A 57,671-nucleotide genomic window follows, 5' to 3' on the forward strand; every position below is an offset into this window, starting at 1 on the left:
CTGCCCCACGTATACTGTCTGGAACAACAACCCGACGCACTTTGGCATCAAATTGTTGCCTATAACCTTTAGTGCCTTTTGGCGATAGTTTGTATTTCTTGAATTCCTTTTCAATGTAGTTCGCTGCTTTTTGTAATTGCTTGCTCCCCGTTGCCCGTCCTTGCATATTGTCGGAGGAAAAATAGTATACATGTTTTTTTAACTTGTTTATATCTACTTCTTGAGCAAAGGATGCCCCAGTGTATAGACAAAAGACGAATAGAAGAAGGAGGTTTAGTTGTTTCATGTTGCTATGGATAATGCTAGTTACAAACCTACATAAATTCGTATTTACACGCAATATAATTGCGTTGTATTGTAAAAGCGAATTTTGTAACTCTGCTCATACATTTAGAATTTTTTATAGTACATTAAACTGAACGAAGAGAGCTCAATGATGCCTTGAAATATAATGTTGAATCAATAATACGGATACTTTCAGAAAAAAATTTCATGATTCCATTGAATCACCAATAGAGATGAAAGTTCTTGATGGCCTCTGAAAACATACACTTTCAGAAAAAAAGTAGAGCGGAAATATCCCGCTCTACTTTTTTTCTAGTCTTCTAATACTTCACTGTGAACACTGTCCTTTTCCTGATGTTCTTCCTTAAAATATCGCTTTTGGAAAATTAATATTAGGAAGACACCTACAGAAATTGCGGAATCTGCAATGTTAAAGACAGGTCGGAAAAATAGGAAATGCTCACCTCCCCATATCGGAAGCCATTCCGGAAAATTTCCTTCAATTAATGGAAAGTACAGCATATCTACCACTTTTCCGTGGAGAAAGGATGCATAACCACCTCCTTCAGGAAAGAGCGTAGCCTTTTCGTAGAAAGTGCTTTCACTAAAAATTAGGCCGTAAAATGCCGAATCGATAATATTACCTAATGCACCCGCGAAAATCAAAGCAACATTAAGAATAAAGCCTCTATTGTATTTGTTTTTTACCATGTAGTAAAGACCATAACCGATGCCCGATACTGCAATTATCCTAAAGACGCTCAAAAATAGTTTGCCGTATTCGCCACCAAACTCCATCCCATAAGCCATTCCTGGATTTTCGATGAAATGAATAAGGAATTTATCACCAAGAACTTTAAAGTCTTGGCCAATAGTCATATTCAGTTTAATCCAAAATTTTGAAATTTGGTCTATTAATAAAACGATGATAATTAATGTAATAGGTCTCGTATAGCCTTTCATAGTTGATTCATAAAATGGGGCTGACTAAAAAGAAAACGTCGAAGTGACGATAGTTTATCTTTTTAGACAGCCCCATCTGTCATTTTTTTTAGTATTGTTTGTTTTTCGCTTCGATGCTTAAAGTCGTATGTGGGACTGCTTTAAGGCGTTCCTTTTGTATCAATTTACCGGTCTCCCTGCAGATTCCATATGTTTTGTTCTCAATGCGGACTAAAGCAGCCTCAAGATTGTCGATAAACTTTTTCTGACGTGCAGCCAGTTGATTAGTTTGCTCTTTTTCGAGGGTGGCAGATCCGTCTTCAAGTGTCTTATAAGTACCAGCTGTATCGTCCGTTCCATTTGCGTTACCTCCACTTAATGTTTTTGTTAAGGCTAGGAGCTCCTCCTTTGCGATTCTTAACTTGTCCAATATAATGGTTTTGAATTCTAATAATTCAGCGTCACTATAGCGGGTTTTTTCTGTGTTCTCTCCCATACTTTAATTTTTTTCGATTAATACCTCAAGTTTACTTTCATTGATTTCAATACTATCACCACCCGTGATTTTATCTTCAAAATCAAATGAATCAGCTAATATTTCCGTGCAAATATACGATAAATTATTCGTGGCAGCTTCCTTAATCTCATTATTTTGAGACAATCGAACTCGTATTCTGTCAGTTACCTCAAACCCCTTCTCTTTGCGAAGATTTTGTACGCGGTTTATCAGTTCTCTAGCCATCCCTTCCTGTCTCAATTCGTCACTGATTTGTATATCTAATGCTACCGTTAGATTGCCTAAATTGGCAACTTGCCAACCTGCTACATCTTCAGCAATAATTTCTACATCTTCAAGACCGATAGTATAAGGCGTACCCTCTAATTGTAACGAACCCGTCTTTTCCAATTGACTGATCTGCTCCAAAGTAAATGCCTGAATTGCAGTGCTAACTGTCTTCATATCTTTACCTACTTTAGCTCCCAGTGCTTTAAAGTTAGGTTTTATCTTTTTCTTGATAATACCAGCAGTATCAGTAATAAACTCGATATCTTTGATATTCGTCTCCGATAATATTAAGTCTTTTACTTTCTCCACTTTAGTTTGGAAAGAAGCATCGAGTACAGGGATTAAGATTTTACGCAAGGGTTGACGTACATTGATACTCGTTTTCTTACGTAGAGATAATGTCAATGAAGAAATGTCTTGTGCCAAAGCCATACGTTCTTCTAGTTCTTTATCTACTAAATCTGCGTGATAAACAGGGAAGTCTGCTAAATGTACAGATTCGAAAGCTTGTTTGTTCGTTGCTGCATTTAAATCGAGATAAAGTTGATCCGCAAAGAACGGAGATATTGGCGACATTAATTTGGCGATTGTATCCAGGCAAGTATACAACGTTTGATAGGCCGAGATTTTATCTTCGGTATAATCACCTTTCCAGAAGCGACGACGACATAGACGAACATACCAGTTGCTTAAATGCTCATCTACGAAATTTTGGATAGCACGGGCTGCTTTGGTTGGTTCGTAATCGCTGTAATACCCATCCACTTCCTGTGTAAGGCTATTTAGCAAAGACAATATCCATCTATCGATCTCAGGTCTGTTTGCTAAAGTGATCTCAGGCTCTGCGTAGTTGAAATTGTCAATGTTTGCATATAATGCAAAAAAGGCATAGGTGTTATAGAGTGTCCCGAAAAATTTTCTACGTACCTCATCCAGTCCCTCTTCATTAAATTTTAAATTGTCCCAAGGAGCAGCATTGCTGATCATATACCAACGGGTAGCATCAGCGCTATATTTCTCAATAGTAGCAAAAGGATCAACACCATTTCCTAGACGTTTCGACATCTTGTTGCCATTTTTGTCCAATACAAGGCCATTGGATACGACGTTTTTAAAGGCAATAGAACCTGTAACCATCGTCGAAATAGCATGTAATGTGAAGAACCATCCGCGAGTTTGGTCAACACCTTCCGCTATGAAATCTGCCGGGAATGCGTTATCATACTCCGATTTGAAAGGTAGTGCATCTCCTTTAGCCAGCTTGTCATAATCCAGTCCCCATTGAGCATAAGGCATAGCTCCCGAATCAAACCACACATCGATTAGATCGAGCTCACGGTAGAGCTTTTGACCAGCATCCGAAACTAATACCACATGATCCACGTACGGACGATGAAGGTCAAGTTTGTCGGTTCCGAATTTTTCTAAATATTCTTTATTGATAGCTTTTTCGGCGTCTGTCAAAACGGGAGACGCTAAAGAAGCTTCTAAGTAAGATTTCAATTCGGACATAGAGCCAATACAGATCTCCTCGTTTTCATCCTCAGAACGCCATATGGGTAATGGAGTACCCCAATATCTCGATCTGGAAAGATTCCAGTCTACCAGGTTCTCCAACCAGTTCCCAAAACGTCCTGTTCCGGTAGCTTCCGGTTTCCAGTTAATTGTTTTGTTTAAAGCAACTAACTTATCTTTGACAGCTGTAGTTTTGATAAACCAGCTATCTAAAGGGTAATATAAAACAGGCTTGTCCGTACGCCAACAGTGTGGGTAGGTATGCTCATATTTTTTAACATCAAATGCCTTGTTGTCTTCTTTTAGTTTGATGGCTATTAATACATCCGTCGGACGGAAATCTTTGTCTGCACGTTCTTCTGCTGAATAATATTCTTCTTTGACAAACCGGCCTGCAAAATCAGTAACTTCTTTGACAAAACGACCTGTACGATCTACAGTAGGTACATCTTTGCCATTTTCATCTTTCACTAAAATGGCAGGAACCCCATTCTCTTTCGCTACTCTAAAGTCATCTGCGCCATATGTAGGGGCAGCGTGAACGATACCTGTACCATCTTCGGTCGTTACAAAATCTCCTGGAATAACACGAAAAGCCTTCTCGACCAATTCTTCTGACGTGATGTAGGGTAACAGCTGATGGTATCTGATACCTACTAATTCTTCTCCTTTAAATTCTGCGGCTTTTTCCCAAGGAACGATTTTATCTCCTGTTTTATAATCTTGGAAAGAGGCATTCTCGCCTTCAGCTTTAAAGTGTTTACTGATTAGGTTTTTGGCCAAGATAACAGAAACAGGCTCGCCAGTATACTGGTTGAACGTTTTGACTTTAACATAGTCAATGTTTTTGCCTACGACCAACGCTGTATTACTTGGTAAAGTCCAAGGTGTAGTGGTCCACGCGATAAAAGCTACATCTTCATCCGTAGTCTCTACCAACGTAGACATCATCGGATGTAGTTGGGTTTTGTCTAGGCGGAACTGTGCGACAATAGTGGTGTCTTTTACATCTTTATAGGTTCCTGGTTGATTTAGTTCATGTGAACTCAATCCTGTCCCTGCAGCTGGAGAATATGGTTGTATCGTATAGCCTTTATATAAAAGCCCTTTCTTATACAGATCTTTTAATAGGAACCATAATGTCTCGATATATTCGTTTTGATAAGTGATATATGGGTTTTCTAAATCTACCCAATATCCCATTTTTTCGGTCAGATCATTCCACAGGTCAGTGTATTTCATAACCTCTTTACGACAGGCATCATTATATGCTTCTACCGTGATCTTGACACCGATATCTTCTTTGGTGATCCCCAAAGACTTTTCTACGGCCAGTTCTATTGGCAGACCGTGAGTGTCCCACCCGCCTTTACGCTTTACTTGGAATCCTTTTAAGGTTTTGTAACGACAAAAAATATCTTTAATAGCGCGCGCCATCACGTGGTGAATCCCTGGGGTACCATTTGCTGAAGGCGGGCCTTCATAAAAAGTGTAAGGTTTGCTAGAAGGACGATTGGAAATACTCTTTTCAAATATATTTTCCGTTTCCCAACGCTTTAATACTTCTTTGCCGATTTCCGGTAAATTTAACTGCTTATACTCCTTGTACATCACGTATTTATAAATCAAATTTTAAAGGTCGCTAATTTAATCAATTAACTTGAAAAAAGGAAGGTCGTTTGTGTAGAAATGATTGCCATTGGGCGATGGAGAATAATTTTATTAGCTTTATGGAATTATAAGTAAAGCTACATCCTTTGTGAAATTATAAACTATGAAAGCTACTATTTATTGTTTGATCGTTGTTGTTTTTCTGCATTTGGACTGTCCTTTTTCGGCTGTTGGACAGGTGCAAGAAAAACATTCTCTTAGGAAAGTACTCATTAAAGCCAGCGATATCTCTACTGCGGGGGACACGATTACTTTGCACGCCTCTAGTACCCGGTATATGATCAATGATACCTTGCTGAAGCCTTCGAATGCTTTGCGACGGGTTTCTAAGCAAGCGCTGATGGATCAGTTATCTACTGAAGAAGTAGAATATTTTTCCATTGGCCCCGATAGTTTGGTGCTATTCGGTGCGCACCCGTTTTTGGCTGGTGCATTCAAAGCTTATCAAGAACATCGCCCTATTATTATCTCTCCCGATATTATATGGACATTAATAGAACAAGGTTTCGCCAGACACATTGCGCTGTATGCCGAAAAATTTCGTGACCGATTGGTGGACTTTCAGGGAAAAAGGGAGATCACGATCGTAGCGAATAAAGATGATATACAATTGGGTAATCCAAATAGTAAATGGGGGTCGGTATTGCCACAGTTTACCGAACAGATTGAAAAATTTACAGGCAAGGCGTATACCAGCAATTTGCGGGCAGATTTCTCTACAACAAATACGGATAGTAGGATTGCATCCGAGATTATTTTGATGGAGTCTGTCAAGTCTTTTTTTGATTATCGAATGATGGTTATGGGCTGTGGTATTTCTGCTGTTACGCTCGAGGGTTCTGTTGCTGACTGGGAACATGTGTTGAAAAAAATGGATTATATCGAAACATTTGACCTGTCCTGGTGGACTAATGAGCTGCGTCCTATCGTCCAACAGATCGTTCAAACTAAAAAGGGAGACCTAGACAAAGGCTTTTGGAGCGATATGCTTCAGTTGCGGAATAAGCAGGCATATGCTCCACATGAAACGATCGATGGGTGGATTGTTAAGTTTTACCCTTTTAATGATAAAGGGGAGCAAAGGGAGCTAGAACCGATAGGTAATATAAGCACGATTGCCGCTGAATATGTCAAGGTACCGTTTGTATTAGAGGATAAAGAAAAGGATATGCAATACACTATGGAGATTTGGGCAGGCTTGTTTGGTATGGAGCAGGATCAAAAAAGCTTTAGCCTCAAACCCGCTATTGGCTGGTCTATTGTGCACCGTGGTGGGGTAGTTTCGAATGATCTTCCTCAGAAGGAATCGTATGACATCGTGAGTCTGAAAAATATCAAAGAACTGCCGGAAAGTATTTATAGTATTAAAAGTATAAAGTCGCTAGAACTTGGTTTTATCGGTAAGGTTAATGTAGCTGATAAGATAAAGTCGATCAATATCAAAAGGCTAACAATCAAAGGTGATATCGATGCAGATGGCATCAAGCGTTTAAAAGAGCTTATGCCGAAAGCATGGGTTATTGTTAATGATAAAAAGATTTAATCTGTTCTAGATTTGCGCCGTTGGAAGTAGATCTAGCGCAGTGATTCATTTGTCATTTTCCACAACGCAAAGCGGATTAACAAAGCCTTAAAAAAGAATTGTTATTTATTGTAATCGGTTTATAGGTAGCCGTTTGGAAAGAAATGACCAAACGGCTTTTTTATCTTTTTAAGCAGAGAAGCTTGATCCGCAACCACAAGTACTGGTTGCATTAGGATTATTGAACGTAAAGCCGCGTGCATCTAAACCATTTCTAAAATCAACTTCCATTCCCGCAAGGTACATTCCGTGCGCTTTGTTCATAAAGACACGGATGCCTTCTATTTCGTATTCGGCATCACCTTCTTTCTTTTGGTCAAATCCGAGGATATAATTCATACCTGAGCAGCCGCCGCCCTCTACTCCTAGACGAAGTCCAAAGTCAGAACTGATCTCTTGTTGGCTTATTAATTTTTTTAATTCTTGGACAGCACCAACGGTTAGTTTAACCGGTGCTGCATCTGTTGTATGTTCGATACTCATTTTGTCTTGCCTTTCCCTATTGTTGATAGTTAAACAAAAATACATATTTTTAGCCGAAATAAATATGTGCAGATTATTTTGACACTATATAAACAAGATTGTAAAATGGAATATGTTGATTTTTTTAAAGAGCTTTTTGTTTTGGCTTTTGGCGTTTTTGTCGCGTTAGTACTTGCTTTCTATATCATTTGGCCGAAAATTGAAAATCTTTTGCTAACAATGAGTAATATAAATGAGAACAAAGCGCTGCTCAGAGATAAAATGCAATTGCGATTTACCGCTTACGAACGCTTGGTTTTATTTGTACATCGGATGTCTCCAGATCAATTGATGATAAGGCATCATGCGAAGGGAATGTCTGTCAGCCAATTTAAGCAGGCAATAATTGCTGATATTGAATCGGAGTTTCAACATAATTTTACGCAACAGCTTTATGTCTCGGACGCAGCATGGACTATTGTGAAGGATCTGAAAGTAAATACCGTAGACCTCTTGCGCAATGCTGATAGAGGATTGTCTAATGATGTGTCTTTGGACGGATACGTAGAAATAGTCATAAAGCATTTGAAAGGGCTTGAGCTTAATCCTTATGATGCTGCGCAAGTTTTGTTGAAAAAAGAGCTTTCGATCTGATGAGGAGCGAACTTGCATGAAAGAAGGATGCCTTTGATTGTTAAATATTTAAAATAGGAAGTGTTTTTCAAAAGATGCACTAAAGAATTCCTTTAAAAGATAAGATAGTCGTATATTTGCGGCAAAATAAATTATTCTCAATACCCAATAATAATTACACAGGAATGGAAAGAGATCAAGCTATCTTTAATCTAATCGCAGATGAGCTAAAGCGCCAAGAAGAAGGCATTGAATTAATCGCGTCAGAAAACTTCGTGAGCAAACAAGTAATGGAGGCCGCAGGTTCTGTATTGACCAATAAATACGCTGAAGGGCTCCCAGGAAAGCGTTATTATGGAGGTTGTGAAGTGGTCGATGAAATCGAGACAATCGCTATCGAGCGTGCTAAAAAACTTTTTGGTGCAGAGTGGGTGAATGTTCAGCCGCATTCAGGAGCTCAGGCTAATGCAGCGGTGTTCTTAGCTACAATTAAACCTGGAGATAAAATTTTAGGCCTTGATCTATCTCATGGTGGACACTTAACACATGGGTCGCCTGCGAATCTATCAGGTAAAATTTATCAACCATTATTCTACGGGGTAAAAGAGGATACAGGTCTGATCGATTACGAGCAACTGGAAGAGACCGCACTTCGTGAGAAGCCTAAGATGATCATCTGTGGTGCCTCTGCGTATTCACGTGATTGGGACTATGCTCGCATACGAAAAGTAGCTGATGAAATCGGAGCCTTACTATTGGCGGATATTTCGCATCCGGCAGGTTTAATTGCTAAAGGTTTATTAAATGATCCATTGCCTCACTGTCATATCGTTACTACTACGACTCATAAAACATTACGTGGGCCTCGTGGTGGGATGATCATGGTGGGTAAGGATTTTGAGAATACTTGGGGAGTGAAAACACCAAAAGGAGAGACGCGTACCATCACGCAGTTATTGGATTTGGCTGTGTTCCCTGGTACACAAGGTGGACCATTGGAACATACTATTGCTGCAAAAGCTATTGCGTATGGCGAAGCTTTGAGTGATGAGTATTTAACCTATGTCAAACAAGTGCAAAGTAATGCGCAGGCATTAGCGCAGTTCTTTGTAGATCGCAATTATAAGATTATTTCTGGGGGTACGGACAACCACTTGATGTTGGTAGACTTGCGTAACAAAGATGTTTCTGGTAAAGAAGCAGAAGCAATATTGGGTATGGCCGGTATTACTACAAATAAAAACATGGTTCCATTTGATACCCGTTCACCTTTTGTTACTTCTGGTGTTCGTTTCGGTACAGCTGCGATTACCACACGCGGGGTGAAAGAAGCAGAAATGGTTCAGATCGGTGAGTTGATCGATGAGGCATTAAAAAGCCGCAGTGATGAAGCTCAGTTAGCAAAAATAGAAGGTAAAGTGAAGGCGATGATGGCTCAATTTCCTTTATATAGTTAAGAAAATATTAGATACTATAAAAAGTGCCGCGGATTTTGCTCCGTGGCACTTTTTGTTTAAAGTTGTCCCGAAGAAATGTGGTCTAATTATTGCTTTTGATAATTGTGAATTTATGTTAAAAGTCTCTTGTTAAATTTGAAAGATCATTTTTTTTCATCTACTTTGGAAGAGATAACGGTATTTAAACATTAAAAAATAGAAGCCTATCGAAACACGCTTACTCATTAAAAATGAATTGCTTACATGCTCTATACTTAAAATTTTAGGGGAATTATTATGAAACTACTGAAAAGCAAAACCGACCAGGAGTTAATCCGAGCCTACATAGATGGCGATGAAAATGGATTAAGCGTGCTAATAGATCGTTACAAGAGTAAGATATACACTTCTATCTATGTCCGTGTCAAGGATGAGTTCCTTGCGGAGGATATTTTTCAAGAAACCTTTATCAAGGTAATCAATACATTTAAAACGGGACGTTATAATGAAGAGGGGAAGTTTTTGCCTTGGGTGATCCGTATTGCACATAATATGGTTATTGATCATTTTAGGAAAGAAAAGAGAGGCCCTTCTGTTGTTAATGGAGATGGTTACGATATTTTTGAAGTACTTAATTTTGCGGACGAAGATGCAGAACACAAGTTGATGCGTCATCAGGTCGACGTCGATCTTAAGAAATTAATTCAGTTACTTCCAGACGACCAGAAAGAGGTATTGATTATGCGCCATTTTTGTGACATGAGTTTCAGGGATATAGCCGAGATTACAGATGTTAGTATCAATACGGCATTGGGCCGTATGCGTTACGCGTTGAGTAACCTTAGAAAGATGATCGAGGATCATAATATGACATTTCAGTTTAACTAGCATTTATCATTATTGGCTAAGGAAAGGCTTTCGGGGACAGACCGGGAGCTTTTTTATATTTAGGTTCATAAGGTGAATCGATTGTTACAGCATGTGGATTTTTTGACTGTTTTCTGAAAATTATGGAGCTTTATTTGTCAAAATGACAGAAAATTTATGTTTATTTGTTGTTTTTCAGGTTTTGGAATCTGTTTTGATGGTATAAAAGAGTAAAGATTTGATTTTAGTTTTATAATAGAAAAAATATGGGAATTTGGATTTTATTAATTGTTATCGGCATCGTTAGTATGATCGTCCAGACAAGGTTTAAAAATAAGTTTAAAAAGTATTCGGAAATGCCGTTGACTTCAGGGTTGTCCGGTGCGGAGATTGCACAAAAGATGTTGCATGATAGTAATATTTATGATGTCAATATTGTTTCGGTAGATGGGCAATTGACCGACCATTATAACCCTGCTAATAGAACTGTAAACTTGAGTCCAGAAGTATATCATGGGCGAAGTGTTGCTGCTGCGGCTGTAGCGGCCCACGAATGTGGGCATGCTGTGCAGCATGCGACGGCGTACTCTTGGTTGCAGTTCCGTTCTTCGATGGTTCCTATTGTTAACTTTTCCTCAAAGATCGTGTCTTTTACCTTAATGATAGGGGTGATGTTGGCTATATTCTCTAACAATTATCTTTTATTGCAGATTGGGGTAGCAGCGTTAGCCGTTACTACTGTTTTTAGCTTTATAACTTTGCCTGTAGAGTTTGATGCATCTAAGCGCGCATTGGCATGGCTGGATGCAGCAAATGTTACGCACAGTAGAGAGGAGCATGATGGTGCAAAAGATGCCTTAAAATGGGCCGCTATGACTTATGTTATTGCTGCTTTATCTGCACTTGTTACCTTATTGTATTATGCCTCTATTCTTTTGGGAAGAAGAGATTAAGAAAAGATATATAATATCATTGATAAAAAAGCCGAAGCAATATTGCTTCGGCTTTTTTATCAATGTGTTGCGCTGTTTTTGTATACAATGAAAATAAAAGTTCTTCTTGCTAAAGAAGGATCAGGTAGGAGGCTATTAACTTAAACATGTTTTAGAAGAATAATAAAGGTATTTAAACAAATGTCCATTGCTAGTCCACTGGTGAATAGGGGAAGCTGATCGACCGATCTTACATAAAAGAAGTCGAAATCGGTAGGTCACAGAAGTTGAGAAAAAGCAAAATATTATTAACTTTGCAACTTAGCATAAGAGTTTCAAAAAATTAACTATGTTTTCAAATCTTCAGGATAAGTTAGATAGAGCCTTTAAGGTATTAAAAGGTCAAGGGAATATTACCGAAATCAATGTCGCTGAGACGATGAAGGAAATTCGCAAAGCGTTGTTGGACGCCGATGTGAATTACAAAACAGCCAAGACTTTTACGGATGACGTTAAACAAAAGGCTCTTGGTGAAAATGTATTGAGCAGCATTTCTCCTGGACAATTGTTGACAAAGATCATGAATGATGAACTGACCAGTTTAATGGGAGGTGAAGTTAATGAGTTAGATCTATCTAAAAACCCTACGGTAATTTTGATAGCGGGTTTGAATGGTGCAGGTAAGACAACTTTTACAGGTAAGCTTGCTAACTTTTTAAAAGATAAAAAAGGTAAGAAGCCTCTTTTGGTAGCAGGTGACGTATATCGTCCTGCTGCGATAGACCAATTGGAAGTATTGGGAAGTCAGGTAGGAGTGCCCGTTTATACAGATAGAAATTCAACTGATCCTATCGCAATAGCAAAAGCTGGAGTAGAGGAAGGTAAGCGTAATGGACATAACGTAATCATCATCGATACTGCAGGTCGTCTGGCTATTGATGAGGCATTAATGAATGAAATAACAGCAGTTAAAGAAGCAACGCAACCACATGAAATTTTGTTTGTTGTAGATGCTATGACTGGACAGGATGCGGTTAATACTGCAAAAGCCTTTAATGATAGACTGGATTTTACTGGAGTAGTTCTGACCAAGTTGGATGGTGATACACGTGGTGGTGCGGCATTGTCGATCAAGTCTGTGGTGAACAAGCCAATCAAGTTTATCGGTACGGGAGAGAAGATGGAGGCATTGGATGTATTTTATCCAGATCGTATGGCTTCCCGCATCTTGGGGATGGGTGATGTTGTATCTTTGGTTGAGCGAGCGCAACAGCAATTTGATGAAAAGCAGGCTGCAGAACTTCAAAAGAAAATCCGTAAAAATAAATTTGATTTTAACGACTTCAGGTCTCAGATTCAACAGATCAAGAAAATGGGTAATATGAAAGATTTGATCGGTATGATTCCTGGAGCAGGTAAGGCTCTTAAAGACGTGGAGATCGAAGACGATGCTTTCAAACCGATTGAAGCTATTATTGATTCAATGACTCCTTTTGAGAGGGAAAATCCCGATGCTATTGATCAGAAAAGAAGAGGTAGGATTGCGAAAGGATCAGGTACGAATCTTGATGAGGTAAACAAGCTCTTGAAGCAATTTATGGATATGCGGAAGGTGATGAAGCAGATGTCTAATCCGGCTATGGCAGCAAAGATGATGCGGAATATGCCAAAAATGCCAGGTAAGCCTTTTTAATAAAAACTATAAAGTAAGTAATAAGATAAAGGGCCAAGGTGAAATCATCCTTGGCCCTTGTTTGTTTTAGACCTAAATTTGACGGTTATTTTTAGAAAGAATAGAATTAATTATTAATTTTGTGATTATGGACGACCATCCCACGCAACTTTCAGCTTATGGATCTATTCTCCTTATGGGGATTATCGGTATTTTATTAGTATGCGTTACGATTTTTTTAGCCAAACTGATCGCTCCGAAGAAACCTAACCCCACCAAAGAAAGCACATACGAATGTGGCGAGGAAACTGTCGGCTCTGCTTGGGTCCAATTTAATCCCCGGTTTTATGTTATTGCACTGATTTTCTTGCTTTTTGACGTAGAACTTATCTTTATATTTCCTTGGTCTGTAGTTTTTGGAAATGATTCGTTGATTTCGGCCGATAATCGATGGGGATGGTTTACATTGGCTGAGATGGGGATTTTCTTGTCTGTATTGATCATTGGATTAATATATGTCTGGCGTAAGGGAGATCTTAACTGGATTAAGGCGACCTATAAGATACCGTCTGTCAACGTTAATATCCCGTCGAGTGCCTATACAGCATTGAATAATAAGGAATATGAAATCAGAGATTTCAGACCTGTGGAAAGTACTGTTGAAACGATGGACAATTCCCTTAAAGGGAATAATTTGGCTAAGCCCTCTGTTGGTTTTAAACCAAGATTTAAAAAGCCAGGATTATGAGCAGTATAGACCAACAATTGCGATCAGATGGTGTGATCGTCGCTAAAATAGACGATTTGCTAAATTGGGCACGGTTGTCCTCCATGTGGCCAGTGAGCTTCGGTATTGCATGCTGTGCCATAGAAATGATGGGTGCTATGGCCTCGACATATGATTTAGATCGATTAGGGGTCTTTCCTAGACCATCACCAAGGCAGTCCGATGTGATGATTATAGCCGGGACAGTCACTTTTAAGATGGCCGATCGGATCAAACGCCTATACGAGCAGATGCCCGAGCCTCGTTATGTGATTTCTATGGGATCCTGTTCCAACTGTGGTGGACCCTATTGGCAACACGGGTATCATGTGGTAAAGGGCGTAGATAAAATTATTCCGGTGGATGTCTATGTGCAAGGCTGTCCACCGAGACCAGAGGCGCTGATCGGTGCATTTTTAGAGTTACAAAAAAAGATAGAGAAAGAGCAGATTTTTCAGGATAAGTATTTTGAAGAACAAGCCTAAGTATATAAGTTAATTATGGGAAAAGATTTTTATGGTGAGTTGCAGTTGGGTATTCTTGGCGGAGGTCAATTGGGCCGAATGCTGATTCAAGAAGCAATAAATTATAATGTAAATGTACACGTATTAGACCCTGACAAAAACGCACCTTGTCGTAAGCTTTGCAATCACTTCGAATGTGGATCGCTTAGTGATTATGATACGGTTTATAATTTTGGTAAGGATCTGGATATGGTCACTATTGAAATAGAAAAAGTGAATGTCGACGCACTTGAAGCATTGGAGGACAAAGGGGTAGTGGTATATCCACAGTCGCGTGTCATTCGGTTGATTCAAGACAAAGGATTACAGAAGCAGTTTTTTAAGCAGAATGATATACCTACCGCTGCCTTTCAATTGATTTCCAATAAAGAGTCTCTTCGTAACGCAAATCTATCGTTACCGTACGTACAAAAGATGAGGAAAGATGGATATGATGGAAAGGGAGTGAAGATGTTACGTACAGAAGATGATCTGGCGAACGCATTTGAAGAACCTAGTATCATCGAAGAAATTATACCATTTCAAAAGGAAATAGCTGTCATTGTGGCTCGTAATGATCGAGGAGATATGAAGACATTTCCAATGGTAGAGATGGAATTCAACCCGCAAGCTAATCTGGTTGAGTTTTTGATTTCACCGTCTACTTATAGCTTTGAAATACAGCAGCAAGCAGAAGAATTGGCAAAAAAGGTAGCTAATGACCTCCAGATAGTAGGTCTGTTGGCTGTAGAGATGTTCTTGACAGAGGATGGCGAGATTTTAGTCAATGAGTTGGCTCCGAGGCCACATAATTCGGGGCATCAAACGATAGAGGGCAACTTTACCTCGCAGTTTGGACAACATCTTCGTGCTATTTTTAATTTACCATTGGGCAATACTGAAGCTAGATCAAACGCAGTTATGATAAACCTATTAGGCGAGCCTGGATATGAAGGATTAGCAACGTATGAAGGTATAGAAGATATTCTAGCCATGGATGGTGTTTATCTGCATTTGTACGGGAAAAAATATACGAAGCCATTTCGTAAAATGGGACATGTGTGTATTGTCAATGCGGATAGGGAGGTTGCAATTAGCAATGCACGTAAAGTACAGGAAATATTGAAAGTAATAGCATAAATAATGAGTGCACAATCAGTTCAAGTAGGAATTATTATGGGGAGTAAATCGGATCTCCCTGTCATGCAAGACGCGGTGGAAGTTTTAAAGGAATTAGGAGTAGGGTTTGAAGTCACTATCGTATCTGCACACCGTACACCACACCGTATGTTTTCGTATGCAGAAGAAGCTGCCTCGAGAGGTATTAAAGTGATTATTGCAGGAGCCGGAGGAGCGGCGCATTTGCCAGGTATGGTTGCATCTATAACGCATCTTCCTGTAATCGGAGTGCCTGTGAAATCATCTAATTCAATTGATGGATGGGATTCGGTGCTTTCGATTTTACAGATGCCTAATGGCATTCCTGTAGCAACTGTCGCTTTGAATGCCGCTAAGAATGCGGGCATTTTGGCTGCACAGATCATCGGAACAAACAATGATGAAGTAGCAGGGAATTTAATAGCCTTCAAAAAAGGCTTGAAAGAAAAAGTTGAAGAAACAGCCCTAGAAGTCGAAAATATGAAATTTTAAAAGTAAAAAAGGCTGTAATTTACAGCCTTTTTTACTTATTTAAGAAGCGTTGAACATAGTCATAGCTACTTTTAATGCTTTCAAATTTGTTCGGGAGATAAATATCATCCTGCTCTATAAAAGCATATTCTAAGCCGGATTGTTTCGCACCTTGAGCGATGTTAATATAGTCAATCTGTCCTGTTCCTACTTCCGTAAATCGTATCTGCTTTTGGATAGAGTCGAAAGGTAGTTTATCAAACTTTTCGCCAACGATTGGTTCTGCGTAATTCTTGTCCATATCTTTTATATGCCACATGGCAAAGCGGCCTGGATATTTTTGAAAATAGGATTGGGCACTAAACCCTGCTTTTTCAATCCAATAGATGTCTAATTCAAAGCTTACCAGATCGGGCTCGGTGAAGGCAATTAAGATGTCTAATCCCTTGGTTCCATTGGCAAAATCCCGAAACTCCCAGAAATGGTTATGATAAGCTATTTTTACCCCTGCTTTTTTTGCTAATTCTCCGGCCTTATTGAGTTGTTCTGCAGCGTATTGATAATCTTCAGGCTTTAAATTATTTAGATCATCCATTGGCGTTACCGGAGCTATCACATACTTTTGCCCCAGTTCGACAGCAGTTTCAATATACTTTTCTATATTCTCCTTGTCCGTGTGGTGTCGGCTTAGATATTTACTAAGGTCGTAGTGACCACTATGGCTTTTTAGATCAATGTCGGCCATTATCTTTTTTAATTCAGACACTTTCAATCCCCAAAATGAATTGTCGGCGATATTCAGGCCAAATGTCTCAATGTGGCTATATCCGATACGTGCGACAGTTTCTAAGGTGAGTTTAGGATCTTGTACTATAAGATCCCGGAGAGAATAGATCTGTAAGCCGATGTTTGCAAAAGGGCCTTCTTTTTTTAGTGATTTTTGAGCGCATGCACTTAAAACAGAAGATCCAAAGTAGGCACTTGCTAATCCTAGGCCAGTCTTTATTATAAAATTACGTCTTGTGGTCATTATTTGTTGTTTGAAGGAATACTAAAATTAGTAAATGATAATCAGAAATCCCAGCAATAAAACTTTCATGATCCGCCAGCTAGCGGACTACCAAGACACATGACCGATCCCGATCTTATCGGGAGAGCTTTTGAATCCTAATGCAAAAGAAAACATCATGAAAAAAGTTCATGATGTCCATTGAACCGCATGAAGTAAGCTCATTGATTCCATAAAGAATTAAAACGAATTTATTATACGAACAATAAAAAAGCTATCCCTAGGGATAGCTTTTTTATTGTTCGTATAATAAGTTTATACAGTCATGATATCTTTTTCTTTCAACTCAGCTAGCTGATCTACTTTTGCGATATAACTATCTGTTAGTTTTTGAACTTCAGCTTCGCCAAGCTTTATTTCATCCTCAGAAGCACCATCATTTTTTAGTTTTTTGATGGATTCGTTAGTGTCTTTACGGATATTACGAACACCGACACGTCCTTTTTCTGCTTCTTCTTTTGCTTTTTTTACTAAATCCCGTCTTCTTTCTTCTGTAAGAGGAGGAACAACCAAACGTATTACAGAACCATCATTTTGTGGATTTAATCCTATGTTGGATTCCATGATCGCTTTTTCAATGGTAGTAAGAAGATTCTTTTCCCAAGGTTGAATGACGATTGTACGTGCATCAGTAGTATTGATGTTACTGACCTGAGATAGGGCAGTAGCAGAGCCATAATAGTCAACATGGATACCATCTAACATAGACGGGGTAGCCTTTCCAGCACGAATTTTAGTAAGTTCTGATTCGGTATGCTGCACTGCTTTTGTCATTTTCTCTTTGCAGTCATCCAATTCTATTGATATCAGTTCGTTCATATGTTTGTAGTTTTATTTCTTTAGCTAACAACAGTTCCGATATGCTCTCCCTCAGCAAGCTTTCTCAAGTTGCCCGGCTTATTCATGTCAAAAACAATAATTGGCAGGTTGTTTTCCTGACATAATGTAAAAGCAGTCATATCCATAACATTTAACCCTTTTTGGTATACCTCGGTAAAGGAAATATTATCAAAGCGGGTTGCGGTAGGATCTTTTTCAGGATCTGCAGAGTAGATTCCATCCACGCGTGTACCTTTTAATACGGCATCTGCATTGATTTCAATAGCTCTCAAAGACGCTGCTGTATCGGTTGTAAAGTAAGGGTTTCCGGTTCCGGCTCCGAAAATTACTATTCTCCCTTTCTCTAAATGTCTCACAGCCCTTCTACGAATAAATGGTTCACAGATTTGTTCCATTTTGATAGCTGTAAGTAATCTTGTTTTAAGACCTACTTTTTCTAGAGCATCCTGTAAAGCCATACTGTTGATTACTGTTGCCAGCATTCCCATGTAATCTGCCTGCACTCTATCCATTCCTGCTTTTTCTGCACTCAGACCTCTGTAGATGTTTCCTCCTCCGATGACGATTGCAATTTCTAAACCTTGTTCGTGAATTTCTTTAATGTCTTTAGCATATTGAGCAACTCTATTGATGTCAATACCATAATTATGCTCTCCCATTAGAGCTTCACCGCTGAGTTTTAGTAGGATACGTTTATATTTCATGCTTGATTTTTTTGGAATATTTCCAAAAGCCAAAGATATAATTTTTTTTTTGCCTATAGCGTGGTTAATGTTATTTGTTTTACTTTTTCACGCTTTCAATCGCTTTATGATAGTACCCCTCGTACAGCGGAAGTATTTGTTTGATATCAAAGTCCTTTGCCCGAGCATAAGCTGCTTTTTTAAAGCTTTCTAGCCGCTCACAGTCTTCCAAAATATAGATGGCATTTTTAGCCATATCGTCTACATCGGCAATGTCACTAAGGAAGCCGGTAATCCCGTTGACGTTTAGTTCGGGCAATCCCCCTGTATTGGACGAGACAACAGGGACACTACAGGCCATAGCCTCTAACGCGGCTAACCCGAAGCTCTCCGAGGAAGAAGGCATAAGGAAAAGGTCCGAAACAGATAAAATCTCCTCTATAGCGTCTTGTTTTCCAAGAAAACGTACGCAATTGGATATTCCCAGTTGTCTAGAAAGTTCTTCGGCGTTTGTTCTTTCAGGACCATCGCCAACCATTAACAATTTACTCGGTATCTTTTGGTTTACCTGGTGAAATATCCGTACAACATCACTTGTGTTTTTTACCTTTCTGAAGTTGGATGTATGTACCATGATGCGCTCATTGTCCGGCGCTATAGCTCGTTTGAAATGTTCTCTTTTTTTGTTTACGAATCTGTTTAGATCGATAAAGTTGGGAATGACTTCAATATCCCGGGTTATGTCAAAAAATTCTAAGGTCTGCTTTTTTAAGCTTTCTGATACTGTTGTTACTCCATCCGATTCGTTTATCGAAAAGGTAACTACGGGTTTAAAATTTTTGTCTTTTCCTACCAACGTGATATCGGTGCCGTGCAGCGTGGTGACTACGGGGATATCAATACCGAAGCTCCGCAGTATCTGCTTCGCGAGGTAAGCCGCAGATGCGTGGGGAATGGCATAGTGTACGTGTAGTACGTCGAGTTTTTCAAAGCGTACAACATCAACTAACTTGCTGGCTAATGCGGATTCATAAGGAGGGAAATCAAATAGGGGATATTGAGATACCGCTACCTCATGATAGAATAAGTTTTCGGAGAAAAAGTCCAATCGTGCAGGTTGGCTATAGGTGATGAAATGTACTTGATGTCCTTCTGAAGCCAATCCTTTCCCTAACTCTGTCGCTACTACTCCCGAACCACCAAATGTGGGGTAACAAACTATTCCTATTTTCATGAAGTTTTGTTTATATATTTATAACATTCAAATTTAAGTAAGGTTTTACAATGATTTTGCAATAAAATCGTAAAGTTTATCCGATGAACATTAATTTAGAAGCATTAAAAAAAGAAGTCGTATTTAAGACATCTCGTTCGGGGGGGGCTGGTGGGCAAAATGTGAATAAGGTAGAAACCAAAGTGACTTTATTGTGGGATGTCATAAACTCTAAAATATTTTCCTCCGTACAGAAAGACATCATTCAATTCAAGTTAGCCCATCGTATATATGCTGATGGATTATTGCAGTTGGACGTTTCTAAAAGTAGGAGTCAACTGGCAAATAAGGAAATAGCAGTTGAGCGGTTGTTTGATTTGCTTGTAAAGGCACTGATGCCTACAAAAAAGCGTATTCCTACGAAGATACCACGAGCGAAAGTTCTGGCTCGTTTAGATCGGAAGACAAAGCAATCCGATAAGAAATCCAGCCGAAGATGGCGTATGGATTGATTTCGATAGATATGCGGTAACTTTTCTCTTCCTTAAACTAAAAAAATAGTTGTAAAACTAAAAATTTAGTTTTAACTTAGATTCATAATCGATTATAGACAGACGTGTCTTTATTAATAAATAGTATTATGGACGAGATTAAAGAACTTACTAAAGCAGAGGAACAAATCATGCAGGAGCTCTGGGAGATGGAGGGTGGATTTGTGAAGGAAATAATCGATCGATTACCTGAACCTAAGCCTGCATACAATACAGTTTCTACTATTATCAGGATCTTAGAGACCAAGGGTTTTGTGGATCATCAAGCGTTTGGCAAAAGCCATCGCTATATTCCGGTTGTTCAAAAAGAAGATTATAAAAGGATTGTTGCGGGCAAGTTGTTGAATGGATATTTCGATAACTCTCCCAAAAGTATGCTTTCTTATTTCTTGGAAGAGAACAAGTTGAATGTAAAAGAATTAGATGAAATATTGACGTTGATCAATAAGCACAGGTAGTAATCCTATTGCTGCTTGACTATAAACTTAAAGATTTATGATTTACTTACTCCTAGTAAACATCGCGATGGGTATCGGGTTTGGATTATACCATCTTTGTTTCCGTAAATTAACTTTTTTCCAATGGAATCGTGTGTATCTATTGGGCATTGTTATGGTGCCCTTATTGATCCCAATAGGACTCTTTGTTGATCTTTCTGGGTTTTCTGTAGAGGAACAGATACTCCCCGTTGTGAATCTAGAAGAGGTTATAGATGTGGACTATATCCCTTATGCTTCCGACGAGCGGTCGTATCGTTTGTTGGATATGTTATCGATCTTCTATTGGGTAGGTGTTTTCGTTGGCGTATTACTATTAACTTGGCGTTTAAGAAAAGTCAGAAAGGCCTTTCATTTTCGAAACGAGTACACCAGTTTTTCTTTTTTTCGGAAAGTATTTCTGGGAAGTAAGGTTCAGAATGAAAAGATGATAGGCGATCATGAACAGGTTCACGTAGATCAAGGACACTCCTATGATATCCTTTTGGTAGAAATTGTTAGTGTTTTAAATTGGTTCAGCCCCATAGTTTATCTAATTCGTAAAGAGTTAAAGTTTCAGCATGAGTGCATTGCTGATGAAATTTGTTCGCAAGACAAAGTAGCCTATGCAGAGTTATTAGTTGCGCATGCAATGCGTACTAATCCAAGTCATCTGGTACATGGTTTTTCGAATCATTCATTTTTAAAAAAGAGAATTATGATGTTGTTTAAAAATAAATCATCAAATAAGAATAAGTTGTTTTATCTGGCAGGGATCCCAGTTTTACTTATTGTAGTGTGTTCAACACTGATATTCAATACGAGTAGAGCCCGAGCTGTGGTGGCGGATATTGAATCTAAAATAGTCGATGCTGATTTTCTTTCTGCTCCCCAAAAGCAGCAGAATTCAACGCCCCGAAAGCGGAGTAAAAAGAAAACTGGAGTTGGGATTAGTAGTTCGGATAAAACTCTTCTCTCCCCGGAGATTTCTCCTGTTCCAAAGGGAGGAATGAAAAAAATGTATAATAAAATATATGCTAATCTAGAAACCGAACTCGAAAGAGCGGGGATGAAAGGTAGTAACATTATTATGGAGGTTCATTTTGTAGTAAAAAAAGATGGAAGTATTAATAATATTAGAATAAATAGCAAAGCTGCACCTCGTTATACAAATGTTGTAAAGACCACGATAGAAGGAACTCCATGGTCACCAGCTATCCATAATGGATTAATTGTTAATGCAGATTATTCCATGAAGATTGGTACTGGAAGATTCGGAGAGTGAGCATTATTGTTTCCAATGGTTAGACTATAAACTTAAAGATTTATGATTTACTTACTCCTAGTAAACATCGCGATGGGTATCGGGTTTGGATTATACCATCTTTGTTTCCGTAAATTAACTTTTTTCCAATGGAATCGTGTGTATCTATTGGGCATTGTTATGGTGCCCTTATTGATCCCAATAGGACTCTTTGTTGATCTTTCTGGGTTTTCTGTAGAGGAACAGATACTCCCCGTTGTGAATCTAGAAGAGGTTATAGATGTGGACTATATCCCTTATGCTTCCGACGAGCGGTCGTATCGTTTGTTGGATATGTTATCGATCTTCTATTGGGTAGGTGTTTTCGTTGGCGTATTACTATTAACTTGGCGTTTAAGAAAAGTCAGAAAGGCCTTTCATTTTCGAAACGAGTACACCAGTTTTTCTTTTTTTCGGAAAGTATTTCTGGGAAGTAAGGTTCAGAATGAAAAGATGATAGGCGATCATGAACAGGTTCACGTAGATCAAGGACACTCCTATGATATCCTTTTGGTAGAAATTGTTAGTGTTTTAAATTGGTTCAGCCCCATAGTTTATCTAATTCGTAAAGAGTTAAAGTTTCAGCATGAGTGCATTGCTGATGAAATTTGTTCGCAAGACAAAGTAGCCTATGCAGAGTTATTAGTTGCGCATGCAATGCGTACTAATCCAAGTCATCTGGTACATGGTTTTTCGAATCATTCATTTTTAAAAAAGAGAATTATGATGTTGTTTAAAAATAAATCATCAAATAAGAATAAGTTGTTTTATCTGGCAGGGATCCCAGTTTTACTTATTGTAGTGTGTTCAACACTGATATTCAATACGAGTAGAGCCCGAGCTGTGGTGGCGGATATTGAATCTAAAATAGTCGATGCTGATTTTCTGATAGGCGAACAAAAATCCGGAACCATTTTCAATGGGAAAAGCGAAGTATTTGTAATACAGGATACTTTAAAAAAGGGTGGAAAAATCCGAGAAGTAGAAAATAGTCAGGAGAAAGCTGCTGTGATTCTGGAAGGCAGTACTGAGCTGTTTGAATCTGTTGAGATCCAACCTGAACCTCCAGGGGGAATGGTAGCTTTCCGTAGATGGATCGCTGAGAATTATCAATACCCAAAATCTGCCTTAGATGCTGCAGTAAAAGGGATCGTTTTGGTGTCTTTTATTGTTGAGAAGGACGGTGCACTAAGCGATCTTAAAATTACAAAAGATATAGGTCACGACACAGGTGATGCTGCTGTGCGCTTATTGAGTAAGTCTGCCAGATGGTCTCCGGGAGTTCAGAATGGAACAGCGGTTAGAGTAGCGTATGTCTTACCTATACGTCTAGATTTAACCGCCATGGGGCAACAAAAGAAGATTTATCGAGCAAAGCCAGAAATAGGATATGACAGACTTCAGGATTGGTTGGTAGTCGCGTATAAATCGCCAAGAAAATTGACCTCTGATGATTTAGATCCTTATATGTCCGCGACCTTTGATGTTGCTTCAGATGGTTCCCTTTCTAATTTTGCTGTTAGGTCTGAGCTTGATGAAGACTTTAAGTCTCGCTTTGTCAATTTGTTGAAGAATACAAAGTGGATTCCTGAAGAAGAAGATGGTATCAAGCAGAAATCTAGGGCTTGGGTTGGTTTAAATTTAGCCGGTAATGGGGCCGTTCGTTCAAATAATGAACGTGTAGAGGTATCACCAGAACCAAAAGGAGGGATGAAGCAGTTTATGACGAGTGTTGCTAATAAAATTAATTTTCCTGCTGTATTAAAGAGCTTGAAGCACGAGAGTACCTTGGTCGAGTTGGGCTTTGACGTATTGCCAAGCGGAGAATTGGGTAATTTTAAGGTTCTTATAGAAGCACATGCAGGTATTGCAAATGATGTTATCTCCGCTGCTAAAAGTTATGGACTATGGAATCCTGGTATAATAGATGGGAAAAGGACGGTTACGTCTTATATTTTACCTGTTCAATATTCGATTGTAGATGGGGAGGGGCATGTGAGAATTTCGGGATTAAGAGGGGGAAATATGAGAGTGAGTAGAACAAATTAGGATAGGAAAATTTATGATTCGATTTGGGATACTATTATTTTTTTTTCTGATTCTTTTATCGGGTTGCAGATCTCCTCATTTTGCAAAAGGTGGAGTGTTTGTTGAAGATGTAGACCGATACTTTAATACTCATTTGCAGAATTCGAATGTCTGGTTGTACATGGATTTGAAGCCATTTAATGGCGGAAAATCTGGATTGAAAATAGCTGGAACCTACGAAGAAGACATGAGGATTTTGAAATCTGTCGATGTAGATCTGAAAGGTACCCGACTGTTGTTTTCTGCGGTACCAGAGTCTAGTCCGAGATATCATCTTATTGCCTTATACCACAAGAATGGTGTGAAAAAGTTGGATGGATATGAAAAAAAGGATTATCAAAATGCTCATTATTTTCAGAAGGACCTGGAGAGCGGAAGATTAGATGTCCGTCATGTTTATATTCCTTATAAAGACCAGGCTGGTCTGAGTTTGATCTATTACATAAGTACCGAGCAACATCTAAATTGTCGCTTTTGCAAAATAGACTATTTGGCCCGTATTAATGCACAACGGTTACAGGAAAAAAATACTGATAGCTTGAAGTGGCAGATATCGAACTGTGAGGACGACGTGAAAAGGAAAAATGTAAGTATCGAACCTAAATTGGATTTCAGAACAATCGATCAGATTAACTATGTTAAAGTCTATATCGATTTCTTAAATGGAAATACAGGAATCCAGTATTTTCAAATTTTTAAGTCTGGTGAAGCGAAGAAACTGCAATTGGAATTATGCCCTGGCAAGTATTACGTCGAATATCAAGATGCTAAATTTAATGTACTGTACCGCGATACATTGCATTTTGATAATTGATCTAATCCTACACGTATAGACAAAAAATAAGAGCTGGTTTTATTAAAACCAGCTCTTATTTTTTTAAGATAAAAACTCTTTTTCTAATGCTAAGGGGGCAATGTAAGTGCCGTTTTTATAAACGCGCATGTTGCCTCCAGATATTTCATCGATTAGAATAATTTGTTTGTTTGTCTTATCGTACCCAAATTCTAGCTTTATGTCGTACAGCTCCAACCCTTTCTTTGCAAGTTCTGTCTTCACGATATCACATATTTTGACCGTCAAGGCTTTCAGCTCTTGGTATAGTTCTTTACTTAGGATTCCAAGGTTTTCTAAAGCATCTTCCGAAATAACCGGATCTCCACGCTCATCGTCCTTGATTGTAACCTCTACAAATCCATTTAGGTCTTGACCTTCGGTACAATATGCTGCATAGCGTCTGTAGAAACTACCTACTGCTTTGTAACGGCAAATCACTTCTAATCCCTTACCCAAGACTTGTGCTTCTTTGACGATCATGCTTACCTCATCCAGATCAACAGCTATTAAATGAGTAGGAATCTGAAGACCATTTAATAATTCATAAAAGTACTTGGTCATTTTTAAACCAGATTTTCCAGCACCATCAATAGTTAATCCTACTGTGTTAGCTCCTGGGTCAAAGACACCGTTTTCACCAGTGACATCATCTTTGAATTTTAATAGATATTGGCTGTTACCCAAATCGTAGACATCTTTCGTCTTACCTTTATAGATTAATTGCATGACAGGTTAAGTTTTAAGCGCGCAATTTAGTACTATTTTGCCAAATATCCTCCATCAACCGGATAATAGGAAGCTGTTACGAAAGAAGATTTATCTGTAGCAAGCCATAATGCAAGTTCAGCGACTTCTTCGGGCTTACCTAAGCGTTGAAAGGCATGTTGGCTTGCCAAGTATGTTTTTGTGGCATTATCGAGTGCATTTTCGATTAACGGTGTTTCAATAAACCCAGGTCCTATAGCATTGACACGCACACCTTTTGTGGCGTATTCCCAACCAGCTGTTTTAGTTAAGCCCAGCACACCATGCTTGGCAGCAACATAAGCCGCTGCATTCATAAATCCAACGGAGCTTAGTATAGATGCGATGTTAATGATACTACCACCCACTTTTGCAATCTCTGGCAATTGATAATGCATACCATAGAATACACCATTTAAGTTAATATTAATAACCTTATTCCAGCCATCAATAGAAAGATCACCCACGGGATTGGATTCTCCGCCAATACCGGCATTGTTAACAGCAATGTGTAATGCCCCAAAATTAGCGATAGCAGCTTCTACAATCTTCTCATTATCTTTTGGTGAAGAAGAATCAGCTTTGACAAAAATAGTATGGTTGCCGCCACAATTATTTATAAATTCATTCCCAGCCTTTTCATTTAAATCAGAGACTACCACTTTAGCTCCCTCTTTGATAAAGATCTCGACAATAGCTTTACCTATTCCCGAGGCACCACCGGTGACGATGGCTACCTTGTTTTCTAATTGTTTCATATGTGTTTAATTCAATTTTCATCTGCCATATGGAATATCCAAACCGAGTGTAACGAGTTCACGAAGTAATTACATTCATTTGTGTTTGTTCAGAACTGCTACATGGATAGTTCATGGTTTTTCTTTGTTTATGTATATATACAATTTAAGAAATATATACTTGATAAGATACTCGGATCTCGGTTTGATGGTTGATTATGACGCTAATAGGAAAAAAAGAACAAAGATTTACAGTACTGTGAAGACGCTAGTGTGATCGTTTTAGAAGTTTTATTTCGTGCTGAAGAAATTCAATCTTCTGTAAGAGATGCTGTACGACTTCTATTCCTTGGACGTTGAGTTCTAAATTGTAATACCAATTATAATATCTTTCAATCTGGGCAACTTGATCTTCCGGAACAAACTCTTGACTCTCAATCACGGTAATATCTATTAGGCCGCTTTGCTGTAGTTCTTTGATAAAGGTTATCTCGATATTATTAGATCGACATATATCAACAATTTTGAATAAAGTAACTTCCATATTATTTTTTATTTAAAGCGGCTGCTTGTTCAAATAGTTTCCGCTGTTCATCATTTAAATCAGTTGGTATTTTTACATTTATTTCGGCGTAGAAGTCGCCAAATTTGCCTTCCTCTTTATAAACCGGGAATCCCTTGTCCTTTAGTCTTATTTTTGACCCGTTTTGTGTGCCGGCTTTTATATTAACTTTTGCTTTTCCATTCCAAGTATTTATAATTGCTTCTCCGCCAAGTAAAGCGGTAAAAAGATCAATTTCCAATTTACTGTATAGATCATTCCCTTTTCGGGTCAGCTGTGGATCTTGAGCAACGTGGAAAGTGATATAAAGATCTCCTTTCGGACCACCATTTAGACCAGCAGCACCTTGCCCTTTCAGGCGGATCTTTTGACCATCTTGAACCCCAGCGGGAATAGTGAAGCGAATATTTTTTCCATTAACGGTAAATGTTTGTTGATGTGTAGTACCTGCCTGCTGAAGCGTTAATTCCACCTCGGCATTATAGTCTTGTCCTTTGTAAGAACTTTTTCGTCCTCCTCCAAACCTAGAACCAAATAGTTGTTCGAAGAAGTCCGAGTATTCACCAGTATCATAGTTTCCATTATAATCAAAGCCTTCAAATGGATTTTGTTGTCCAGAACCTCTCGATGTATATCCTTGCTGTTGCTGTGCGCGCTCATATTCATCACCGTGTTTCCAATGCTCGCCGTACTGATCATATTTTTTCCTTTTTTCAGGATCTGTCAGAACTTCATTAGCTTCGTTGATCTCTTGAAATTTCTTTTTTGCAGCCTCATCATCCGGATTCAGGTCGGGATGATACTTTCTCGCGAGTTTTCGATAAGCTTTCTTAATATCCTCTTGACTTGCCGATCTGTCAATTCCTAAGGTGCTATAATAGTCTACAAATGCCATTTGATTATGTTAATTAATTCTATAACGAAGTAGAAGTGTTTTTGTTTGTAAAATATCCAAACTAAAGGAGGATATTGGCGTTATTTGAAAACAAAGAAGCCCGATTGGAATTCCAATCGGGCTTCTTTGTTTTATCTTAATCTTTTATTTTTTATTACTATCTACGACAAGTCTTTTTGCTCTATTTGCTATTTCCCAAGTGGTATGGAAGATTAGCTTTTCACGTTTTACCATCATCAGGAAATCAATTTTGTCGACTGTGTCTTCCGGTGTGTGGTAATGGGGGTGAAGACCTGAAAAGAAAAATGCCGAAGGTATTCCTTTTTCTGCGAAGTTGTAGTGGTCAGATCGGTAATAAAGTCGCATAGGCTCATTAGGATCATTATAAGAGTAATCTAATTCGATTCCGACAAAATCTTTATTCGCTTTTTCAGTTACACTTTGGAGCTCCGAGCTTAGTTTATCTAGCCCTATCGCATGTAGATAGTTGTGGTTGCCGTTTAGGTGCTTGTCATCTATTCGTCCGATCATGTCAATATTGATACAGGCTACTGTGTTTTGAAGGGGTAATATTGGGTTTTCTACGTAGAATTTTGACCCCAAAAGCCCTTTCTCTTCTGCCGCCAACCCCATAAAAAGAATACTTCTACGAGGCCCCTTACCCTCTTTTTTAGCAGCTGCAAAAGCGCGTGCTAGCTCTAGAATGGCCACTGTCCCGCTACCGTTATCATCAGCACCAGGAAAGAAAGTGCCGTCAGGTAAAATGCCATCATGGTCGTAGTGTCCACAGAGCACTATAACCTCCTCTTTTAAGTCTGATCCTTCGAGAAGCCCTAATACATTAGGGTCGTCCAGTTTGTCTTTAGTTACGCCCATCTCGGCCTTTAACTTATTATTTATAACTAAAGATTTTTGGACCTGTGAAGATGCTTGGGCTTTAAATTTAGTAATCGAGCTATTGGCCTTACTTAAAATCTGATCAGCAATTTTTTCGCTAACATTAACCACAGGGATGGGTTGCGTAAGCATACGGTTATTATTGCCATTATCTAATGCAATACGTCCGGAAGTCAATCGGCCTTTCATCCTATCCATCATATCGGAAACTTGAGAATTGGTCGCCAGTATAAGCTTAGGTTGTAATTTGATAAGTTCCTGTATTCTTTTGAATCGGCTGCTAGACCAGTCTGACTTCGACTTTGTGCCCGTTAGGAGTGAGTTTCCTGCTTTATCAAATGGCTCTCCTTCATTAATGACTAGTACCACCTTGCCTTTGATATCTGTGCCTTGGAGTTCGTTATAATTTTCGTGTTGTAAGCCGTAACCTATAAAAACAATTTCCTGAGATTCGAATTTGGAAAAATCATTGTCGCCCTGTACGAAAAAGTCTTTTCCATTTTCCAAAGCAGTTTGATCCAATACAAAACTAGTTACATTATAGCCTATCTTTAATAAGGATACTGGTTGAAAGTAGGAGTTGCCATTTACTATAGGAGTTAATCCATAGGACTTGAAATGGTCCGCTATATAATTAGCTGCTTTCCGACCACCTTCTTGTCCTGTGCCTCTTCCCTCGAATTCTTTACTTGCTAATATGGTCAGATGTTTTCTGGAACTTTCTTCCGTTATTAATTCTGCGTATTTTTTTTGTACTTGCGCTAAACTACAACTGTACAATGCAGGTATAATGAATAAAATTGAAAATAATCTTTTCATATGTGTATAACTATCTTTGATGACTGTTATTAAAACGGGTTTAGCAACAAGCAATCTTATCTACGCGATTAGCGTGACGACCGCCTTCAAACGGTGTTGTTAAGAAGGTATGTGCTATTTTTTTTGCCAGAGCAAGGTCTATAAATCGTGCAGGAATACATATAACATTAGCATTGTTGTGTTGACGGGCTAGTGCTGCAATTTCATTTTGCCAAGCTATAGCCGCGCGGATTCCTTGATGTTTATTAGCTGTTATGGCTACACCATTGGCACTTCCACAGATCAAAATGCCTAACTCATTTTCTTGAGTTTCTACAGACGTTGCGACAGGGTGTGCAAAGTCAGGGTAGTCTACAGAATCAGCCGTCGTAGGTCCAAAATCTTGTACTTCGTAACCTAAGGCGGTTAAGTAGGGGATAATCTCCGTTTTATAATCAAATCCAGCGTGGTCGCTTCCTATCGCTATTTTCATAAGTGTATTATATTGTTCAACATTAACTGTTATAAAATTCTTTTTCCTTTAGGTCTTTTTGCTTTTTAACATTGGCCGATACCATGATACTCAACTCATATAGGATAAACATCGGCGCACTAACTGTCAGCAATGTAATAATGTCGGCAGTAGGTGTTATGATAGCACCGATAATTAAGATGATGACGGCAGCATAACGACGGCTAGCTCGCATAAACTGTGGAGTCATTAATCCCAGTTTAGAAAGAATGAAAATTAGGATAGGTAGTAAGAATACGATACCACAGCCTAGTGTCAAAGTAGCTATCGTCGATAAGTAAGAATCTATCGTGATTTGATTGGTGATTTCTTGACTTAGTGATACATTTGCAAGAAAATTTACCGATAAAGGTACTACTATATAATAGCCAAACAGAGCACCTATTACGAAGAGCATTGTTGCATAAAAGACAAAACCTCGTGCAGACTGTTGTTCTACATCTGTTAGGGCAGGCTTTACAAATAACCAGACTTCAAACAAGAGATAAGGAAACCCTAATGCTAAAGCCATCAGTAAGCAGGAGTTTATTTGTAGCATAAATTGTCCAGCTAACTCTGTATTGATAATATTAAAAGGGATACGTTCTACACAGAAGCCATCTAAATTCATCAAATCTCCAACTTTACACATCATACGATAGGTCCAAAAGTCAAGGTTTTTTGGCCCCATAATGATTTGATTGAATACAAAATCGTAGAAAGTAAACGATAGGATGGCAAATAGGGCGATAGCAATCACAGAACGGATGATATGCCACCGTAAAACTTCCAAATGTTCAAAGAATGACATTTCGGCTTCTATATTCTTTCCTTTTTCTTTAATAGCGTCGATTAGTTTTTTACTGGACATATGTGTACTTATATGAAAACAAAAATACCATTCTTTGGGATAAGAATGGTATCTTTTAATATAAAACAAAAATTTTACGTTTAATCTTCGTCTGGATATTCCGTTAAGTCGAAAGTTTCCATGAATTTGGTGGTAAAATTACCTGCTCTGAAATTAGGATCACGCATTAACCGTAGGTGCAATGGGATGGTAGTCTTAACTCCTTCGATGACAAACTCACTCAGAGCGCGTTCCATCGTACTTATGGCTTCTTCTCTTGTTTGAGCTACACATATTAACTTAGCAATCATTGAGTCATAGTTAGAAGGGATCGTATATCCTGCATAGACGTGTGTATCTACACGTACACCATGACCTCCTGGAGAGTGAAAGTTTGTGATCTTACCCGGAGAAGGACGGAAGTTATTAAATGGATCTTCGGCGTTTATACGACATTCTATAGCATGCATCGTAGGCTCATAGCTTTTTCCCGAAATAGGGATACCTGCAGCTACTTTTATTTGTTCTTTGATTAAATCAAAGTTTATAACTTCTTCAGTAACCGGATGCTCTACTTGAATACGTGTATTCATCTCCATAAAATAGAAGTTACGGTGTTTGTCCACTAAGAATTCTATAGTACCTGCCCCTTCATATTTAACGGCCTGTGCTCCTTTGATTGCCGCTTCACCCATTTGAGCACGTAACTCAGGTGTGATGAAAGGGGAGGGAGCTTCCTCAACTAATTTTTGATGACGGCGTTGGATAGAACAATCTCTTTCAGAAAGGTGACATACGGTGCCGTATTGATCCCCAATTACCTGAATTTCAATATGACGTGGTTCTTCAACAAATTTCTCTAAATAGATACCATCGTTACCAAAAGCAGCTGCAGCTTCCTGACGTGCGGAATCCCAGTTAGGTTCAAATTCTTCGTCTTTCCAAATAATACGCATACCACGGCCACCGCCTCCAGCAGTTGCTTTGATAATAACAGGATAACCGATTTCTGTGGCTAACGCAATACCCGTTTTTACATCGGGTATAAGCCCCTCTGAACCGGGTACCGTAGGTACACCAGCTTTTTTCATCGTATCTTTTGCGGAAGCTTTATCGCCCATCTTTTCAATCTGATCCGCTGTAGCACCAATAAATTTAATGCCATATTCAGCACAGATAGCTGAGAATTTTGCGTTTTCAGATAAAAATCCATAACCAGGGTGTATTGCGTCTGCATTGGTTAACTCTGCCGCTGCAATAATATTTGGTATATTTAAATAAGAGTCTTTACTCGCTGGAGGTCCAATACAAACTGCCTCATCAGCAAATCTTACGTGAAGACTGTCTCTGTCTGCGGTTGAATATACAGCTACACTCTTTATTCCCATCTCGCGACAAGTGCGGATGATACGTAATGCGATTTCGCCCCTATTTGCTATTAATATTTTTTTGAACATAGTGAATAACTTGATGAACAATTAACTGTGTATTATTACGCAGTTTCGTAGAAGTTTTTATTTAGAAAAAACGGAATAAATCCCTAATGTTAGGGGAGATATTCCAGTTGTTTTTAAATTTAAAAAGCTGCTTAATTAAGCAGCTGGAGATTATCTTGGATCAACTAAGAAAAGAGGCTGATCATACTCGACGGGTTGAGCGTCGTTCACTAATATTTTTACAATTTTACCCGATACTTCTGACTCGATTTCATTGAACAATTTCATTGCTTCAACAATACAAGTTACTTTTCCAGGTGTGATATCATCGCCTACATTAACAAATGGGGCCTTATCTGGACCTGAGGAACGATAAAAAGTACCTATCATTGGCGATTTTACGGTAATGAAATGAGATTCATCGTCAGCTGCAGGAGTCGTAGCAACTACCGCTGCCGGTGTCGCTGTTGGAGCTGCGGCTGCAGGTGCGCCTTGAACAATAGCGGGAGCCACAGCAGCAGGTAAAGATGCTGTAACATAAGTTGGTTCTTGATTCGTTTTTATTGTGATCTTGAAATCCTTTTCTTCAATCGATACTTCATTCACTCCTGATTTAGAAACAAATTTGATCAGGTCTTGAATTTGTTTGATATCCATACTCATACTTCAGTAGGTTTTATTTTTAAATAATTTTTAAAATAGCGTATAAAGATACATAAAAACTTTTATGATTCTATTGAATTGCCAACAGTCGTGAAAGTTGTTATGACTTTTGTAATAGTAATATTTTTAGCAAAATGGGTAACTTTTAATAGGCCCATTTTAAATATACAGAGCCCCATGTGAACCCTCCACCAAATGCCGCAAGAATTAAGTTGTCTCCTTTTTTTAATTGACTTTCCCATTCCCACAAACAAAGTGGAATGGTGCCACTGGTTGTATTACCATATTTATGGATATTTACCATTACCTTATCTTCCGGAAGCCCCGCTCGTTCAGCTGTAGCATCGATAATGCGTTTATTTGCTTGATGCGGTACTAGCCAAGCGATATCATCGGCAGTAAGCTGATTACGTACCATGATTTCGTGAGCTACATCGGCCATGTTTGTAACAGCAAATTTAAATACTGTCTTTCCCTCTTGATAAGCGTAGTGCAAACCTGCTTCAACAGTTTCATGCGATGCCGGATTTAGTGAGCCTCCTCCTTTTATATTTAAGTACTGACCGCCTGAACCATCTGTTTTTAAGATCGTGTCTTGTATGCCATTACCTTCTGTATTGGGCTCTAATAGTACTGCACCGCAACCGTCTCCAAAAAGAATACAGGTATTACGATCACTATAGTTTACCACTGAGGACATTTTATCTGCCCCAACGACCAAAACTTTTTGATGTTTGCCCGATTCAATAAATTGTGATCCAGTCGTTAATCCAAATAAAAAACCTGAACAAGCGGCTTGTAAATCGTAACCCCAAGCGTTCTTAGCTCCAATTTTATCAGCTAGAATATTAGCCGTAGCTGGAAACAACATGTCAGGGGTACTTGTACAGAAAATAATTAAGTCGATATCCTCAGCTGTGATTCCTCTTTTTTCAAGCAATCCTTTGACAGCAGGGACTGCTAAATCGGAGGTTGCAAGTCCTTCACCCTTTAGAATACGACGTTCTTTGATACCAGTCCGTGATACAATCCACTCGTCATTGGTATCAACCATTGTTTCTAGTTCCTTGTTTGTTAATATATATTCCGGAACATACCCATTTACCGCCGTAATAGCTGCATGAATTTTAGACATATTATCTTAGTTAAAAGCAGATTTAATCTTGTCAATGAATTTTGATTCGATCATATCTTTGGATAGTAATACCATGTTTTTTATTGCTTCAGGTGTAGAGATACCATGACCAATAATGACTGGAGCATTGACACCTAATATTGGACTTCCACCGTATCGTTCATAATTGAACCTGTCAAAAAAGTCATCTTTAAAGCCCTTTTTCAATGTGACTACATAGAAAGATTCGGCTAATTTTAGAACAACATTGCCCGTATATCCATCACATACATATACATCAGCCTGATCTGTAAACAAATCACGTCCTTCTGCGTTACCTATGAAATTGATTTTGGGGTTTGATTTTAGTAGGGGATAGGTCGATATTGTTAGAATGTTTCCTTTTTCTTCTTCTTCTCCAATGTTCAAGAGGCCAACCTTTGGATTTTGTACGCCGTATACATGTTCAGAATACAAGCTGCCTAGTAAGGCAAACTGATTTAACATTTCGGGTTTACAATCTGCATTGGCTCCAACGTCAAGAAGAATTCCATAACCATTTTTGAGTTTAGGAACATTTGTTGCTATTGCTGGTCTTAATACTCCAGGGATAGTTTTTACACTGAACATAGCTCCGACAAGCATAGCACCAGTATTTCCCGCAGAAGAGAAAGAATCAATCTCCCCATTTTTTAATAACTCGAAGCCTTTAGCTACGCTCGAGTTAGGCTTTTGGGTGATAGCTTTAGTAGGATGTTCATGCATAGAAATGTTTTCCGGAGCATGCACGTAATCAAATAGTAGTGGATCTACTCCAGCTTCTATTATCCGATTTCTGCTATCTTCTTCGTCTCCGAACAACACGATACGTTGATCGTTTTTAAGAACTTTTTGTGCTTCTATAGCACCAAGAATTGTGGAATTGGGAGCATAATCTCCACCTAAGACGTCTAATCCAATCTTCATCCGTTATTATTTTTCTAAATCAATAATACGCAAAAAACATCCCAAATTAAAGCAAATTGTTAAATAATTAAGCTTTTTTGGGATGTTTTTTAAAAGATATTTTTTAGACAGCAGCAGTGTTCTCGATAATCAATTTACCGTTGTAGTATAAATTGCCATCTACTTCATATGCTTTATGAGGTACGTGTACTGCACCTGTTTCTTTACATACTGTCAATGTAGGTTTTTCAGCCTTATAATGTGTTCTTCTTTTGTCTCTTCTTGATTTCGAAGTCTTACGTTTTGGATGTGCCATCTCGTATTATGTTTTTTTAATTGTTTTTAATATTCTTTAATGCGGCCCAACGGGGGTCAATACTTTCATTTTCTGTCACGGATTCTTCTTCTGCGTCTACTGTTCCACTGATTTTTGATAACATTTCAGGATCACATATCGCATCTTCGCCTTGTTCGCTACATTTAGCATAGTAAGGAACCTGGACGTTGATGTATTCATATAGTAGTGTAGCGATGTCTAATTCATGATCCGTCTTGTTTAAGACAATGACCTCTTCCGTGTCATCAGCCCACTCTTCATTGATAAATTTCACAATTACTCGTTCCGAAAAATGAACTGGAGATAGAATCTCCGCTAAACAAACATCGCATATTAGCGAGATCTTTCCGCTAATATCGAAATTGACGATTAGCATGCTCTCTTGCTTCTGTAGTGATACTTTAGCAATAAGATCTCCTTTTTTTACTAATGAATGCTCAAAGCAGTCAAAGAACTTGTTGTCAATCTCAAAGTCAAAATCATGTTTCCCTGCAGCAAGCCCTGAAAAGGGTATTCTATATTGTTTTAGATACTTCAAAATCTTGTATTTGAGCCTGCAAAATTAATGTTTTAAAATCAAGGATGCAATTATTTTGTGAAATAAATTTTATTCCTCATCTCCGTAGTATTTTGTGCCTAGTTCTATCTTTTCACGATTGTTGGCCATGCGCCATTTATTGGTGTCACGAAGTGAATACGCGCAGCCACAGTATTCTTGCATGTAGAATTTCTCACGTTTACTGATTTCTAACATACGGGCTGACCCCCCCTTTTTGCGCCAATTGAATGTCCAGTATTCCATATCGGGATGGCGTGAAGCAGCGCGTAAACCACAGTCATTAATCTGTTCCATGTTTTTCCAACGGGATATTCCAAGAGAACTTGATATGACATCGAACCCATTTGCCGCCGCATATTCCGCAGTTTTTTCAAAGCGCATGTCAAAGCACATTGTACATCGGATACCTTTTTCAGGCTCATGTTCCATGCCCTTGGCTAATTCAAACCAATGATCTACATCATAATCGGCGTCTATAAATGGAATATTGTGTTTCTCTGCGAACCGAATGTTCTCGTCCTTACGGATGTCGTATTCCTTCCTTGGGTGAATATTGGGGTTATAAAAATAAATAGTGAAGTCAATATCGGAGGAAATTAATGCCTCCATGACCTCACCAGAACAAGGTGCACAGCAAGAGTGTAATAACAGCTTCTTGCCGTCTTTGGGTAACGTTAGTTTTTCCCTGTTGAATTCTTTAGTACTCTCCATGATTATTTTCTTCCCGATTGCAATTTTACGGAAAACTCTCTACATTATAAAGTTTATTGTTGTTGTGGCGATTGCTCTTTCGTTTTCGTTAGGTAATTGGGAAAGCTGTTTCCTGCCAAATTTTCGAACAGGAGTTCGTGAATATAAAGCATTTTATATAAGTTTGCATATTAAGAATTAATCCATAGCATGAAGAATTATCTCTTTTCTATAGTTGCAGTATTTATAGTAGTTTCGATTGTAGCCTGTAAGCGCGACGATGATGAACCAGAGCGTGTGCGAAAGTCTATATCTAGATTGTATATTTCTACGGAGGATTATGCGAGTGGCTCAGCGGCAGCTGACCTGTATAATGTGTGGGCTTTGGATAGCGTTGATGGTGAGAAACTGCCTAAGACTTTCTCTTTCAAGATAGCATCCGGTGCAAAGGGAGGAAATATGATTCACTTTAGTCCGTTTTCTGGTGGATCACTCTTTCATGGGAGCTTAAATAGCAAGTCCAATCTCGACACTGCGGTACATGTATTGGAGGTTAGTAAGACAGGAGTGATTAGTAATGGAACAAGTATAAGAAATCGAATTTATGATAAAGTGAGAGGATTATATTATACCGTAGTCAATGATGACAAGTTCTCGGAAGACTTTCTCCTCTTTGCAAATGCTTCAGATACGACCAAAGGAACCCCCGCTACTGAAACAGCAGTACCAGACTATACTTTGTTTGCGATTGATAGGCCACGTAACAAAGGAAACTTTACAAGACCACGGTATCGTATGAAACTTGACCATAATCCATGGGGAGTTATAGCCATTAAAAATGATTTAGTTATTTCTAATGCAACAGAGAAAGATGGTGGAGTAGTCGTTTACAAGAACTTTATACCTCAGTTATTAAATAAAGGGGATACGCTTATGAAAGCCCCCGAAAAATATGTTTTGAAAGTTGCCGATGCACAGAATATCAGAGGATTGTCCTATTCTGCCAGTGCTGATATTTTATTGTTGACAGACTACGTTCAAGACCAGGCAAATTCTGGAAAGATTTTGGTTTTCGAGAAGTTTTCACAATATCAGTCTTCACAAACGATAACACCGACACGGATTGTAACGGGTGCTCTTACGCTGCTGCAAGAACCCATAGATGTGGCTATCGATACCAAAGAAGATGGGAAATACTTCTTTGTGGCCGACCCTGTTGCGCGGAGAGTTTTTCGTTTTCTCATTAGTGATACAGGAAACGTCGCTCCCAATGATGAAATTACGATTGAAAACAACAGACGTCCTCGGTCAATCTCTTTAGACTCTCGTTAATTCAAATCGGATAGTAGGAGTAGAAGGGTATTCACTTCTTCTCTTTTTTCGATATTCCCCAAATTGTCGTAAGCAGTCATTAAATTGCGTAATACACGCTTGATGATAGCAATGTTTGTACAGGGCAGCGTGTAGTCTTCTTTGGGAGGAAGATTCAGTTGCTTAAGAAAAGAATAGATATCATCGTGTTTCATGACTTGTCCCCGATTGAATACATTAATATAAAATAAAGGACTTTCGTGTTCTTCCTCAATGTAAGCAACTATGAAATGTTTTGGAAGGTTAATACCATAAATCGGAATATCAAGACTTTGAGCGATAATGCTGTAAATGCAAGCAAGGGAGATAGGGTTCCCTTTTTTTGATTCGAGGACTTTATGCAGGAAAGAATTTTGAGGATCGTGATAGTTTGTTGTATTACCCGAAAGTCCAAATTCCCGAAAAATGATATTGTTTAAAAGTTTAACCTTTTCTAATGGGCTCATTTCGTACATAAGTTGGAACCAGGCATTTCTTCGTAGCTCCGCTAGTTGGAAATGGACCGCATTCTCATCTAGATTTGGGTATTGATACCTGTTGATCGTCAATAAACCATCTAAAAGATCCTCATTGTTCTGTAAGGCCCAGATTTGAAGATCATTTTGAACCTGATCGAATTGGATTTTATGGATTATATTTTCAATGCGGGTCTGGGACAAAGGATCAAACGAAGACTCCCAGCTCGCTTCGAGTTGGGGTATCACCTCTGGTCCGCAAGTGATCAACTGCCGCTCCACTTGATTGAAAATCTCCGTGTCTGGATCATCCAATAAAGAGATAAGCGCTTTCAGTTCCTTTTCCTCCATATATACTAATTTAGGAAAAAGAAAGCGCTTGTACAATATTCTGCTCTTTATTTGTCTTTTAATTGACCATCTAGCATGTTGATGATACGGTGGCCGTACTCCGCATTTTTTTCGGAGTGGGTTACCTGTATGATTGTAACTCCTTCCTCATTCAGCTGTTTAAATAATGTCATGATATCTTCTCCTTGCTTGGAATTGAGATTACCTGTAGGTTCATCTGCCAATAATAATTTAGGCGATGATGCCAATGCCCTAGCAATGCCTACAACCTGTTGTTGTCCGCCAGAGAGTTGAGATGGAAAGAGGTCTTTTTTACCTACAATACCGAATCTGTCTAACATATCAGCGACAATCGCTTTTCGCTCTTTACCTGATAGATCTTTGTAGATAAGTGGAGTCTCTATATTTTCATAAACAGTAAGCTCGTCAATCAAATGGTAAGATTGAAAGACATAGCCCATATGTGATTGAAATAAGGCAGCCCTTTTTTTCGCTTTCAGTGCAAGCACATCTTCCTCCATAAAATAGTAGTTCCCTTCATTGGGATCATCAAGTAACCCGATTACATTCAGTAAAGTGGATTTTCCAGATCCGGAAGGCCCCATTATAGAGACAAAATCCCCTTGATCGATATTCAAATTAATGTCCTTTAGTACAAATGATCGCGCACCACCCACGTTGTACCATTTAAATATGTTTTCTAGTTTTATCATTTTTAGATATTAGATTTGAGTACTAAGAGCGCGATTTTTAGGTCTAGCTCTTTTATTCTTTGTTTTTTATTCATCTCTAAGTGCATCGATAGGGTTACTTCTAGCAGCTTTAAGGGATTGAAAACTGACTATTATTGTTAATATAAAAGCTATAACACCAATGCTTAGGATAAATATCCAAGGCGTAATACTCACCTTATAAGCAAAGTTATTTAGCCAGTCCTTCATCAGAAAATAGGCTATTGGTATTCCTAGCACACTAGCCGTTACCAATATGTAAATATATGTTTTATTGAGATGGAATAAAATATCCTTTGTGGTAGCACCTAAGATCTTACGAATTGAAATTTCCTTGTTACGGACGACAATATCGTAAGCCGAGACACTGAATATTCCGAGCATAGCGATAAAAAGAGAAAGCATCGTGAATCCATTCAAGAGTATTTCTAGCTGGCTCTGTTTTGCATGCAATTGGGCGTAAGCTAAATCTAAAAATTCATAATCCAGCGGCAGAGATTCTGCAGAAGGATTTTTAATCCATTCCTCTTTTACCGCCTGTATGGCTTCTTTCGTTTTTCCTGCCTTTGTTTTTACGATTACGGAAGTTTTGTATCGTCCTGGGCCACATTCATTTTTATAGGAATAAACGGTAGGAGCAATTTTATTCTCAAACCCGTAAGCAATTATGTCTTTGACGATGGCTGTGACGGTAAAATCTGTTTCACAACCGGTTATTTTTACTCCAAAGGGACTTCTAATGCCCAATTCTTTGGCCGCAGTTTCATTGATTACCGCATAGTTTTCCGTACTGTCTTTTAGAAGTTGGTCTAGGGATATTTCGCCTGCTCCGGCTACATCTGCTATATCTAAAGTCTCGAAATAACCGATATCAATACCTATATGATCGAGCTCTATGGTTTGATTTTGATAGGTGAAATGTTTTTTTGGGGGGGCATCAGCGCCCGCAGGAATATTTGTTGCCGAGGATACGGATACTATATTTGGGCTTTGGGTCAATCTTCTTTTGAAATCATAAAAGGTTCCATCAGGTTTCATATCATAGTACAGACCTACACCTTTGAAGTTAATGACCTGATCGGTGCTGAATCCTTTATCTGTTTCTTTGACAAATTGCATTTGTTGATATACCAAGAGAGCTCCACAGATAAATGAAAACGCTATAAAAAACTGAAACGCTAAGAGTGAGTTACGGAGGTATACACGTTTCGGATTCGTTTGTAGTTTTCCTTTGATGGTAGTACCGATTTTATAGCCAGCTAAAATTACGGCAGGATAAAATCCAGCAATGATGCTGGTGACACAAATGGCCGATAACAATTGAAGTAGGGTCGTCGTATGAAATAAATAGTCTATTAGATCTTCGTTCAGCCAGGTCTTCAACATATTTCCGGTCAAGAGCAGTACAAGACCAGCTACACAGGCCGCTAGCAAACACTGCGTAAGGATCTCTCCCAGTAGTTGTAATGTGATCGACGATCTTGAACTACCGAACATTTTTTTTATACCTATTTCTTTTGCACGACTATCAGCTTGCGCCATGGTGAGATTAGCAAAATTGATTGCGGACAAAACTAAGGTCAGTGCGGATAAAATTCCCAATATCCAGAGCGTAAGATAAGGGCCGTTTGATCCATCTTTGGGCCGTAGATGTAGATTGGATAACGGATCCAGATAGATCTTGCCTTTGGCAAAGGAGGAATGTTTGATCAGGCCTTCTTGTGCTGTTTGCTCCTGATATATTTTAGTTATTTTGTCCGCTAGCAAGGAAATGTTTGTACCAGGCTTTGCTTGAATATAGGTGTGGTAATTGTATGGGTTTCCTTGTTGCTCACTGTCGATCTCTTTTATAAGGAGTAAGTCGTAGTCAATAAGTGACAAAGCTCTATCTTTACCTATACCATAAATTTTTTCTTTAAAACCATGGTGAATACTTAGAACCGAAACGTTCTTTGGTGCCGAAAAATCTAAATATTCTTTTCCGAAAAGGCGTTTTCCTAACTCTTCACTCACCAAAGAGGCTTCCTGTTGACCCGTGGATTTGTAAAGCGGACCTGTCATCGATTCAATCTGAAAGATTTTCGCAGCGCCCGAGTCTATCAGCAATGTTTTTCTGACGTTGACAGATTCTTTACCAAACATGGGGTAATTACTGTATGAATAGGCTAAGATTAAGCCTGCTTGTTCAATCTCTGGCAATTGACTTTTAATCGTCTTAGCCAATGACGGCGGGGTGATCGGAGAGTAATTGCCCTGATATGTTAGTCCTATGCGGTAAATGTACTCGTAATTCGGGTTCCATTGATCGTAGCTTCTTTCGCGGTTGATATATTGATAAGCTAATATAAAGCCTGCAAAACCCAGTGCCAATCCAGTGATATTTATAAGTGCAAAAAACTTGTTGTTTAACAAGCTTCTAAATAGGAAGGTAAAGAAGTATTTTGTCATTATTGTTTCTTTATATTAATTGCTATTCATCTCTAAGTGAGTTTACCGGATTTACACTTGCTGCTTTGATCGTATGTATACATATGGTGAGGCAAGCCAAAGCCATCATGGCTAATGCGCACAATAGCAGTATTCCTGGATGAAAGTGAAAGCGGTAGGAGAAGGTGTTGAGCCATTCGTTGGAAATATACCATGCAATAGGTAGCCCCAAGATCAGGGATAAAGCTACAATTCGTAGAAAATCTTGCGATAGTAATAAGACCAGTTTCCAGATTGTACTTCCCAATACTTTTCGGATACCGATTTCCTTTACACGCGTACTGATAGCCACGAGAGCAGCGGCAAAAAGCCCCATACAGGCTATTATAACTGCAATGATCCCACCTGCGCTTATAATTTTCATCATCTGCTGCTCTTGCTGGTACATACGGTCCGTATTTTCGTCGAGATAAGACGCGTCATTTTTGTAATCCGAATAGATGTTTTTCCATATGCTTTCCACCTCTTTTAAGGATTGTACTAGGTTGTTGGATTTGATACGAACTAAGATGTATTTGATGTTAAATCCCAAACCCGGATCGATAAATAGGGATAAAGGCTCTATACCTTGTCTCAGGTCTTTGAAATTATAATCTTTAACGACACCAATAACCGTCATTTGCTTATCAAATAAAGGAAGAGGCTTGTTGAGTATATTTTCCACTCCGCCTAGTTGAGCAGCCATTTTTTCATTAATGACCAAGGCTGTTGAATCTGCTGGTCTTTCTGGAGAAAACTCCCGGCCTGCAATCAATGGAATATCTAGGGTACTGAAATAATCAAAATCTACACGTTGCCAGTTCGTGGTAATTCCCTTGTCTTGATAATCAAAACCTAGCTGTGAAGTGGATTGGCTACCGTCCCGACCGAGCCCGAGGTTGATGTCGGAGGCTGTAACTCCGGTTACCAGGGGATTAGAGGAGACTGCTAAGCGCATTTTTTGTAGGGCTTGACTTGCATCTATCTTCGGACCAATTGGAATGCTGATGACTTGTTCTTTTTCAAATCCCAAAGGCATTTCTTTAATATGGTTGATTTGCAAAACAACTACAACACTACAGACCATGAGCACGATAGCAATTGTAAATTGAACGAGTGGCAATATCTTTTGCATGCTCCAACGGCTCTGGATACCCGATTTGCCTTTTACGAGTGTAGAAATGCTTTGTCTCGTGATACGTAAGGCAGGATAGCCACCGGCAATAATACTGATGATCAGGAATGAAAGACAGGTTATTATGAGGTGTGTCCAGGAAAACAAGTCTTCCAACTTTATCCGGTAATGGGTATTCGCGTTATAAAAAGGTAGGAGTATCCAAGCTAATAAAAAACCTAAGGCTAGTGATACTATGCAACAAATTAGTGTCTCTAGCCACAACTGTATACTAATCTGTACGGAGCTACCGCCCAATGTTTTTTTTATAGCTACCTCTTGGCTACGTGAAATGGATGTGACTAATTGGATATTTACAAAATTACTGACTGATATTATTAATATCAGCAGGGCCAATCCTAGCAAGAGTTTAGGAAGGGTGGGGCTAGTGGTATTTCCTATTTGTAAATCATTGAGGTGATAGTCTTGAAAGGGGATGAGTGATAGTGCCAAGTAACTTCCATCTTTGTTGGGACTAGCTCCATCTCGTTTTAGCTTGTTGATGTCTTCAGCAAAATACTTCTCTGTAAATGGTTTTACGGCGTTAGCAAAAAAATGAGCATTGATGGGTGATTCTTTGCTGAGAACAAATACATTGTGATTTTTATTAGACCAGCTGCTTTTATCAAAAGAATTAGGAAATTTTTCGAACCGGAGTAAAGATTGGAAGGTTAAACTAGAATTTGAAGGGGCATCTTTTATAATAGCAGAAATCTGCATGTTCTGCCATTGTCCATTGATATTGACTTCGATTTGACGTCCGACAATGGTTTGATCTATATTTCCGAAAAGATTCTCGGCAGTAGATTGTGAAAGGACAATATTGTCAAGGTCATCTAATGCATGGCTATTTCCAGTTGCCATTTCAAAGCTGAAGATGGAGAAAAAATCAGGATCTACATATTTAGTGCCTATGCTGATCTCTTTCTGTTGTGTTTTTAAAACTAATCCGCCATTGCCCACACGTGTAGCTTTCTCAACATAGGGGAGTTCTTGCTTCAGGGCTGTGGCAAGTGGAACAGGCATAGAATTGTTGGCTGTACTTTTATGGTTCTCTTGCGATTCGAAGTATAAAGCTCCTATACGAGCGCTATTTTGATGAAAATTATCAAATGATAGTTCAAAGCTAGCGGATAAGAAAAGGATTACACCTACGGCAAAAGCCAACGTGAGGCTACTGATTTGGATAAAGGTCTGTAGTTTACGTTTTCTTATATTTCTCCAGGTGCTGTAAAGGGCATTTTTCATTGCGACATAATTGTTTGTTTGAACCGTTTAGTGATTCTTTCAAATCGCAAGCCGTTTGTCTAAAGTGTTGTTTATTAGTGTTTTATTATTTTTAGTTAATGTTTCATTGTTCGATTTCGGACAGTGGCTGTACATTTATGGACAATAATACTCTCAGGAAATAAAATTGCTTAGTCATCACATATGCAACTATCTTTTTTTTTGGTCTTTAAGTAGCCCGAACAACATGTCACAAATCTCTAACAGGTGACAGTAAAGAGACTGGTTATTTACAAGTCCTATCTTGCTTATATGATAACAGATAGTAACTCGTATCTTAATAGAGATATTACAGATGGTTTCTAGTGTTTTACCTCTATGAACCCTCTATAAAACCTCTATTATAACTCTATAATATCACTATAAATATATAATCAATAATATAGGTGTTTAGAACTTGTCATAAAGGAGATAAAAACGTTAGGAAACAAATTCGTAATCAAATTCAAGAACCTCTGACTAGGTGGTAAATGTGTGGATAAAACAATACTTGTAAAAACAACTAAATGATTGTTCCAACTTAATTCGGAGCGAGTATTTGAACGAATGTATCCGTGCCTGGAGAAAGCTAAAAATTTTTGCTATCAGTGGCTTTACGAGGTGATATTGAAAGATTTTAAATGCAATAGACTAACGCTTAGATACTCAGGTCAAACTCTTAGTTCAGCTGTACTTCTGCGACTCAATTAATCAGAGCGTAGAAGCACAGCGACAAAGGATTTTTTAGAGAGCTCTTTTTTGTGACTTTGGTCAGGTTTGATATTTGAAAAGAAGCCTATTTCTCCTCTTGTAGAGCCAGATCCTTACAAAGTGTGTTCATCATTTCACACGGATTGGTATCGATAGCTAGGGCAATTAGATACATTTCGTCGAGGCGTAGTTTGGAGGTATCCGTCATTGTTAGTTCATTAATTCTCGCTTTACTGAGTCCAGTTTTACGGGCGATCATTGATTTATTTACCGATTTTTTGGCTAAGTATTCTCCAAGTCTAGTCATGTTCGTGTGTTCATCTATTTGTATGTATAGATAAATGTATAAAATGTATGGATTAGTTTAATGAATATTTTAATGTTAATTGTTTTTCTATTGTGTTGTACTGATAAACTATATAAATATCATCTTTGCAAATTTTTATTCAGCAACCTACGGCTTGTTTTTATGATGATAGCCTACTTAAACTCAAGTGATATGGATCCACCTGAAGTACTTCCGCTAATTTTTTTACCACCGCCATTGATTGTTCCTTTTGCAAACGTTTTTTTAGAAATACCACTGAAGTTGGCGGAAGAGGGTAGGCTAACACGTGATCCGTTGAGGTCTATAATATAGCTTCCTTGTGGAACATGGATTCTTATACTTCCACCAGCAGTGGAGAATGCGATATTATCCGACACATTTAGCATATCCATGGTAATACTGCCACCGCTCGTTTGTCCTTGGATAGTGCCCGATAGTTTTTTTCCATTAATAGAGCCTCCACTGGTTGAAACAGTAATTTTGCCCGTAACCTGATCCAGATTGATGGAACCGCCCGAAGTTGTTAATTGGATAGTTCCGTCGCAGTCCACAGCGTTGATACTTCCCCCAGCAGTCTGTCCACTGATCTGTCCAGATATTGTTTTTAAATTTAGACTGCCTCCTGAGGTTTGAAAATTTTGTAGTCCGCTAAGCGTATTCAAATTGATGCTTCCGCCAGCGGTTTGAAGGTTGGTATTGATCTTTTGAGGGACGATAACATGGAAAGCCACGGATAGCGGATTGTTACCGCGCTTTCCATTTTTGCGTTTAGCAGTGGCGCTAAGTTTTCCTCCTTGCAATTCAATACTTACATCGAAATGTTCTCGAAATAAAGCCTCTAGATTGTCCGAAGAGCTAAGACGGGATCCATTTCGGGATACCCAGACTTCTATCGAGGCAGGCCCGGTTTTCGTTCCGTCAACTTTAATTTGCCCGCCAGAGGTATGGACTACCAGCTCCTTTATTTTGTTTAGGTCAAAGGTTTCCTTTTTTACCATTTGTTGACCTATAGCGTGATTGGCTATGAGCAGTAATACAATTGTCTTAATTAGGTTATTCATGTTTTTATGTTTAAGGTTTCAAATATGTTTATTCATTTCTTAAGCTATCAACAGGGTTGGCCTTAGCAGCAAGGAGTGTTTTGGATAAAAGGACAGCCATAGCAACTGTTATAAGGCCAAATGTTGAAATTACGAATATCCACCAATTTATATCGGTTTTGTATGCAAAATTATCTAACCACTTATTCATAAGGTACCATGCTATTGGAAAGGCTATTAAGCAAGCTACTAAAACCAGGCCAAGCAGATTTTTTAACAGTAAGAACACAATTTGTCCAACGGAAGCACCTAGTACCTTGCGGATACCGATTTCTTTTGTACGTTGGTTGGCTGTAAATATGGCAAGTCCAAAGAGCCCTAGCCCTGCTATGATTACAGATAGGATTACTGACCATCCTAATAGTTGGGACAATTGTTGTTCCGCCTTATAGAAGTCTTCCACAGTCTGGTCGAGGAAGGTGTAGTCAAATTCGTCATCGGGAAAAATGGATTTAAATGCAGCCTTCATTTTGTCCAAAGCGATTTTCCAATTTTCTGGATGCATCGGATCTAGCGCAACATGCATAACATACCCATCTTTGGTGCCCCAATACATCATTGGAGCTATTTCGGTACGAACAGACGCGATGTTAAAATCTTGTAGTACACCGACAATTTTTTTATCTCCATTATTAAAAGTCTTACCGATTGCTTCTTCGGGAGATTGAACATGGAGTAGTGCTAGTGCTTTTTCGTTGATTAGCATTTCGCTGGTTGAATCTAACAAGCGGATATTGCGACCTGCTATGAGCTTTAGATTGTATACATCGATATAATTTTCGTCACCATTACGGGCGTCCATAGTTATGTTTTCGGAACCATTCACTCCGTCATACCCTAGCGTGGAGGTCATCGTTCCTAAAAATGCCGGAGATTGGTTCCCAAAACTTACCGCTTTTATTTCATGAATGTTGCTCAGTTTAGTTTTTAATAATTGGCCTTGCGCTGAGTTTCGAAAACTGCCGGGGATGTAGAAGTTGACAATAGCTTCTTTTTTAAAACCCATATCTTTGTTTGTAGCAAAATTGATTTGCTTTACGACGATAAGTACGCAGATTAAGAACAGTTGTGCTAGCACAAACTGAAATACAGTAAGACTTTTACGCACCCACACACTTCGGGATAGATTGGTGTTTTTAGAGACTTGATTTTTTAGGGCTAATGCAGGCGAATAGCCCGTTAATATCCATGCTGGGTAAAAACCGGCTAAGAAGGTCACTATGAGAAGTTGAACTACGAGGAAAATACCCATGTCCAACTTGGGCATATCCGTCCATTTCAACCCTTGCGGAATAAAGCCCTCGAAGGCATGTAGTAGGAGCGGTAGCAGCAGTAGAGCAAATACACTAGCTGTAAGTGCGATAACTGAGGTTTCTGTTAAGAACTGTAATGCCAGTCTTTGTTTTGAACTACCTAAGGTTTTGCGTATTCCCACCTCTTTGGCGCGTTCGATAGATTGTGCTGTCGATAAATTGACAAAATTTATAATACCCAAAGTAAGAAGAAATAGGGCTAATAATATAAGATTGCGGGTAGTGTCCGATTTAACAGCGTTGTAATTAAAATCGCTATTAAAGTGGATATCGGACAGTGGTTGCAGTGTAAAAGTGCCGGCTTTCCAACCATTTTCCTCTTTGGGCTTGTGTTGTTTGAGGATCTGTTTGATTTCGGATTCTATTTTTGATGGAGTCGTTCCGGCGGTTACTAAGGCGAGGCATTGGTATGCGTCTGTATAGTTATTCCATGCATCCCAGCTGAATATCTGTTTAAGGGACGGATATACAGGGATAGTTGCGGTTGAAATAAAGCTGTTAAACTTAAAATCAGAATTTTGAGCCATCTCCTGGACGACACCTGTCAGGGTAAGAATAACAGAATCTGCAAAAATCAGTGTTTTTCCAATCGCTTCTGTAGGGCGCTTTTGAGGGAAATAGCGCCTAAAATCCTTTTGTGTCAGTACAATGTTGTTTGGTGTATTTAACGATTCAGCGTTACCGACTAACCATTGATGTGGATATAGACTGAAATAGTTGCTGTTGGTAAAGACTACTCCTGACTCTTTAGGAAAGACCTGGTATTCGGCTGTACTGTCCTTATATATTTTTAGTTTACTCTTATGGCTGCGATATAAGGGGACAATTGTTTCGATACTGGTGGACTCATTCTCTAATGCACGTACTAAGGGAACGAGTACACCAGGGTTTTTAAACTCCCCATCACTTACGATCCGATATATTCGATCGCTATTCTCTACTTTTTTATCAAAACTGTAGTCGTATTGAATTAATAGAAATATGACTAAAGTAGCACTAATGCCAATGGCTAAGCTCATAACATTGATTGCGGTAATCAATTTATGTTTACGGATATGTCTTAATGCGGCGTTTAAAAATTCCATTGTCTTATTTTTTTATTCGTCTCTAAGGGTACTAACTGGATTGCTTAGTGCAGCTTTGATGGCTAAAGTACTAATGGTGATAAGTGCAAGAACAACAGCTAAGGCTCCTGCCAGAAGAAATGTGCCTGGTGTAATATCGATTCGATGTGCAAAGCTGTCTAACCATTTATTCATAATCCACCAAGCTATCGGAGAAGCTATTAGTATGGCGAGGATCACTAGCTTTAGAAAGTCTTTTGATAACATCGAGACGATACTAGCTACCGATGCGCCTAATACTTTACGTATACCTACCTCTTTTTGTCGTTGGATGGTGGAGAAGGATACTAATCCGAAAAGACCTAAACAAGCAATAAAAATGGCTAATCCGGAGAATAGGCCTGTGAGTCTGGCCGTACGTTTTTGATTAGCAAATTTTTGAGTATATTCTTCATCCACAAAATGCAGATCAGTTGGGAAATCTGGATTGAATTTTTTCAATAAAAGTTCAATGTTGGCGATGTTAGACGCTAAGCTTTTTGATGGATTCAGGCGGATGTGTATATAATCCGACCAGTTCGGACCTTGGATCAGCATAGGTTCGATATCGTCGTAAGGAGACTGCCATACAAAATCCTGAATAATGCCAACGACATTCAACGTCCGTTCGTAAGGTGTACCTTTTGCTGCTATTATCTGAGCACCAATTGGATCTGAAAGTCTCATGCGCTTTATCGCTGTTTCGTTTAATAATACCGCTGTAGAGTCGGAAGGGTGTTTATCAATATCGATATCTCGTCCTTCCAGTAGACGGATTCCCATTGTTTTGATAAAATCCCGATCTGCATTCATATTATTGAATACAATATCGTAATCTTCAGGCTTTGAATTAGGCCAGGTATACCCCCAACTATTACTGCCGTAACGGCTGATACGTCCCCATGATTTCGTAATACTGCTTGCAATATCCTGCTGAATTAGCTCATTTCTTAAGGCTTCGTAATTGTCGTTCAGTCTCCCCTCCAGCGGGAGGTACACCAAATTGCTTTGATCGTAGCCACTGTCTCGATCCTGACCGTAGCGTATTTGCTGACTAATAATAAAAGTGCAGATCCCTAAGCATATCGATATGACAAATTGTAGGATAACCAGAATTTGTCGGGGTTTTAGGCCTGATCTTAAAACTGGTAAATTACCTTTTAAGGTTTTTGTCGGTTCGAAAGAAGACAAAATAAATGCGGGATATATGCCTGCACCAATAGCAGATATAATTAAAATTAAAACAAACAGGCTCCAAAAAAAGAGAGATTGATCGTTGACGGAGATGTTTCCTTTAATAATGCCATTGAATATCGGTAGAGCCAATATAAGAAGTGCAAGCGCAACAATACCGGCAAGAATTGTCAGAATGAACGACTCTAATAGAAATTGTTTAACCAATGATCTTTTTGACGCGCCGACGACTTTGCGGACGCCAACTTCTTTTGCACTTCGCTCTGCGCCTGCTGTGCTTAGGTTTATAAAATTGATACAGGCGATCAAAAGAATGAATAATCCGATGAGTGCAAACATCCGTAAGGTGACCATATTACCTTCTACCATCTGTCCGTTGACTGATTTATTGTAGAGGTGCCAACGGCTTGCTGGATATAGATAGATACTGGCTTTGGTGTCCCCATTGGTATGGTTTGCAACAAGTTTTTCAATTTTACTATCGACCGCGGTTAGATCTATTCCTTCTTTTATAGAGACGTAGGTCTGATGGTTATAGGCTGTCCATGAATCGGTAAATTTGTGGCCTGTTTTGGAAAGATAGTTCCATGAACAGAAGAAATCAACTCCTTCAAACTTGGAATTGTGCGGGATATCCTCGATAACGGCCTCTACGGTAAGAGAGGTCACTGTATCCAAATCTAGATATCTGCCAACGACATCTAGAGAACCAAATAGTTTCTTCGCCATAGACGCTGTGAGTACGATAGCATCTGGACGATCAATGGGTGTTTGTGAATTTCCGTTAATAAATTGAAAATCAAAAAGATTAAAGAATGCAGCGTCGCTAGCAATACCTGTTGCTTTGAAACCAGATGTGCCTTCTGAATGAATACGATGATCTATATTCCATACTCGGGCCATGTACTCAATTTCTGGATGTTCTGATTTTAGAATAGGCCCCAGTACAGCAGGTGTACCTCCCCAGGTATGCTGTTGACCATCAAATGCGTCCCGGGTGTAGACTTGGTAGAGCCTGTCTGTTAGGGTATAAAAGCGGTCGTACTTTAATTCGGAATTGACCCATAATGCAATGATTAAGGTTACACTGATCCCTAATGCCAAACCCAATATATTGATGACGGAATAGACTTTGTTTTTCCAAAGTTTTCGCCAGGCGATTTTGATATAGTTTTTGATCATGTCTTTAGTATTAAGATGTGAGTATTGTGTACGGAGACATTCGTGTGGTCTTTACATGTTACTCATTAATCATTTAACATTAATAATCATTCCTTATTCGTCCTTCAAACTCTCTATAGGATTGCGTCTAGCTGCCTTTAGTGTTTGGTAGCTTACAGATAATAGAGCAATAAAAAGTGTACTACATCCTGCTAAATCTCTAAACAGTTTGAGTTTCCAATATCACTTGTCCGTCCAGCATTCTTATTACACGGTCTGCAAATTTTGCATCGTGTTCGGAGTGTGTCACCATTACGATGGTTGTTCCAGATTCGTTGAGCTCAGTAAGTAATTGCATCACTTCGTTACCATTGGTCGAATCCAGATTACCAGTGGGCTCATCCGCAAGAATTAACTTAGGGTTGTTCACCACAGCTCTTGCTACGGCGACACGCTGTTGCTGACCTCCTGAAAGTTGTTGTGGAAAGTGGTTACGTCGGTGCATAATCTGTACTTTTTCGAGAACTTCTTCGACACGTCGTTTGCGCTCAGCTGCAGGAATGTTGGTGTACACTAGGGGGAGCTCTACGTTTTCAAATACAGTAAGCTCATCGATGAGATTGAAACTTTGAAATACAAAACCAATATTGTGTTTTCGAAGATTGGAGCGGTTGCCCTCTTTGAACTTAGCAACCTCGGTGCCGTTAAAGAGATAACTACCTTCATCCAAATCGTCAAGAAGTCCAACAATGTTGAGTAGAGTTGATTTGCCGCAACCTGATGGCCCCATAACAGCGACAAATTCGCCTTCTTTTATGTGGATGTTTACGTTGTTCAATGCAACTGTTTCAACTTCCTCGGTGCGGTAGTACTTTTGCAGGTTAGTTATTTTTATCATTGTTGTTAAGTTATCTTATTATCAAGTTATACCGTTATGAAGTCCTAGATTATAGAGAACGTATCTCAATACCCACTACTTATTTAATATTTAACTCCTGTATCTTATCATAAGTCTCATAGCTAGACACAATTACTTCGTCACCCGGCTTCAGTCCGCTGATTACTTCATAAAAATCTGGGTTTTGTCTGCCCAATTGTATGTCTACACGATAAGCTGTAGATCCAGATTTGTCCAATTTGAATACCCAATTGCCTCCGGTTTGTTGATAAAAACCGCCTTTGGCCAGTAATAATGCTTTTGTTTCGTCACTCAATGATAAACGTATTTGCAGTGTCTGTCCTCTTCTAATTGTTTTTGGAGCTTCTCCTAAAAATTCCATGTCGACCTGAAAGCGACCATTGGTTACTTGTGTATAAACCTTTTTGATTTTTAATTTGTAAGGTGTTCCACTTAATACGAACTCCCCAATTTGATCAGTAAAGATTCTGTTGATATAGTGCTCATCTATTTCTGCGCGTACCTTAAAGCCGGTCAGTACATCAATCTGACCAAGACGTTCTCCCGCATTTTTGTTTTGCCCGATTTCTGCATCGAAGGATGTTAGTTGACCGTCAACTGGTGCTCTTAGTATAAGATCGCCTACTTTACGACGCATAAGTTCCAAGGCGCTTTGTGTACGTTGATAAGTCTCTTGATCTTGTCTGCTTTTTTGGTTTGTTGAGATCGAGTCTTGACGTAAGATCTGTTTAGTTAAAGCTACTCTTTCCTTTTGATAGTTGTATTCATTTTTTGATTTTTCGAACTCTTGCGATCCTATCGCTTTTTCAGCAAATAGTTTTTTGTTAAGGTTGTAGACTCTGGCAGATTCACGGAAGGCTTGTTCAACATCGGCCATTTGGTTTCGATTGTTTATCGATACCTGTTCGGCGTTGGTGCGAGCGATCTGTCCTTGGGTAAGTAGATTTAATACTTGTGTTTCTTGCTGAACTAAGCTAAGCTCTTGATCGGTATTTGATAACTTCATGATAGCATCTCCTTTTTTCAGGATCGCACCATCTTCAACATATTTTTCTTCTACGCGTCCTCCCACAGATGCATCTAAATAGATGCTGCTGATAGGCAATACTGTGCCGTTGATAGGGATGAACTCCTGAAAGGTCCCCTCTTTTACTTCAACAATGCTGATGCGGTCGGCTTCTACATTGAGACGGCTATTTCCACTGGTGAAATAATAACTGGCGCCTATTAGGGCGATAACACTTGCAATTCCGGCGAAAGTGAGAATACGCTTGGTGTTCCATTTCTTTTGTTGTATTGGTCTGTCCATTAAATAAAGTAAAAATCTATTTTTTGATGTTCTATTTTGTCGTAGGGACATCATGATATATGTTTATTCAATCTTGTGCCATTTTTGTAAAACGCTGTTTTGTAGTTGTTTATTTGTTTTTGGTGTTTTCCTGTGTCCGTATTCGAACACTTGTTGTCCGTCAGTGGACACTTGTGCCCAATTTTCGTTTATACGATATTGGTTTATAGTTGTTTATGTTTTTGGCACGTGCTGTGGATGGCTTATTGTAATTTTAATTATTGAAAATGAAGTCTATTGTTGGAGTTATTGTTTTGTGTTTATTTACTGTTTGTTTTATGTTAGCCAAAGGACAAACGGGCAGTTTGTCCCTTGCCGACTGTATTGATTTAGCATTGAAGCGGAATCCCAGATTGCAACAATCTGAATTAAACCTGTCGAAAAATGAAATCGCGCTTAAGCAGGCTAAAAATAATAGGTTGCCCAGCCTGAATGCGGAATTAGGACATGGCTATAACGAAGGTAGAAGTGTAAACCCGACTACGAACCAATTTGTTGAACAGAACTACTTTTCGGGAAATCAGTCTCTAAATTTGAATGTTCCCATATTCAACGGTTTTCAGGTGTTGCATACAGTACGCATGCGTGCGAATGCAAAGGAGGCGGGTAAGCTTGAGTTTGACCATGCGATTAATGAACTCAAGCTCGATGTTTTAGAAGCTTATGTTCAAGTCCTGACCGCAAAAGATATATTGGCACAAACGGAGGGGCAAATGAAAGTTACGGCAGAAAATGCAAACCGTACTGCGGTATTGCATATAGAAGGAGCGGTAAACCCTGGAGATTACCATGACCTGCAAGGACAACTTCGAGCGGATCATAATGCTGTACAGGAGAGCAAGCGTCTGTTAAATATCAACAGACTGAGGCTGGCATCTCTTCTGGATATGCCATTGGATAGTATAAGTGATCTCGAACCTCTTGGATTATCTGTAGAGGCAGCTGTTAGATCTGGAGAGGATCTATATACGAGAGCTTTGCATACCTTGCCTCAGTACAAGGCTTTTGATTGGCGTATAAAGGAAGCTGAGAATGGAATAAAAGTGGAAAGATCGGCCTATTTCCCGTCGTTGACATTCAGTGGTGGACTTTGGTCCCGTTTTTCCAGTCTTAATGAAAGCAACTATTGGGAGCAGATGAATAATTATTTGTCGAAGGGATTTTCTTTAGGACTCAGTGTTCCTATATTTAATAAGTTCCGGGTCCGGAACCAGGTTAAACTGGCGCAGTTGAGTTTGCAGGAAGCGATTTTGAATAAAGAGATCGCTAAAAATGCTCTTCGCCAAGAGACTGCTAAAACTGTGTTTAATCTGGAGATATTACAGGTGAATGTCGTCAATCTTCGGGAGCAAGAAAAAAGTTATGCCGAGTCTTTTCGTATTGCGCAGGTCCATTTTGATGCTGGAAATAGTAATTCGGTAGTTTTCCTGACTGCCAAGAATAAAATGGATAATACTAAAATGCAGTTGTTGATTAAGCAGTATGAAATGATACTGCAAAAATATATCAATGATTATTACGCTGGAACGATAAATTTATAGTTATTTTAGGTCTGATGAAACCATCATAATTTATTCAAACCACATAAGGGGATGAATAAATTTAATAGCTTCATCACTTTTAAAAAAAACGTATTATATACGATGAAAAAAGCCAACGTATTAATAGTTGATGATGATCAAGATCTACTGACAGCAGTAAGGATCTTATTGAAGCCTTTGGTCAACGAAATTCTGGTAGAGCGGAATCCTGAGAACCTGTTGAATATGCTATCAAAGCATACAATAGATATTATTATGCTGGATATGAATTTTAAAAGTGCAATCAATACAGGGAATGAAGGGCTATTTTGGCTTGGAAAGATTAAAGAAATATACCCTCACATACGGGTGGTGATGATTACTGCTTATGGAGCGGTAGATCTGGCCGTCAAGTCGTTAAAATTGGGTGCTTCTGATTTTATCGTTAAACCTTGGCAGAATGAGCAATTGCTCAGCACACTGGAATCGGCTTACGGTGAGGTAAAGGAAAAAGGAAAAAAGAAAACTGTGGCGATCCAACGTGATGAGGATGATTTGGTAGGGAGTTCGGGGATAATGGAGGATCTGCAATATAAAATAGATAAGGTGGCTCCGACGGAAGCAAATATCTTGATTTTGGGAGAGAACGGAACCGGGAAAGACCTTATTGCAAAAGCTTTACATAAGCGTTCGTTAAGAGGAGGAGGGGCTTATGTAAAGGTGGACGTGGGGGCATTAACAGAGACGCTTTTTGAGAGTGAGCTGTTTGGTTATAAAAAAGGTGCTTTTACGGATGCTAGGGAAGACCGTTCAGGACGTTTTGAAGCTGCACAGAAAGGGACTTTATTTTTGGATGAGATCGGTAACATTAGTCTACATCAACAGTCTAAATTACTTAGTGTACTGCAAAACCGGCATGTGACACCTTTAGGATCCCACACCGGGATAGAAATAGATATACGATTATTGAGCGCTACAAATGTGCCATTACGGGCGTTGGCAGATGAGAACCGATTTCGAAAAGATCTTATTTATAGGATTAATACAGTAGAAATTCAAGTACCACCTTTACGTGAACGGGGAGAAGATATTGTGCTTCTGGCTAATCACTTTTTGAGGTTTTATAATAAGAAGTACCATAAAAATCTAGAAGGTCTGGAAAGAGATGCTTTACAGAAGTTAAGATCCTACCATTTTCCTGGCAATGTCCGGGAGTTGCAGTATAGTATTGAGCGGGCTGTCATCATGAGCGAAAAGCAGAGTATACAAGATCACGATATACTTTTTTCACCGATAGAACAGGTCGCTTCGCCAGGGAATACCCTAGAAAGTAGTCTTTATGGAAATCGAAGTCTGGAGGAGATGGAGCGTAAAGCTATACAGTCTGCTATTGAACGATTCAACGGTAATATTAGTAAAGCCGCTAAAGAATTGGGGTTGACACGCGCTGCATTGTACAGAAGAATGGAAAAATATAATATCTGATAAATGGGCAAATCCAGTTTTTTCTTCTTGCTAAAGGTTGGTCTTTTATTGGTCGGGTGCACGGGAATAGCTTATCTATTATTTGAGAATTATGTTTTATATGCTGTATTACTTTTCTTGGTGCTTTTTGGGATAGCTTATTATTGGTTGAGTGTCGAAAGACGCTTTTTGAGTTATGTGTTGGATTTTGCTGAAGCTGTCCGGTATAGAGATTTTACTCGAAGATTTGTTGTGAAAAATCTGAAAACTGTTGAGGGAAAATTATTTACAGCTTTTAACGATGTTAATTCAGTATATAAACGCATCAGTATAGACCAGGAAATACAACATCAGTATTTAAACAAGGTTATCAATATGTTGGATTCGGCTATTATATTTTATGAGGCAGGATCCGGTAAGGTGGTGTGGATTAATGATGCCTTTAAGCAATTATTTAATACTCCGCATCTTGGAAATATTAAAGGTTTGATCAAGCGGCATCAGGAGCTGTATGAAAAGACGATAGGGCTTAAAGTCGGCAAACAGCAGACAGAAACAATAAATTCTATCCGGGGAAAGATTAAACTTTTAATGAATAGTTCAGAATTTGAAACCCAGGATGGACTGTTCCGGATTGTAGTCTGTCAAAATATAAATGAAGCTATCGATGAGGCCGAGACTAAGGCCTGGCATAAATTACTCCGTGTATTGACCCATGAAATTATGAATTCTATTGCTCCGATTAGTTCGTTGGCAGAGACCTTACATGGGCGGTTGGCAGCAGGATATAGAGACGAAGATACGGAAGATCTTAGGGTCGGGATCTATACTATAAAGCGACGTAGCGAAGGTTTGTTGCAATTTGCAAAGAGTTATCGGATGATTAATAAAGTAGATCATCCTGATTTTAAGAATGTATTACTTATCGATGTTTTTGAAGAGATCTACCAACTTTTGGAACCGACTATGCTCCAGAAGGGAATTGATGTTGATATCATCATAAAGGATACACGGTTGCTTCTGTATGCGGATAGGAATCTAATTGAACAGGTTTTGATTAATTTATTATTGAATGCAATGGAGGCAGTGAGTGACTGTAAGAATCCTTATATTAGCATAACAGCTAAGGCTAAAGACGGAAAGGTGCGTATCGAAGTGACAGATAATGGTAAGGGTATGTCTACAGAACTACAAGAACAGATATTTACACCTTTTTTT

At 38.9% G+C, this 57,671-nt stretch carries 51 protein-coding genes and 1 pseudogene (2 of these 52 only partly in view); 19 read left to right on the forward strand and 33 right to left on the reverse strand.

Annotated elements, in window-relative coordinates; translation table 11 throughout:
* The 4 genes from G7B18_RS07095 to ileS form a co-directional block, all read right to left on the reverse strand.
* A protein-coding gene (locus G7B18_RS07095; RefSeq protein WP_164108855.1) for a M20/M25/M40 family metallo-hydrolase crosses the window boundary here: on the reverse strand, positions 1-286 show its beginning. The gene continues 656 nt to the left of window position 1, outside the view; the window shows 286 of its 942 coding nt (coding positions 1-286); it begins with the start codon at positions 284-286; the stop codon falls past the left edge of the window.
* A 311-nt stretch (positions 287-597) separates the two neighbouring features.
* Positions 598-1,248, reverse strand: a complete 651-nt coding sequence (locus tag G7B18_RS07100) for a lipoprotein signal peptidase (RefSeq protein WP_164108854.1) — start codon at positions 1,246-1,248, stop codon at positions 598-600.
* 88 nt (positions 1,249-1,336) lie between these two features.
* A complete protein-coding gene (locus tag G7B18_RS07105; protein ID WP_164108853.1) occupies positions 1,337-1,723 on the reverse strand; it encodes a TraR/DksA family transcriptional regulator in 387 nt (128 codons plus the stop codon).
* 3 nt (positions 1,724-1,726) lie between these two features.
* Positions 1,727-5,140, reverse strand: coding sequence for an isoleucine--tRNA ligase (ileS, locus tag G7B18_RS07110; RefSeq protein WP_164108852.1), 3,414 nt, complete (start codon positions 5,138-5,140; stop codon positions 1,727-1,729).
* Between the two features lie 163 nt (positions 5,141-5,303).
* Here ileS and G7B18_RS07115 point away from each other — a divergent pair, with 163 nt between their 5' ends.
* Positions 5,304-6,743 carry a DUF4419 domain-containing protein gene (locus tag G7B18_RS07115; protein ID WP_164108851.1) on the forward strand — a complete coding sequence of 480 codons (1,440 nt, stop codon included), beginning with the start codon at positions 5,304-5,306 and terminating at the stop codon, positions 6,741-6,743.
* A 168-nt stretch (positions 6,744-6,911) separates the two neighbouring features.
* Here the strand turns inward: G7B18_RS07115 and G7B18_RS07120 are convergent, their stop codons facing one another.
* Positions 6,912-7,265, reverse strand: coding sequence for a HesB/IscA family protein (locus tag G7B18_RS07120; RefSeq protein WP_164108850.1), 354 nt, complete (start codon positions 7,263-7,265; stop codon positions 6,912-6,914).
* Between the two features lie 219 nt (positions 7,266-7,484).
* Here G7B18_RS07120 and G7B18_RS07125 point away from each other — a divergent pair, with 219 nt between their 5' ends.
* The 9 genes from G7B18_RS07125 to purE all read left to right on the forward strand — a co-directional run bounded on the left by G7B18_RS07125 (position 7,485) and on the right by purE (position 15,703).
* Positions 7,485-7,898, forward strand: coding sequence for a hypothetical protein (locus G7B18_RS07125; protein ID WP_164108849.1), 414 nt, complete (start codon positions 7,485-7,487; stop codon positions 7,896-7,898).
* Positions 7,899-8,062: 164 nt separating this feature from the next.
* Entirely contained in the window at positions 8,063-9,334 is a 1,272-nt protein-coding gene (gene glyA, locus G7B18_RS07130) for a serine hydroxymethyltransferase (RefSeq protein ID WP_164108848.1), read from the forward strand.
* 276 nt (positions 9,335-9,610) lie between these two features.
* Positions 9,611-10,201 carry an RNA polymerase sigma factor gene (locus G7B18_RS07135; protein ID WP_164108847.1) on the forward strand — a complete coding sequence of 197 codons (591 nt, stop codon included), beginning with the start codon at positions 9,611-9,613 and terminating at the stop codon, positions 10,199-10,201.
* A gap of 245 nt (positions 10,202-10,446) precedes the next feature.
* Entirely contained in the window at positions 10,447-11,133 is a 687-nt protein-coding gene (locus G7B18_RS07140) for a zinc metallopeptidase (RefSeq protein ID WP_164108846.1), read from the forward strand.
* 328 nt (positions 11,134-11,461) lie between these two features.
* Positions 11,462-12,805: a signal recognition particle protein gene (gene ffh, locus G7B18_RS07145; RefSeq protein WP_164108845.1), complete on the forward strand. Its 1,344-nt coding sequence runs from the start codon at positions 11,462-11,464 to the stop codon at positions 12,803-12,805.
* A 127-nt stretch (positions 12,806-12,932) separates the two neighbouring features.
* Entirely contained in the window at positions 12,933-13,532 is a 600-nt protein-coding gene (locus G7B18_RS07150; RefSeq protein ID WP_164108844.1) for an NADH-quinone oxidoreductase subunit A, read from the forward strand.
* The gene (locus tag G7B18_RS07155; RefSeq protein ID WP_164108843.1) at positions 13,529-14,035 is read left to right on the forward strand and encodes an NADH-quinone oxidoreductase subunit B; all 507 of its coding nucleotides are present in this window, start codon (positions 13,529-13,531) and stop codon (positions 14,033-14,035) included. The genes G7B18_RS07150 and G7B18_RS07155 overlap by 4 nt, the downstream gene beginning before the upstream one ends.
* A 15-nt stretch (positions 14,036-14,050) precedes the next feature.
* A complete protein-coding gene (locus tag G7B18_RS07160; protein ID WP_164108842.1) occupies positions 14,051-15,193 on the forward strand; it encodes a 5-(carboxyamino)imidazole ribonucleotide synthase in 1,143 nt (380 codons plus the stop codon).
* 3 nt (positions 15,194-15,196) lie between these two features.
* Positions 15,197-15,703, forward strand: a complete 507-nt coding sequence (gene purE / locus G7B18_RS07165; protein ID WP_164108841.1) for a 5-(carboxyamino)imidazole ribonucleotide mutase — start codon at positions 15,197-15,199, stop codon at positions 15,701-15,703.
* 31 nt (positions 15,704-15,734) lie between these two features.
* Here purE and G7B18_RS07170 read toward each other — a convergent pair whose 3' ends face one another.
* From G7B18_RS07170 to bshA, 4 genes are all read right to left on the reverse strand, one after another.
* A complete protein-coding gene (locus G7B18_RS07170; RefSeq protein WP_240452791.1) occupies positions 15,735-16,712 on the reverse strand; it encodes a sugar phosphate isomerase/epimerase family protein in 978 nt (325 codons plus the stop codon).
* A gap of 294 nt (positions 16,713-17,006) precedes the next feature.
* Positions 17,007-17,570: a ribosome recycling factor gene (gene frr, locus G7B18_RS07175; protein WP_164108840.1), complete on the reverse strand. Its 564-nt coding sequence runs from the start codon at positions 17,568-17,570 to the stop codon at positions 17,007-17,009.
* Positions 17,571-17,590: 20 nt separating this feature from the next.
* Entirely contained in the window at positions 17,591-18,295 is a 705-nt protein-coding gene (gene pyrH, locus G7B18_RS07180) for a UMP kinase (RefSeq protein WP_164108839.1), read from the reverse strand.
* Positions 18,296-18,374: 79 nt separating this feature from the next.
* Positions 18,375-19,508, reverse strand: coding sequence for an N-acetyl-alpha-D-glucosaminyl L-malate synthase BshA (bshA, locus tag G7B18_RS07185; protein ID WP_164108838.1), 1,134 nt, complete (start codon positions 19,506-19,508; stop codon positions 18,375-18,377).
* Between the two features lie 125 nt (positions 19,509-19,633).
* Here bshA and arfB point away from each other — a divergent pair.
* The 5 genes and pseudogenes from arfB to G7B18_RS07210 form a co-directional block, all read left to right on the forward strand.
* A pseudogene (gene arfB, locus G7B18_RS07190) lies at positions 19,634-19,999 on the forward strand (alternative ribosome rescue aminoacyl-tRNA hydrolase ArfB); the annotation flags it as partial.
* A 128-nt stretch (positions 20,000-20,127) separates the two neighbouring features.
* On the forward strand, positions 20,128-20,496 hold the full coding sequence (locus G7B18_RS07195; protein WP_164108836.1) for a BlaI/MecI/CopY family transcriptional regulator: 369 nt from the start codon (positions 20,128-20,130) through the stop codon (positions 20,494-20,496).
* A 37-nt stretch (positions 20,497-20,533) separates the two neighbouring features.
* Positions 20,534-21,799, forward strand: a complete 1,266-nt coding sequence (locus G7B18_RS07200; protein WP_164122262.1) for a M56 family metallopeptidase — start codon at positions 20,534-20,536, stop codon at positions 21,797-21,799.
* 42 nt (positions 21,800-21,841) lie between these two features.
* Positions 21,842-23,866 (forward strand): M56 family metallopeptidase, encoded by a 2,025-nt coding sequence (locus G7B18_RS07205; protein ID WP_164122263.1) that lies wholly within the window; start codon positions 21,842-21,844, stop codon positions 23,864-23,866.
* Between the two features lie 13 nt (positions 23,867-23,879).
* Entirely contained in the window at positions 23,880-24,719 is an 840-nt protein-coding gene (locus tag G7B18_RS07210) for a hypothetical protein (protein WP_164108834.1), read from the forward strand.
* Between the two features lie 63 nt (positions 24,720-24,782).
* On the opposite strand, the gene G7B18_RS07215 is transcribed toward G7B18_RS07210, so the two are convergent.
* From G7B18_RS07215 to G7B18_RS07280, 14 genes are all read right to left on the reverse strand, one after another.
* Positions 24,783-25,466, reverse strand: coding sequence for a phosphoribosylaminoimidazolesuccinocarboxamide synthase (locus G7B18_RS07215; protein WP_164108833.1), 684 nt, complete (start codon positions 25,464-25,466; stop codon positions 24,783-24,785).
* Positions 25,467-25,498: 32 nt separating this feature from the next.
* Positions 25,499-26,242 carry an SDR family NAD(P)-dependent oxidoreductase gene (locus G7B18_RS07220; RefSeq protein ID WP_164108832.1) on the reverse strand — a complete coding sequence of 248 codons (744 nt, stop codon included), beginning with the start codon at positions 26,240-26,242 and terminating at the stop codon, positions 25,499-25,501.
* Positions 26,243-26,489: 247 nt separating this feature from the next.
* A complete protein-coding gene (locus tag G7B18_RS07225; RefSeq protein ID WP_164108831.1) occupies positions 26,490-26,765 on the reverse strand; it encodes a chaperone modulator CbpM in 276 nt (91 codons plus the stop codon).
* Between the two features lies 1 nt (position 26,766).
* Positions 26,767-27,678, reverse strand: coding sequence for a DnaJ C-terminal domain-containing protein (locus G7B18_RS07230; protein WP_164108830.1), 912 nt, complete (start codon positions 27,676-27,678; stop codon positions 26,767-26,769).
* A 144-nt stretch (positions 27,679-27,822) separates the two neighbouring features.
* Positions 27,823-29,394 (reverse strand): M28 family peptidase, encoded by a 1,572-nt coding sequence (locus tag G7B18_RS07235; RefSeq protein WP_164108829.1) that lies wholly within the window; start codon positions 29,392-29,394, stop codon positions 27,823-27,825.
* 40 nt (positions 29,395-29,434) lie between these two features.
* On the reverse strand, positions 29,435-29,866 hold the full coding sequence (rpiB, locus tag G7B18_RS07240; RefSeq protein WP_164108828.1) for a ribose 5-phosphate isomerase B: 432 nt from the start codon (positions 29,864-29,866) through the stop codon (positions 29,435-29,437).
* Between the two features lie 22 nt (positions 29,867-29,888).
* Positions 29,889-30,755 (reverse strand): twin-arginine translocase subunit TatC, encoded by an 867-nt coding sequence (gene tatC, locus G7B18_RS07245; protein WP_164108827.1) that lies wholly within the window; start codon positions 30,753-30,755, stop codon positions 29,889-29,891.
* An 80-nt stretch (positions 30,756-30,835) separates the two neighbouring features.
* Positions 30,836-32,191, reverse strand: coding sequence for an acetyl-CoA carboxylase biotin carboxylase subunit (accC, locus tag G7B18_RS07250; RefSeq protein WP_164122264.1), 1,356 nt, complete (start codon positions 32,189-32,191; stop codon positions 30,836-30,838).
* 150 nt (positions 32,192-32,341) lie between these two features.
* Positions 32,342-32,833 (reverse strand): acetyl-CoA carboxylase biotin carboxyl carrier protein, encoded by a 492-nt coding sequence (accB, locus tag G7B18_RS07255; RefSeq protein ID WP_164108825.1) that lies wholly within the window; start codon positions 32,831-32,833, stop codon positions 32,342-32,344.
* A 145-nt stretch (positions 32,834-32,978) separates the two neighbouring features.
* Positions 32,979-33,968, reverse strand: coding sequence for a beta-ketoacyl-ACP synthase III (locus G7B18_RS07260; RefSeq protein ID WP_164108824.1), 990 nt, complete (start codon positions 33,966-33,968; stop codon positions 32,979-32,981).
* 6 nt (positions 33,969-33,974) lie between these two features.
* Positions 33,975-34,913: a phosphate acyltransferase PlsX gene (gene plsX, locus G7B18_RS07265; protein ID WP_079641206.1), complete on the reverse strand. Its 939-nt coding sequence runs from the start codon at positions 34,911-34,913 to the stop codon at positions 33,975-33,977.
* A 103-nt stretch (positions 34,914-35,016) separates the two neighbouring features.
* The gene (gene rpmF, locus G7B18_RS07270; RefSeq protein ID WP_079641208.1) at positions 35,017-35,208 is read right to left on the reverse strand and encodes a 50S ribosomal protein L32; all 192 of its coding nucleotides are present in this window, start codon (positions 35,206-35,208) and stop codon (positions 35,017-35,019) included.
* 16 nt (positions 35,209-35,224) lie between these two features.
* Positions 35,225-35,767: a YceD family protein gene (locus G7B18_RS07275; protein WP_164108823.1), complete on the reverse strand. Its 543-nt coding sequence runs from the start codon at positions 35,765-35,767 to the stop codon at positions 35,225-35,227.
* A 69-nt stretch (positions 35,768-35,836) separates the two neighbouring features.
* A complete protein-coding gene (locus G7B18_RS07280) occupies positions 35,837-36,499 on the reverse strand; it encodes an epoxyqueuosine reductase QueH (RefSeq protein ID WP_164108822.1) in 663 nt (220 codons plus the stop codon).
* Between the two features lie 189 nt (positions 36,500-36,688).
* Between G7B18_RS07280 and G7B18_RS07285 the strand changes: the two genes are divergently transcribed.
* On the forward strand, positions 36,689-37,810 hold the full coding sequence (locus G7B18_RS07285) for a hypothetical protein (RefSeq protein ID WP_164108821.1): 1,122 nt from the start codon (positions 36,689-36,691) through the stop codon (positions 37,808-37,810).
* Here the strand turns inward: G7B18_RS07285 and G7B18_RS07290 are convergent.
* The 10 genes from G7B18_RS07290 to G7B18_RS07335 all read right to left on the reverse strand — a co-directional run bounded on the left by G7B18_RS07290 (position 37,807) and on the right by G7B18_RS07335 (position 53,430).
* On the reverse strand, positions 37,807-38,655 hold the full coding sequence (locus tag G7B18_RS07290; protein ID WP_164108820.1) for a transglutaminase-like domain-containing protein: 849 nt from the start codon (positions 38,653-38,655) through the stop codon (positions 37,807-37,809). The two genes, G7B18_RS07285 and G7B18_RS07290, sit on opposite strands and share 4 nt — an antisense overlap.
* A 47-nt stretch (positions 38,656-38,702) precedes the next feature.
* Positions 38,703-39,368, reverse strand: a complete 666-nt coding sequence (locus G7B18_RS07295; protein ID WP_164108819.1) for an ABC transporter ATP-binding protein — start codon at positions 39,366-39,368, stop codon at positions 38,703-38,705.
* A gap of 66 nt (positions 39,369-39,434) precedes the next feature.
* Positions 39,435-41,834 (reverse strand): ABC transporter permease, encoded by a 2,400-nt coding sequence (locus G7B18_RS07300; protein WP_164122265.1) that lies wholly within the window; start codon positions 41,832-41,834, stop codon positions 39,435-39,437.
* A gap of 22 nt (positions 41,835-41,856) precedes the next feature.
* Positions 41,857-44,274, reverse strand: a complete 2,418-nt coding sequence (locus G7B18_RS07305) for an ABC transporter permease (protein ID WP_164122266.1) — start codon at positions 44,272-44,274, stop codon at positions 41,857-41,859.
* Between the two features lie 814 nt (positions 44,275-45,088).
* A complete protein-coding gene (locus G7B18_RS07310) occupies positions 45,089-45,310 on the reverse strand; it encodes a helix-turn-helix domain-containing protein (RefSeq protein WP_164108816.1) in 222 nt (73 codons plus the stop codon).
* Positions 45,311-45,483: 173 nt separating this feature from the next.
* The gene (locus G7B18_RS07315; protein ID WP_164122267.1) at positions 45,484-46,392 is read right to left on the reverse strand and encodes a hypothetical protein; all 909 of its coding nucleotides are present in this window, start codon (positions 46,390-46,392) and stop codon (positions 45,484-45,486) included.
* Between the two features lie 28 nt (positions 46,393-46,420).
* Entirely contained in the window at positions 46,421-48,829 is a 2,409-nt protein-coding gene (locus G7B18_RS07320; protein WP_164108814.1) for an ABC transporter permease, read from the reverse strand.
* 12 nt (positions 48,830-48,841) lie between these two features.
* Positions 48,842-51,223 (reverse strand): ABC transporter permease, encoded by a 2,382-nt coding sequence (locus tag G7B18_RS07325; protein ID WP_164122268.1) that lies wholly within the window; start codon positions 51,221-51,223, stop codon positions 48,842-48,844.
* Positions 51,224-51,422: 199 nt separating this feature from the next.
* Positions 51,423-52,100, reverse strand: a complete 678-nt coding sequence (locus G7B18_RS07330; protein WP_164122269.1) for an ABC transporter ATP-binding protein — start codon at positions 52,098-52,100, stop codon at positions 51,423-51,425.
* 79 nt (positions 52,101-52,179) lie between these two features.
* Positions 52,180-53,430: an efflux RND transporter periplasmic adaptor subunit gene (locus tag G7B18_RS07335; RefSeq protein ID WP_164108811.1), complete on the reverse strand. Its 1,251-nt coding sequence runs from the start codon at positions 53,428-53,430 to the stop codon at positions 52,180-52,182.
* Positions 53,431-53,696: 266 nt separating this feature from the next.
* On the opposite strand from G7B18_RS07335, the gene G7B18_RS07340 reads away from it, so the two are divergent.
* The 3 genes from G7B18_RS07340 to G7B18_RS07350 all read left to right on the forward strand — a co-directional run.
* Complete coding sequence (locus tag G7B18_RS07340) at positions 53,697-55,010, forward strand: TolC family protein (protein WP_164108810.1); 1,314 nt, start codon at positions 53,697-53,699, stop codon at positions 55,008-55,010.
* Between the two features lie 102 nt (positions 55,011-55,112).
* Positions 55,113-56,474, forward strand: coding sequence for a sigma-54-dependent transcriptional regulator (locus tag G7B18_RS07345; protein WP_164109094.1), 1,362 nt, complete (start codon positions 55,113-55,115; stop codon positions 56,472-56,474).
* A gap of 3 nt (positions 56,475-56,477) precedes the next feature.
* Positions 56,478-57,671: the 5' portion of a sensor histidine kinase gene (locus G7B18_RS07350; protein WP_164108809.1), read on the forward strand. Its footprint extends 126 nt past the window's final position; the window shows 1,194 of its 1,320 coding nt (coding positions 1-1,194); the start codon lies at positions 56,478-56,480; the stop codon falls past the right edge of the window.

This window comes from Sphingobacterium sp. xlx-130, from assembly GCF_011007405.1.
Taxonomy (GTDB): domain Bacteria; phylum Bacteroidota; class Bacteroidia; order Sphingobacteriales; family Sphingobacteriaceae; genus Sphingobacterium; species Sphingobacterium luzhongxinii.

What these genes read in the sequence shown, in the direction of transcription:
- G7B18_RS07100 (WP_164108854.1), bottom strand. Translation starts at nt 1,248, where the DNA reads ATGAAAGGCTATACGAGACCTATTACATTAATTATCATCGTTTTATTA.
- G7B18_RS07105 (WP_164108853.1), bottom strand. Translation starts at nt 1,723, where the DNA reads ATGGGAGAGAACACAGAAAAAACCCGCTATAGTGACGCTGAATTATTA.
- ileS (WP_164108852.1), bottom strand. Translation starts at nt 5,140, where the DNA reads ATGTACAAGGAGTATAAGCAGTTAAATTTACCGGAAATCGGCAAAGAA.
- G7B18_RS07115 (WP_164108851.1), top strand. Translation starts at nt 5,304, where the DNA reads ATGAAAGCTACTATTTATTGTTTGATCGTTGTTGTTTTTCTGCATTTG.
- G7B18_RS07120 (WP_164108850.1), bottom strand. Translation starts at nt 7,265, where the DNA reads ATGAGTATCGAACATACAACAGATGCAGCACCGGTTAAACTAACCGTT.
- G7B18_RS07125 (WP_164108849.1), top strand. Translation starts at nt 7,485, where the DNA reads ATGAGTAATATAAATGAGAACAAAGCGCTGCTCAGAGATAAAATGCAA.
- glyA (WP_164108848.1), top strand. Translation starts at nt 8,063, where the DNA reads ATGGAAAGAGATCAAGCTATCTTTAATCTAATCGCAGATGAGCTAAAG.
- G7B18_RS07135 (WP_164108847.1), top strand. Translation starts at nt 9,611, where the DNA reads ATGAAACTACTGAAAAGCAAAACCGACCAGGAGTTAATCCGAGCCTAC.
- G7B18_RS07140 (WP_164108846.1), top strand. Translation starts at nt 10,447, where the DNA reads ATGGGAATTTGGATTTTATTAATTGTTATCGGCATCGTTAGTATGATC.
- ffh (WP_164108845.1), top strand. Translation starts at nt 11,462, where the DNA reads ATGTTTTCAAATCTTCAGGATAAGTTAGATAGAGCCTTTAAGGTATTA.
- G7B18_RS07150 (WP_164108844.1), top strand. Translation starts at nt 12,933, where the DNA reads ATGGACGACCATCCCACGCAACTTTCAGCTTATGGATCTATTCTCCTT.
- G7B18_RS07155 (WP_164108843.1), top strand. Translation starts at nt 13,529, where the DNA reads ATGAGCAGTATAGACCAACAATTGCGATCAGATGGTGTGATCGTCGCT.
- G7B18_RS07160 (WP_164108842.1), top strand. Translation starts at nt 14,051, where the DNA reads ATGGGAAAAGATTTTTATGGTGAGTTGCAGTTGGGTATTCTTGGCGGA.
- purE (WP_164108841.1), top strand. Translation starts at nt 15,197, where the DNA reads ATGAGTGCACAATCAGTTCAAGTAGGAATTATTATGGGGAGTAAATCG.
- G7B18_RS07170 (WP_240452791.1), bottom strand. Translation starts at nt 16,712, where the DNA reads ATGACCACAAGACGTAATTTTATAATAAAGACTGGCCTAGGATTAGCA.
- frr (WP_164108840.1), bottom strand. Translation starts at nt 17,570, where the DNA reads ATGAACGAACTGATATCAATAGAATTGGATGACTGCAAAGAGAAAATG.
- pyrH (WP_164108839.1), bottom strand. Translation starts at nt 18,295, where the DNA reads ATGAAATATAAACGTATCCTACTAAAACTCAGCGGTGAAGCTCTAATG.
- bshA (WP_164108838.1), bottom strand. Translation starts at nt 19,508, where the DNA reads ATGAAAATAGGAATAGTTTGTTACCCCACATTTGGTGGTTCGGGAGTA.
- G7B18_RS07195 (WP_164108836.1), top strand. Translation starts at nt 20,128, where the DNA reads ATGGACGAGATTAAAGAACTTACTAAAGCAGAGGAACAAATCATGCAG.
- G7B18_RS07200 (WP_164122262.1), top strand. Translation starts at nt 20,534, where the DNA reads ATGATTTACTTACTCCTAGTAAACATCGCGATGGGTATCGGGTTTGGA.
- G7B18_RS07205 (WP_164122263.1), top strand. Translation starts at nt 21,842, where the DNA reads ATGATTTACTTACTCCTAGTAAACATCGCGATGGGTATCGGGTTTGGA.
- G7B18_RS07210 (WP_164108834.1), top strand. Translation starts at nt 23,880, where the DNA reads ATGATTCGATTTGGGATACTATTATTTTTTTTTCTGATTCTTTTATCG.
- G7B18_RS07215 (WP_164108833.1), bottom strand. Translation starts at nt 25,466, where the DNA reads ATGCAATTAATCTATAAAGGTAAGACGAAAGATGTCTACGATTTGGGT.
- G7B18_RS07220 (WP_164108832.1), bottom strand. Translation starts at nt 26,242, where the DNA reads ATGAAACAATTAGAAAACAAGGTAGCCATCGTCACCGGTGGTGCCTCG.
- G7B18_RS07225 (WP_164108831.1), bottom strand. Translation starts at nt 26,765, where the DNA reads ATGGAAGTTACTTTATTCAAAATTGTTGATATATGTCGATCTAATAAT.
- G7B18_RS07230 (WP_164108830.1), bottom strand. Translation starts at nt 27,678, where the DNA reads ATGGCATTTGTAGACTATTATAGCACCTTAGGAATTGACAGATCGGCA.
- G7B18_RS07235 (WP_164108829.1), bottom strand. Translation starts at nt 29,394, where the DNA reads ATGAAAAGATTATTTTCAATTTTATTCATTATACCTGCATTGTACAGT.
- rpiB (WP_164108828.1), bottom strand. Translation starts at nt 29,866, where the DNA reads ATGAAAATAGCGATAGGAAGCGACCACGCTGGATTTGATTATAAAACG.
- tatC (WP_164108827.1), bottom strand. Translation starts at nt 30,755, where the DNA reads ATGTCCAGTAAAAAACTAATCGACGCTATTAAAGAAAAAGGAAAGAAT.
- accC (WP_164122264.1), bottom strand. Translation starts at nt 32,191, where the DNA reads ATGTTCAAAAAAATATTAATAGCAAATAGGGGCGAAATCGCATTACGT.
- accB (WP_164108825.1), bottom strand. Translation starts at nt 32,833, where the DNA reads ATGAGTATGGATATCAAACAAATTCAAGACCTGATCAAATTTGTTTCT.
- G7B18_RS07260 (WP_164108824.1), bottom strand. Translation starts at nt 33,968, where the DNA reads ATGTCTAAAATTCATGCAGCTATTACGGCGGTAAATGGGTATGTTCCG.
- plsX (WP_079641206.1), bottom strand. Translation starts at nt 34,913, where the DNA reads ATGAAGATTGGATTAGACGTCTTAGGTGGAGATTATGCTCCCAATTCC.
- rpmF (WP_079641208.1), bottom strand. Translation starts at nt 35,208, where the DNA reads ATGGCACATCCAAAACGTAAGACTTCGAAATCAAGAAGAGACAAAAGA.
- G7B18_RS07280 (WP_164108822.1), bottom strand. Translation starts at nt 36,499, where the DNA reads ATGGAGAGTACTAAAGAATTCAACAGGGAAAAACTAACGTTACCCAAA.
- G7B18_RS07285 (WP_164108821.1), top strand. Translation starts at nt 36,689, where the DNA reads ATGAAGAATTATCTCTTTTCTATAGTTGCAGTATTTATAGTAGTTTCG.
- G7B18_RS07290 (WP_164108820.1), bottom strand. Translation starts at nt 38,655, where the DNA reads ATGGAGGAAAAGGAACTGAAAGCGCTTATCTCTTTATTGGATGATCCA.
- G7B18_RS07295 (WP_164108819.1), bottom strand. Translation starts at nt 39,368, where the DNA reads ATGATAAAACTAGAAAACATATTTAAATGGTACAACGTGGGTGGTGCG.
- G7B18_RS07300 (WP_164122265.1), bottom strand. Translation starts at nt 41,834, where the DNA reads ATGACAAAATACTTCTTTACCTTCCTATTTAGAAGCTTGTTAAACAAC.
- G7B18_RS07305 (WP_164122266.1), bottom strand. Translation starts at nt 44,274, where the DNA reads ATGAAAAATGCCCTTTACAGCACCTGGAGAAATATAAGAAAACGTAAA.
- G7B18_RS07310 (WP_164108816.1), bottom strand. Translation starts at nt 45,310, where the DNA reads ATGACTAGACTTGGAGAATACTTAGCCAAAAAATCGGTAAATAAATCA.
- G7B18_RS07315 (WP_164122267.1), bottom strand. Translation starts at nt 46,392, where the DNA reads ATGAATAACCTAATTAAGACAATTGTATTACTGCTCATAGCCAATCAC.
- G7B18_RS07320 (WP_164108814.1), bottom strand. Translation starts at nt 48,829, where the DNA reads ATGGAATTTTTAAACGCCGCATTAAGACATATCCGTAAACATAAATTG.
- G7B18_RS07325 (WP_164122268.1), bottom strand. Translation starts at nt 51,223, where the DNA reads ATGATCAAAAACTATATCAAAATCGCCTGGCGAAAACTTTGGAAAAAC.
- G7B18_RS07330 (WP_164122269.1), bottom strand. Translation starts at nt 52,100, where the DNA reads ATGATAAAAATAACTAACCTGCAAAAGTACTACCGCACCGAGGAAGTT.
- G7B18_RS07335 (WP_164108811.1), bottom strand. Translation starts at nt 53,430, where the DNA reads ATGGACAGACCAATACAACAAAAGAAATGGAACACCAAGCGTATTCTC.
- G7B18_RS07340 (WP_164108810.1), top strand. Translation starts at nt 53,697, where the DNA reads ATGAAGTCTATTGTTGGAGTTATTGTTTTGTGTTTATTTACTGTTTGT.
- G7B18_RS07345 (WP_164109094.1), top strand. Translation starts at nt 55,113, where the DNA reads ATGAAAAAAGCCAACGTATTAATAGTTGATGATGATCAAGATCTACTG.